Source organism: Micromonospora sp. NPDC050784, from assembly GCF_044456765.1.
Taxonomy (GTDB): domain Bacteria; phylum Actinomycetota; class Actinomycetes; order Mycobacteriales; family Micromonosporaceae; genus Micromonospora; species Micromonospora foliorum.
This window is the reverse complement of record NZ_JBITGG010000011.1, coordinates 56,961-112,574: the sequence shown is the minus strand read 5'-3', so window position 1 is coordinate 112,574 and position 55,614 is coordinate 56,961. Positions and strand designations below refer to the sequence as shown.

General features: G+C 70.0%; 57 protein-coding genes (2 of these 57 running past the window's edge). 29 read left to right on the top strand and 28 right to left on the bottom strand.

The window, feature by feature from the left end; all coding sequences use genetic code 11:
* On the bottom strand, positions 1-208 hold the 5' portion of the coding sequence (locus ACIBD9_RS17145; RefSeq protein WP_238679125.1) for a hypothetical protein. 185 nt of this gene lie to the left of the window's left edge; 208 of the gene's 393 nt are visible here — the first part of the coding sequence; it begins with the start codon at positions 206-208; its stop codon lies beyond the left edge, outside the window.
* 140 nt (positions 209-348) lie between these two features.
* Here ACIBD9_RS17145 and ACIBD9_RS17140 point away from each other — a divergent pair, with 140 nt between their 5' ends.
* Genes ACIBD9_RS17140 through ACIBD9_RS17130 form a run of 3 tightly spaced genes read left to right on the top strand, consistent with a single transcriptional unit; the run spans position 349 to position 3,466 of the window.
* Positions 349-2,907, top strand: coding sequence for an ATP-dependent Clp protease ATP-binding subunit (locus tag ACIBD9_RS17140; protein ID WP_396718620.1), 2,559 nt, complete (start codon positions 349-351; stop codon positions 2,905-2,907).
* A complete protein-coding gene (locus tag ACIBD9_RS17135; protein ID WP_387169888.1) occupies positions 2,904-3,116 on the top strand; it encodes a hypothetical protein in 213 nt (70 codons plus the stop codon). The genes ACIBD9_RS17140 and ACIBD9_RS17135 overlap by 4 nt, the downstream gene beginning before the upstream one ends.
* Positions 3,116-3,466 carry a DUF3140 domain-containing protein gene (locus tag ACIBD9_RS17130; protein ID WP_091408434.1) on the top strand — a complete coding sequence of 117 codons (351 nt, stop codon included), beginning with the start codon at positions 3,116-3,118 and terminating at the stop codon, positions 3,464-3,466. Before ACIBD9_RS17135 ends, ACIBD9_RS17130 begins: the two co-directional genes overlap by 1 nt.
* Before the next feature lie 53 nt (positions 3,467-3,519).
* Here the strand turns inward: ACIBD9_RS17130 and ACIBD9_RS17125 are convergent, their stop codons facing one another.
* From ACIBD9_RS17125 to ACIBD9_RS17115, 3 genes are all read right to left on the bottom strand, one after another.
* A complete protein-coding gene (locus ACIBD9_RS17125; protein ID WP_053655798.1) occupies positions 3,520-3,765 on the bottom strand; it encodes a hypothetical protein in 246 nt (81 codons plus the stop codon).
* Between the two features lie 60 nt (positions 3,766-3,825).
* On the bottom strand, positions 3,826-4,806 hold the full coding sequence (locus ACIBD9_RS17120; RefSeq protein WP_396718617.1) for a LysR family transcriptional regulator: 981 nt from the start codon (positions 4,804-4,806) through the stop codon (positions 3,826-3,828).
* An 83-nt stretch (positions 4,807-4,889) separates the two neighbouring features.
* Positions 4,890-5,501, bottom strand: coding sequence for a hemerythrin domain-containing protein (locus ACIBD9_RS17115; RefSeq protein WP_396718614.1), 612 nt, complete (start codon positions 5,499-5,501; stop codon positions 4,890-4,892).
* Positions 5,502-5,649: 148 nt separating this feature from the next.
* Between ACIBD9_RS17115 and ACIBD9_RS17110 the strand changes: the two genes are divergently transcribed.
* A complete protein-coding gene (locus ACIBD9_RS17110; protein WP_396718612.1) occupies positions 5,650-6,978 on the top strand; it encodes a M20/M25/M40 family metallo-hydrolase in 1,329 nt (442 codons plus the stop codon).
* A 58-nt stretch (positions 6,979-7,036) separates the two neighbouring features.
* Positions 7,037-7,699: a hypothetical protein gene (locus tag ACIBD9_RS17105; protein WP_387169881.1), complete on the top strand. Its 663-nt coding sequence runs from the start codon at positions 7,037-7,039 to the stop codon at positions 7,697-7,699.
* Between the two features lie 51 nt (positions 7,700-7,750).
* On the opposite strand, the gene ACIBD9_RS17100 is transcribed toward ACIBD9_RS17105, so the two are convergent.
* From ACIBD9_RS17100 to ACIBD9_RS17090, 3 genes are all read right to left on the bottom strand, one after another.
* Positions 7,751-7,942 carry a DUF5703 family protein gene (locus ACIBD9_RS17100; protein WP_013734349.1) on the bottom strand — a complete coding sequence of 64 codons (192 nt, stop codon included), beginning with the start codon at positions 7,940-7,942 and terminating at the stop codon, positions 7,751-7,753.
* A gap of 333 nt (positions 7,943-8,275) precedes the next feature.
* A complete protein-coding gene (locus ACIBD9_RS17095; protein WP_396718610.1) occupies positions 8,276-9,178 on the bottom strand; it encodes an SseB family protein in 903 nt (300 codons plus the stop codon).
* Complete coding sequence (locus ACIBD9_RS17090; protein WP_396718608.1) at positions 9,175-9,594, bottom strand: YbaB/EbfC family nucleoid-associated protein; 420 nt, start codon at positions 9,592-9,594, stop codon at positions 9,175-9,177. Before ACIBD9_RS17090 ends, ACIBD9_RS17095 begins: the two co-directional genes overlap by 4 nt.
* Before the next feature lie 92 nt (positions 9,595-9,686).
* Here ACIBD9_RS17090 and ACIBD9_RS17085 point away from each other — a divergent pair, with 92 nt between their 5' ends.
* From ACIBD9_RS17085 to ACIBD9_RS17075, 3 genes are read left to right on the top strand one after another with little or no spacing between them, the layout of a single operon-like run.
* On the top strand, positions 9,687-10,019 hold the full coding sequence (locus tag ACIBD9_RS17085) for a hypothetical protein (protein WP_396718606.1): 333 nt from the start codon (positions 9,687-9,689) through the stop codon (positions 10,017-10,019).
* Entirely contained in the window at positions 10,016-11,077 is a 1,062-nt protein-coding gene (locus ACIBD9_RS17080) for a WXG100 family type VII secretion target (protein WP_396718603.1), read from the top strand. The genes ACIBD9_RS17085 and ACIBD9_RS17080 overlap by 4 nt, the downstream gene beginning before the upstream one ends.
* A gap of 11 nt (positions 11,078-11,088) precedes the next feature.
* Positions 11,089-11,997, top strand: a complete 909-nt coding sequence (locus tag ACIBD9_RS17075) for a hypothetical protein (protein ID WP_396718602.1) — start codon at positions 11,089-11,091, stop codon at positions 11,995-11,997.
* Between the two features lie 82 nt (positions 11,998-12,079).
* On the opposite strand, the gene ACIBD9_RS17070 is transcribed toward ACIBD9_RS17075, so the two are convergent.
* A complete protein-coding gene (locus ACIBD9_RS17070; protein WP_130400857.1) occupies positions 12,080-13,051 on the bottom strand; it encodes an aldo/keto reductase in 972 nt (323 codons plus the stop codon).
* 186 nt (positions 13,052-13,237) lie between these two features.
* Between ACIBD9_RS17070 and ACIBD9_RS17065 the strand changes: the two genes are divergently transcribed.
* The 6 genes from ACIBD9_RS17065 (at position 13,238) to mshC (ending at position 18,799) form a co-directional block, all read left to right on the top strand.
* Positions 13,238-14,290, top strand: coding sequence for an LLM class F420-dependent oxidoreductase (locus ACIBD9_RS17065; RefSeq protein ID WP_030332780.1), 1,053 nt, complete (start codon positions 13,238-13,240; stop codon positions 14,288-14,290).
* Positions 14,287-15,123 carry an undecaprenyl-diphosphate phosphatase gene (locus ACIBD9_RS17060; RefSeq protein WP_091408473.1) on the top strand — a complete coding sequence of 279 codons (837 nt, stop codon included), beginning with the start codon at positions 14,287-14,289 and terminating at the stop codon, positions 15,121-15,123. The genes ACIBD9_RS17065 and ACIBD9_RS17060 overlap by 4 nt, the downstream gene beginning before the upstream one ends.
* A gap of 109 nt (positions 15,124-15,232) precedes the next feature.
* Positions 15,233-15,937 carry an MSMEG_4193 family putative phosphomutase gene (locus ACIBD9_RS17055; protein WP_396718599.1) on the top strand — a complete coding sequence of 235 codons (705 nt, stop codon included), beginning with the start codon at positions 15,233-15,235 and terminating at the stop codon, positions 15,935-15,937.
* Positions 15,938-16,094: 157 nt separating this feature from the next.
* Positions 16,095-16,679 (top strand): DUF3090 domain-containing protein, encoded by a 585-nt coding sequence (locus ACIBD9_RS17050; protein ID WP_196922875.1) that lies wholly within the window; start codon positions 16,095-16,097, stop codon positions 16,677-16,679.
* Positions 16,676-17,494, top strand: coding sequence for an SCO1664 family protein (locus tag ACIBD9_RS17045; RefSeq protein WP_396718597.1), 819 nt, complete (start codon positions 16,676-16,678; stop codon positions 17,492-17,494). Before ACIBD9_RS17050 ends, ACIBD9_RS17045 begins: the two co-directional genes overlap by 4 nt.
* Positions 17,495-17,560: 66 nt before the next feature.
* Positions 17,561-18,799, top strand: coding sequence for a cysteine--1-D-myo-inosityl 2-amino-2-deoxy-alpha-D-glucopyranoside ligase (gene mshC / locus ACIBD9_RS17040; RefSeq protein WP_396718595.1), 1,239 nt, complete (start codon positions 17,561-17,563; stop codon positions 18,797-18,799).
* A 371-nt stretch (positions 18,800-19,170) separates the two neighbouring features.
* Here mshC and ACIBD9_RS17035 read toward each other — a convergent pair whose 3' ends face one another.
* Together ACIBD9_RS17035 and ACIBD9_RS17030 are read right to left on the bottom strand one after the other, a co-directional pair.
* Positions 19,171-19,962, bottom strand: coding sequence for a GntR family transcriptional regulator (locus ACIBD9_RS17035; protein WP_091408867.1), 792 nt, complete (start codon positions 19,960-19,962; stop codon positions 19,171-19,173).
* 191 nt (positions 19,963-20,153) lie between these two features.
* On the bottom strand, positions 20,154-21,023 hold the full coding sequence (locus tag ACIBD9_RS17030) for a PAC2 family protein (protein ID WP_030332815.1): 870 nt from the start codon (positions 21,021-21,023) through the stop codon (positions 20,154-20,156).
* 276 nt (positions 21,024-21,299) lie between these two features.
* Between ACIBD9_RS17030 and metH the strand changes: the two genes are divergently transcribed.
* Complete coding sequence (gene metH / locus ACIBD9_RS17025) at positions 21,300-24,800, top strand: methionine synthase (protein WP_396718592.1); 3,501 nt, start codon at positions 21,300-21,302, stop codon at positions 24,798-24,800.
* Between the two features lie 68 nt (positions 24,801-24,868).
* Here metH and ACIBD9_RS17020 read toward each other — a convergent pair whose 3' ends face one another.
* The 12 genes from ACIBD9_RS17020 to ACIBD9_RS16965 all read right to left on the bottom strand — a co-directional run bounded on the left by ACIBD9_RS17020 (position 24,869) and on the right by ACIBD9_RS16965 (position 32,981).
* Complete coding sequence (locus tag ACIBD9_RS17020; RefSeq protein WP_396718590.1) at positions 24,869-26,098, bottom strand: tyrosine-type recombinase/integrase; 1,230 nt, start codon at positions 26,096-26,098, stop codon at positions 24,869-24,871.
* A 1-nt stretch (position 26,099) separates the two neighbouring features.
* Positions 26,100-26,291 carry a helix-turn-helix domain-containing protein gene (locus tag ACIBD9_RS17015; protein WP_396718588.1) on the bottom strand — a complete coding sequence of 64 codons (192 nt, stop codon included), beginning with the start codon at positions 26,289-26,291 and terminating at the stop codon, positions 26,100-26,102.
* 22 nt (positions 26,292-26,313) lie between these two features.
* Entirely contained in the window at positions 26,314-28,125 is a 1,812-nt protein-coding gene (locus ACIBD9_RS17010) for a replication initiator (protein WP_396718586.1), read from the bottom strand.
* The gene (locus ACIBD9_RS17005; protein WP_396718584.1) at positions 28,125-28,394 is read right to left on the bottom strand and encodes a hypothetical protein; all 270 of its coding nucleotides are present in this window, start codon (positions 28,392-28,394) and stop codon (positions 28,125-28,127) included. The genes ACIBD9_RS17010 and ACIBD9_RS17005 overlap by 1 nt, the downstream gene beginning before the upstream one ends.
* Entirely contained in the window at positions 28,391-29,101 is a 711-nt protein-coding gene (locus ACIBD9_RS17000) for a hypothetical protein (protein WP_396718582.1), read from the bottom strand. Before ACIBD9_RS17000 ends, ACIBD9_RS17005 begins: the two co-directional genes overlap by 4 nt.
* Positions 29,101-29,481, bottom strand: coding sequence for an RRQRL motif-containing zinc-binding protein (locus tag ACIBD9_RS16995; protein ID WP_396718872.1), 381 nt, complete (start codon positions 29,479-29,481; stop codon positions 29,101-29,103). The genes ACIBD9_RS17000 and ACIBD9_RS16995 overlap by 1 nt, the downstream gene beginning before the upstream one ends.
* A 23-nt stretch (positions 29,482-29,504) precedes the next feature.
* Entirely contained in the window at positions 29,505-29,801 is a 297-nt protein-coding gene (locus ACIBD9_RS16990) for a hypothetical protein (protein WP_396718580.1), read from the bottom strand.
* Positions 29,798-30,241, bottom strand: a complete 444-nt coding sequence (locus ACIBD9_RS16985; RefSeq protein WP_396718578.1) for a DUF6197 family protein — start codon at positions 30,239-30,241, stop codon at positions 29,798-29,800. The genes ACIBD9_RS16990 and ACIBD9_RS16985 overlap by 4 nt, the downstream gene beginning before the upstream one ends.
* 85 nt (positions 30,242-30,326) lie before the next feature.
* Positions 30,327-30,536, bottom strand: coding sequence for a hypothetical protein (locus ACIBD9_RS16980; protein ID WP_334503700.1), 210 nt, complete (start codon positions 30,534-30,536; stop codon positions 30,327-30,329).
* Positions 30,533-31,408, bottom strand: coding sequence for an FtsK/SpoIIIE domain-containing protein (locus ACIBD9_RS16975; protein WP_396718576.1), 876 nt, complete (start codon positions 31,406-31,408; stop codon positions 30,533-30,535). The genes ACIBD9_RS16980 and ACIBD9_RS16975 overlap by 4 nt, the downstream gene beginning before the upstream one ends.
* Positions 31,409-31,490: 82 nt before the next feature.
* Positions 31,491-32,429, bottom strand: coding sequence for a hypothetical protein (locus ACIBD9_RS16970; protein WP_396718870.1), 939 nt, complete (start codon positions 32,427-32,429; stop codon positions 31,491-31,493).
* Between the two features lie 231 nt (positions 32,430-32,660).
* A complete protein-coding gene (locus ACIBD9_RS16965) occupies positions 32,661-32,981 on the bottom strand; it encodes a hypothetical protein (RefSeq protein WP_112681382.1) in 321 nt (106 codons plus the stop codon).
* Between the two features lie 285 nt (positions 32,982-33,266).
* Here ACIBD9_RS16965 and ACIBD9_RS16960 point away from each other — a divergent pair, with 285 nt between their 5' ends.
* The 4 genes from ACIBD9_RS16960 (at position 33,267) to ACIBD9_RS16945 (ending at position 36,458) form a co-directional block, all read left to right on the top strand.
* On the top strand, positions 33,267-34,364 hold the full coding sequence (locus ACIBD9_RS16960; RefSeq protein ID WP_396718574.1) for a hypothetical protein: 1,098 nt from the start codon (positions 33,267-33,269) through the stop codon (positions 34,362-34,364).
* Positions 34,365-34,382: 18 nt separating this feature from the next.
* Positions 34,383-35,093, top strand: a complete 711-nt coding sequence (locus ACIBD9_RS16955) for a creatininase family protein (RefSeq protein WP_350857895.1) — start codon at positions 34,383-34,385, stop codon at positions 35,091-35,093.
* 922 nt (positions 35,094-36,015) lie between these two features.
* Positions 36,016-36,213, top strand: a complete 198-nt coding sequence (locus tag ACIBD9_RS16950; RefSeq protein ID WP_357570504.1) for a hypothetical protein — start codon at positions 36,016-36,018, stop codon at positions 36,211-36,213.
* A complete protein-coding gene (locus ACIBD9_RS16945) occupies positions 36,207-36,458 on the top strand; it encodes a hypothetical protein (RefSeq protein ID WP_357256171.1) in 252 nt (83 codons plus the stop codon). Before ACIBD9_RS16950 ends, ACIBD9_RS16945 begins: the two co-directional genes overlap by 7 nt.
* Positions 36,459-37,571: 1,113 nt before the next feature.
* Here ACIBD9_RS16945 and ACIBD9_RS16940 read toward each other — a convergent pair.
* Positions 37,572-38,762: a pentapeptide repeat-containing protein gene (locus ACIBD9_RS16940; RefSeq protein ID WP_396718572.1), complete on the bottom strand. Its 1,191-nt coding sequence runs from the start codon at positions 38,760-38,762 to the stop codon at positions 37,572-37,574.
* Between the two features lie 1,691 nt (positions 38,763-40,453).
* Between ACIBD9_RS16940 and ACIBD9_RS16935 the strand changes: the two genes are divergently transcribed.
* The 3 genes from ACIBD9_RS16935 to ACIBD9_RS16925 all read left to right on the top strand — a co-directional run bounded on the left by ACIBD9_RS16935 (position 40,454) and on the right by ACIBD9_RS16925 (position 44,912).
* The gene (locus ACIBD9_RS16935; RefSeq protein ID WP_396718570.1) at positions 40,454-43,342 is read left to right on the top strand and encodes a hypothetical protein; all 2,889 of its coding nucleotides are present in this window, start codon (positions 40,454-40,456) and stop codon (positions 43,340-43,342) included.
* A gap of 231 nt (positions 43,343-43,573) precedes the next feature.
* Positions 43,574-44,356, top strand: coding sequence for an MBL fold metallo-hydrolase (locus ACIBD9_RS16930; protein WP_396718568.1), 783 nt, complete (start codon positions 43,574-43,576; stop codon positions 44,354-44,356).
* Positions 44,357-44,699: 343 nt separating this feature from the next.
* Positions 44,700-44,912, top strand: coding sequence for a hypothetical protein (locus ACIBD9_RS16925; RefSeq protein ID WP_396718566.1), 213 nt, complete (start codon positions 44,700-44,702; stop codon positions 44,910-44,912).
* Here ACIBD9_RS16925 and ACIBD9_RS16920 read toward each other — a convergent pair.
* Positions 44,909-45,070, bottom strand: a complete 162-nt coding sequence (locus ACIBD9_RS16920; protein ID WP_396718564.1) for a hypothetical protein — start codon at positions 45,068-45,070, stop codon at positions 44,909-44,911. The two genes, ACIBD9_RS16925 and ACIBD9_RS16920, sit on opposite strands and share 4 nt — an antisense overlap.
* A gap of 217 nt (positions 45,071-45,287) precedes the next feature.
* Between ACIBD9_RS16920 and ACIBD9_RS16915 the strand changes: the two genes are divergently transcribed.
* Together ACIBD9_RS16915 and ACIBD9_RS16910 are read left to right on the top strand one after the other, a co-directional pair.
* A complete protein-coding gene (locus tag ACIBD9_RS16915) occupies positions 45,288-46,034 on the top strand; it encodes a DUF6193 family natural product biosynthesis protein (RefSeq protein WP_396718562.1) in 747 nt (248 codons plus the stop codon).
* Between the two features lie 91 nt (positions 46,035-46,125).
* Positions 46,126-46,566 (top strand): VOC family protein, encoded by a 441-nt coding sequence (locus tag ACIBD9_RS16910; RefSeq protein ID WP_396718560.1) that lies wholly within the window; start codon positions 46,126-46,128, stop codon positions 46,564-46,566.
* 121 nt (positions 46,567-46,687) lie between these two features.
* Here the strand turns inward: ACIBD9_RS16910 and ACIBD9_RS16905 are convergent, their stop codons facing one another.
* Positions 46,688-47,407, bottom strand: coding sequence for an SDR family oxidoreductase (locus ACIBD9_RS16905; protein WP_396718558.1), 720 nt, complete (start codon positions 47,405-47,407; stop codon positions 46,688-46,690).
* Positions 47,408-47,576: 169 nt separating this feature from the next.
* On the opposite strand from ACIBD9_RS16905, the gene ACIBD9_RS16900 reads away from it, so the two are divergent.
* Positions 47,577-48,497, top strand: a complete 921-nt coding sequence (locus ACIBD9_RS16900) for a LysR family transcriptional regulator (RefSeq protein ID WP_396718556.1) — start codon at positions 47,577-47,579, stop codon at positions 48,495-48,497.
* Here the strand turns inward: ACIBD9_RS16900 and ACIBD9_RS16895 are convergent.
* Positions 48,465-49,382: an NAD-dependent epimerase/dehydratase family protein gene (locus ACIBD9_RS16895; protein ID WP_396718554.1), complete on the bottom strand. Its 918-nt coding sequence runs from the start codon at positions 49,380-49,382 to the stop codon at positions 48,465-48,467. The two genes, ACIBD9_RS16900 and ACIBD9_RS16895, sit on opposite strands and share 33 nt — an antisense overlap.
* Positions 49,383-49,466: 84 nt before the next feature.
* On the opposite strand from ACIBD9_RS16895, the gene ACIBD9_RS16890 reads away from it, so the two are divergent.
* The 3 genes from ACIBD9_RS16890 (at position 49,467) to ACIBD9_RS16880 (ending at position 51,574) form a co-directional block, all read left to right on the top strand.
* On the top strand, positions 49,467-49,895 hold the full coding sequence (locus tag ACIBD9_RS16890; protein WP_396718552.1) for a VOC family protein: 429 nt from the start codon (positions 49,467-49,469) through the stop codon (positions 49,893-49,895).
* Positions 49,896-50,014: 119 nt separating this feature from the next.
* Positions 50,015-50,599, top strand: coding sequence for a hypothetical protein (locus tag ACIBD9_RS16885; protein WP_396718550.1), 585 nt, complete (start codon positions 50,015-50,017; stop codon positions 50,597-50,599).
* 30 nt (positions 50,600-50,629) lie between these two features.
* A complete protein-coding gene (locus ACIBD9_RS16880; protein WP_396718547.1) occupies positions 50,630-51,574 on the top strand; it encodes an acyltransferase domain-containing protein in 945 nt (314 codons plus the stop codon).
* Here ACIBD9_RS16880 and ACIBD9_RS16875 read toward each other — a convergent pair.
* Complete coding sequence (locus ACIBD9_RS16875) at positions 51,571-51,957, bottom strand: nuclear transport factor 2 family protein (protein ID WP_396718545.1); 387 nt, start codon at positions 51,955-51,957, stop codon at positions 51,571-51,573. The genes ACIBD9_RS16880 and ACIBD9_RS16875 overlap by 4 nt on opposite strands.
* Before the next feature lie 80 nt (positions 51,958-52,037).
* Between ACIBD9_RS16875 and ACIBD9_RS16870 the strand changes: the two genes are divergently transcribed.
* Positions 52,038-52,805, top strand: coding sequence for a helix-turn-helix domain-containing protein (locus ACIBD9_RS16870; RefSeq protein WP_396718542.1), 768 nt, complete (start codon positions 52,038-52,040; stop codon positions 52,803-52,805).
* A gap of 47 nt (positions 52,806-52,852) precedes the next feature.
* Here ACIBD9_RS16870 and ACIBD9_RS16865 read toward each other — a convergent pair whose 3' ends face one another.
* On the bottom strand, positions 52,853-55,614 hold the 3' portion of the coding sequence (locus tag ACIBD9_RS16865; RefSeq protein WP_396718540.1) for a PQQ-dependent sugar dehydrogenase. 70 nt of this gene lie beyond the right edge of the window; the window shows 2,762 of its 2,832 coding nt (coding positions 71-2,832); its start codon lies off the right edge, out of view; the stop codon is at positions 52,853-52,855.

The window sequence follows — 55,614 nt, the reverse complement described above, 5'->3', positions numbered from 1 at the left end:
CGGTACCCGGCACGTCCCGCGCGGCCCCCTCGACCACCAGGACCACCTCCACCGGGGCGGTCAGCCGGGCCGGCAACCCGACGCTCGCCACCGGGGCGAGCGAGTCGCGCAACCGGGCCGCGGCCCCGGCCCGGTCACGCCACCACCCGTTCGGGCGGGAGCCCACCACGTTGGCGCCATCCACGATCAGCAGCGGGGTCTCATCCATCCCGTCAGCCTGCCACCATCGGCCGGCCCTGGCCCGACGCCACTCCCGGAACGCCGGTCCTCCGCCACCTGCGGCGTTTGTCGCGGCGCGCGCCGGGTAGCCCCTGCCGACCGTGCCGAGCCCTACTGCGGAGGACAGACATGATGGGACCCGGTGACATCGGCTCCGACCCGTGGGACGAATTCCTGGCCAGGTACTTCGGCCGGGGCGAGGGAGGGCGCCGACCGCCGCACCGGGTCGACATCACCCGACTGATGACGGCCGACGCCCGGGAGATGCTTGCCGACGCGGCCCGGCGGGCCGCGCAACGGCAGAGCAGCGACCTGGACACCGACCACCTGCTCTGGGCGGCGCTGCAACGCGAACCGCTACGCGATCTGGTACGCCGAGCCGGGGCCGACCCGGACACCCTGCTCAACGCCCTCGGCGGAAAGGGCGACGGCGCGCCGCGCGGGGAGGTGCCGCCGAACCTGTCGTTGACCCCGGCCGCCAAGCGGGCGCTGCTCGACGCCCACCAGCTGTCCCGGGCGATGGGCGCCAACTACATCGGCCCCGAGCACATCCTGATGGCGCTGCCGCTCAACCCGGAGTCGCCGGCCGGGCGGATGCTGGCCGCCGGCCGGATCCAACCCGAGTCGTTGCAGGCCGCCAACGCCGAGCGCGGGCCGATGACCGGGCCGAAGCCGGACCGTGGCACCCCCACCCTGGACCAGTACGGGCAGGACCTCACCGACCTGGCTCGCAACGACCAGATCGACCCGGTGGTCGGCCGGGCCGACGAGATCGAACAGGCCATCGAGATCCTGTCCCGGCGTACCAAGAACAACCCGGTGCTGATCGGCGAGGCCGGCGTCGGCAAGACCGCCATCGTCGAGGGGCTGGCCGAACGGATCTGCGACGGTGACGTGCCGCAGACCCTGCTCGGCAAGCGGGTCGTCCAGCTCGACCTGGCCGGCCTGGTCGCCGGCACCCGTTACCGGGGTGACTTCGAGGAACGGCTGAAGAAGGTGATCGACGAGATCCGGGCGCACCGGGACGAGCTGATCATCTTCATGGACGAGATCCACACCCTGGTCGGGGCCGGTGGCGCCGGCAGCGAGGGCGGGATGGACGCGTCCAACATGCTCAAACCCGCCCTCGCCCGAGGCGAGCTGCGGGTGATCGGCGCGACGACGCTTGACGAGTACCGCAAGAGCATCGAGAAGGACGCCGCCCTGGCCCGGCGCTTCCAGCCGGTGCTGGTGCCCGAGCCCAGCGTCGACGACACCATCGCCATCCTGCGCGGGCTGCGCGACCGGTACGAGGCCCACCACCAGGTGCGCTTCACCGACGAGGCGCTGGTGGCCGCCGCCGAGCTGTCCGACCGGTACGTCACCGACCGGTTCCTGCCGGACAAGGCGATCGACCTCATCGACCAGGCCGGCGCCCGGGTGCGGTTGCGCACCCGCACCCCCGCGTCCGACGTGCGGGAGCTGGAGCAGGAACTCGACGACGTACGCCGGGACAAGGAACAGGCCGTCACCGACGAGCAGTACGAGCGGGCCTCCGCGCTGCGCGACCGGATCGCCGAGTTGGAGGAGGACATCCGTCGCGCGAACGGCGAGGACGGCTCGTCCGGCTCCCAGGTGCCCGAGGTGGGCCCGCAGGAGATCGCCGAGGTCGTCTCCCGGGCCACCGGCATCCCGGTCAGCCAGCTCACCGAGGAGGAACGCGACCGGCTGCTGCGCCTGGAGGGTCACCTGCACCAGAAGGTGGTCGGTCAGGACGACGCGGTCACCGCGGTCGCCGAGGCCGTCCGTCGCTCCCGGGCCGGGTTGGCCGACCCGGAGCGGCCGATGGGCAGCTTCCTGTTCCTCGGCCCGACCGGTGTCGGCAAGACCGAGTTGGCGCGGGCCCTGGCCGAGGCGTTGTTCGGCGAGGCGGACCGGATGGTCCGGGTGGACATGAGCGAGTTCCAGGAGCGGCACACGGTCAGCCGGCTGGTGGGCGCGCCGCCCGGATACGTCGGCTACGAGGAGGCCGGTCAGCTCACCGAGGCGGTGCGTCGCCGCCCGTACGCGGTGGTGCTGCTCGACGAGATCGAGAAGGCCCACCCGGACGTGTTCAACATCCTGCTCCAGGTGCTCGACGACGGGCGGCTCACCGACAGCCAGGGTCGTACGGTGAACTTCAAGAACACCGTGTTGATCATGACGAGCAACCTCGGCTCGGAGCTGATCACCGGCGCCCAGCGCTCGGTCGGCTTCGGCACCGGGGACGTGGGCAGCGAGCAGGAGAGCAACGAGCTGCGGGAGCGGCTCATGCGCCGCCTGCAGGAGAACTTCCGCCCGGAGTTCCTCAACCGCATCGACGAGGTCATCATCTTCCGCCGGCTCGAGGCCGAGCAGTTGCGCGACATCACCGCGCTGCTGCTGGAGGAGACCCGCCGCCGCATGCACGCCCAGGACCTCCAGGTGGAGTTCACCACCGCCGGCATCGACTGGCTCGCCGAGCATGGCTACCAGCCGGAGTTCGGCGCCCGCCCGCTGCGCCGGGTGATCCAGCGGGAGGTGGACAACCACCTGTCCCGGATGCTGCTGGAGTCGGCGATCTCGCCGGGGCAGAAGGTCACGGTGGACGTCCGAGACGGCGCGCTCACCTTCGACGTGACCGCGGGGGAGCGGGGGTACACCGCCGCCACGACCACACACCCGCGATGAGCGGGCCGGCGCGAGGGGACGACCACGAGGACCCGCACCAGCGCGCGGAGCCCGCGAAGACCCGGGACGAGGACGACCATCCCGACCCGATCCTGGCGCCGCCCACCGCGAACCCCCGCCGCACGCGGGTGCCCGCGGAGGGCCTGCATCCGAAGACCGACCAGGACGACCCGGAGACGTCCGGGCCGCCGCCCGGAGAGGAGACCTGATGGTACGCGAAGCGCGGCTCGACCCCGAGGTGGAAGTGCTCTGGGAGGACTTCCACGCCGAGGTCAACGTCCCGTCGGAGCAACTGCGGACCTGGCTGCTGACCCGGGGTTCCGGGGAGGAGTCGTTCAGCCCGAACCCGAACCTCGACCTGCCCCAGCCGGGCCGGGAGATCCTCAAGGTGCTCAACAAGCGCAAGGTGGACCTCACCCCGGAGGACATCGAGGTGATGCGGGAGGCGGTCGAGCGGATCCGCGAGCTGATGGACGCCAAGCCGTCACGCGGCAACGCCGACGACAGCTGGCGGCACTCCCTGCTGGACCTGGGTCACGACCCGCTCGTCGAACGCTGAGCGACCGCACGACGGTGCCGTCCCGGGCAGGGACGGCACCGTTGCGCGTCCCGCTACTGGCCCTTGTCGGACTCCAGGCTCGCGATGGTCAGGCCGGCCGCGTCGGCGGCGGCGTCCCGGTCTCCGCGGGTCTGGTCCTCCCGGGTGAGCAGGTTGGCGTACTCGGTCACGTCGGCCGGGTCGGGCACCGCCGGCAGGCGGCGCAGGAACGCCTCCACCTCGCGGGTGGCGGCGGTGTGCGCGGCAGCCGCCTGGCGCAGCAGTTCGCGGTCGTCGGCGGGCGGGTAGAGGTCGGTCATGTCCGCCAGATACCCGGCCCACGGCGGTTCGCACCGCCAGCGGCCGGGAATACCGGCCGGTCAGCCCGGTCGCACCCCGGTGGGTTGCCGGACGCCGAACCCCGGGTTGCGGGGCAACCAGGCCAGGTACGCCGGGTGCGGCGCCAACGAGTCGACGTACGCCGCCTTGGCCGTCTCCAGCACCAGCTCCGCGCCCTGCGCGGCGGGGGAGTCCGGGTGCCAGCCGAGCAGGAGCCGCCAGCGCAGCGGAGTCCCGGCGAGTTGACGGGTGACCAGGCCGCTCACCGGGCGGAACGTCGCCTGGCACAGGGCCACCGCCACGCCGGCCTCCACCAGGTCGACGCAGCCGCGGATGTCGGTCTCGTACACCTTGCGGGGGGTGAAGCCGGCGCGGGCGCAGGAGGCGGCGAAGCAGTCGGCGAAGCAGCCGTCGCCCGGCGCGGCGACCCACTGCTCGTGGCGCAGGTCCGCCAGGCGTACCTCGTCCTCCGCCGCGAGGGGGTGGGTCTCCGGCAGCAGCACCAGCACCGGGTCGACGGCGACCTCCTGCCAGCTCAACCCGAACCCGGCCGACGGGCTGGCGTCGCCGCACACGCCGGCCAGCGCGAAGTCCAGTCGACCGCCGGCCACCAACTGCGCCAACTCGTCCACCGACCAGGACGCGTACGTGGTGATCTGGGCGGGTGGCTGCTCGGCCGCCAACCGGTGCACCAGCCGGCCCAGGATCGGGCTGTTCACCCCACCGAAGCGGTAGCACGGTGGGGTGTCGCCCGCCCCGGCCAGCCGGGCGGCCTCGTCCTGCAGGCCCTTCATGGCCGGTAGCAGCACCCGGGCGCGGGCCAGCACCAGCTCACCGAGCGCGGTGGGCCGGGCCCCGCGCCGGTCCCGGTCGAACAGCGGGCCGCCCAGCGTCCGTTCGATGCGTTGGAGCTGGGCGGTGAGCGCAGGCTGGGCCAGGCCGAGCGCCGACGCCGCCTTCGTCACACTTCCCGTCTCCGCGATCGCGCAGACCACCCGCAGGTGACGCAGCTCCAGGTTCATAGGGTGACGGTAGGACTACGCGTCTGCTGGCGGAATAGCCCGAGCGGATCGGTGATAATGAATGCATTGCCGGCTGGCGCCGGTCACCGGTCGCGCGGTGGCTCCGGCAGGTCCGCCAGGTACGTCGGTCGGCGCGTCACCGCGTCGAGAACCTTGTCCACCACCCCGACCGCCGGCTCCACGATCCGGTTCCACGGAGGGGTGGCCGGCGTGCCCGGGTGCGGTCGGGTCGGCGCCGCCTCCTCGGCGATCTCCAGCCGGTTGCCGAGCCGGATCAGCTCCTCCTGGGTCGCGACCGCGCGCAGCTCGGTGACCAGCTCGCCCACCCCGTCGACATGCCGGCGGACCCGCTCGGCGACCTCGGTCAGCGCCTCGTCCGTGAGCCCCTTCAGGGCGCTCAGCAGGGCCGCGTCGGCGTTGATCTCCGCGTCCACCCGCTCGGTGGCCGTCGGCAGCGCCGCGCGGACCGCCGGCAGCAGGTACTGCTCCTCGGCGGACAGGTGCCGCGACAGCGCGGCGGTGAGCACCGCCAATCCCTCCTGCGGCGTGGTGTCCGGGCCGGAGAGCTGCTCCAGCAGCGCCAGCAGTTGCCGGTGCTCCCGGTCGACGATGTCGGCGATGCTGCGACCGGCGGGTCGGTAACCCTCCTCGGATGCGGGCGCGGGCGGCAGCGGCGGCAGGGGAACAGCGGACATGGTGCCCTCCTCGACTGGCGGGCGGAAGCTCCGGCAGGGACGTACGGTCGTGGGCGGCGGTACCCGAACGCGGCCACGGCGAAACCGACCCGTCGATGCGTGCACCCGCGCCGGCCTGTCGACCGGCTCGGGCTGGTATGAAGAGGCGATGACGAGCGATGCCGCCTCCGCCCGACCCGACCCCACCGCAGAGGTCGTGGACCTCTGCCGCGACCTGCTGCGCATCGACACCACCAACACGGGCGACAACGACACCAGCGTCGGTGAACGCCGCGCGGCCGAGTACGTGGCGGAGAAGCTCGCCGAGGTGGGCGTGGAGTCCGTCCTGCACGAGTCCGCGCCGGGCCGGGCGAACGTGGTGGCCCGCATCCCGGGCACCGACCCGAGCCGGGGCGCGCTGCTGGTGCACGGCCACCTGGACGTGGTGCCCGCCGACGCCGACGAGTGGTCGGTGCACCCGTTCTCCGGCGAGCTGCGCGACGGCTACCTCTGGGGCCGGGGCGCCATCGACATGAAGGACTTCGACGCCATGGTGCTCGCCGTGGTGCGGCACTGGCAGCGCACCGGCGTACGACCCCCGCGCGACATCGTGCTCGCGTACACCGCCGACGAGGAGGCGGGCAGCGACTACGGCGCGCGTTTCCTGGTCGACAACCACCGTGGCCTCTTCGCCGGCTGCACCGAGGCGATCGGTGAGGTCGGCGGCTTCTCCTACTCGGTCAACGACAACCAGCGGCTCTACCTCATCGAGACCGCCGAGAAGGGCATCGACTGGCTGCGGCTGCACGCCAAGGGTCGCCCCGGGCACGGCTCGATGATGCACGACGACAACGCCGTCACGGCGCTCGCCGAGGCGGTCGCCCGGATCGGCCGGCACCGCTTCCCGGTGGTGGTCACCGATACCGTGCGGGCCTTCCTCACCGAGGTCTCCGACCTGCTCGGCATCGAGTTGGACCCGGACGACCCGGAGACGGCCATCGCCAAGCTCGGCCCGATCGCCAACATCATCGGCGCGACCATCCGCAACACCGCCAACCCGACCCGGTTGAGCGCCGGCTACAAGGACAACGTCATCCCCGGCCGGGCCACCGCCACCATCGACTGCCGCAGCCTGCCCGGCCAGTCCGAGCTGCTGGAGCGGCAACTGCGCGAGCTGGTCGGCCCGGACATCGCGATCGAGTACGTCCAGCGGCAGCCGGCACTGGAGACCACCTTCGACGGTGACCTGGTCGAGGCCATGTCGGCGGCCCTGCGCGCGGAGGACCCGGGGGCGCGGCCCGTCCCCTACATGCTCTCCGGGGGCACCGACGCCAAGGCGTTCTCGCAACTCGGCATCCGCTGCTTCGGGTTCGCCCCGCTCCGGCTGCCCGCCGACCTGAACTTCTCGGCGTTGTTCCACGGCATCGACGAGCGCGTTCCGGTGGACGGACTACAGTTCGGCGTGCGGGTTCTCGACCGGTTCCTCCGCACCTGCTAGCCGTGTCCGGCCGTGGCCGCCGGCGCGCAACCTCCCCATCGTGAAGGGACTGCCCCACATGACCGACCAGCATGGTGAGCTGGACGCCGCTCTCGAGCGGGTGATCGAAGCGGCCCGCCACCACCTGGCCGCCGTACGCGCCGCGCAGGGCCGCGTCGACGACGACGACGTCTGGCAGGCGTACGTGGCGTTGAACAACGCCTCCTTCGCGTACGACGAGCAGCTGCTCGACGCCTTCGGCGAGGTGACGCCGTGGGATGTCGACTCGATCGACCCGGACGAGGCCGACGAGCGTTTCGGCGGCGGCGAGGGCGCCGAGGCCAGCGACCCGCACCCCAGGGTGATCTCGGTGCGTCAGCGTCGTGACTACCGGGTGCCGAGCGTCGCCGCGCTGCTGCGGGTGGCCGAGGCGGCGCGCCGCGAGGGAACCCCGGAGGACGACGAGCCGGCCCCGGTGGAGGGCGTCGGCGAGGCGGTGCTGGAGCTGCTGCAGAGCGGTGACGGCTCGCTCGGCGCGTTGGACGTCCCCGAGTTGGAACCGCTCGACGGCGTGGTCATGGTCAGCGAGGTCGGCACCCCGGTCGACCTGGAGTCGTTCGACGACGACGACGCCGTCGGCCCGTTCCAGCCGGCGGTCGACGACCGGCTGGTCGGTCGCCTCGACGAGCACCCGTTCCTGGAGCTCGACGACGACCACGACCACGCCGGGCACCAGCACTAGGCCGGGTGCCGCCCGGGGTCGACTCCGGCCCCGGGCGGCACCGCCCGGTCGTCAGTACGACAGACCCGGCTGCGGCTGGTTGACCCGCCGACGACGCAGCACCACCTGGCGCGTGCCGTCCCGGTACAGCCGCACCCGGGCCAACTCCCATCCGGAGAACTCCGCCTGGATCGCCAACTGCGCCGCGGCGGTCAACCGGTCGACGTTCGGCGGCAGCCGCAGTGGCGCGTACTCGTAGTCCATGCCACCCATGCTGCCCAGCCCAGCGGCCGTTCGCCACCCCCTCCGGGGTGACCAACGACGCTGCCATGGGCGGTTCGTGCCGCCCCGTGCCCCCGTGCCGCCCGTGCCCCGTCGCGCCGATCTTGCAGTTTCTGTCGCCGAGATGAGTGGAACGCTCCTTTTGTCGCGACAGCAACTGCAAGATCACTGAGAAGGGCCGGACCTCGGCTGGTCGATCATGGAGTTGTGGTGTCCGGCTTGGCCTTGTTGAGGCGACTTTGTTGACCACCACAACTCCATGATCGGCGGTGCGGTGCGGTGCGGTGCTCGCCGTCCGGCTGGGCAGGAACCAGGCTAGGCTGGAACTGGGCCGGCGGGGACGTTCGCCGTCAGCAGGGCGGCTAGGGCCGGCGCGGCCAGGGCGACCGCCCGAGGCGTGCCCGGGTCGACCGCCAGCCCCCAGGACGGGTCCGGCCAGTCCTCGAACAGCTCGGCGCAGGGCAGTGCGAGGAACGGCACCCCGTCTCCGGTGAACGCGGTGAGCGCCCCGGGCGAGGTGAAGACCGGCAGCAGCGGCGCGCCGCTCGCGTCGCCGACCACCGTCCACGGGAAGTCGGTGTCCGGCGTCGGTTCCCCGGAGAGGGGGACGCACACCGTGGCGCCGGCCAGCGCTCCGAGGTAGCCGGGCAGGTCACGCCGCTCGACGGCCGCCGCGAGCACCGCCACCACTGCCGGCTCCGCGTCCCCGGCCGGCGCTACTCCGACCGCTGCTGCCTCGACCGGTGCCGGTCCGGCGGTGGCCGGCTCGGCAGCTCCCACCGCCGATCCGGGTCGCGGGGCCGGCACCCCCGGTCCGGGGCGCGCGGCCACCACGGCCGGTCCGGGTGGTCCGGCTGGCACCGCCGGTCCGGGGCGCGCAGCTGGCGGCAGCGCCCGGCAGGAGAGCGTGCCGGGCTCGTCGGTCAACACCTCGGCGGCGGTACGGGTCACGAACACACTGAGCCGCTCCACCTGCTCCGGAGTGCGCGCCGCCTCGTACCACCAGCCCTCGTCGCCGGTCGGGCGGTGCCAGCCGAGCGCTGCCAGGCGTGCCTCGTCGTGGCCGGGGCAGACCACCCGCACCACCTGGCGGCGCACCAGCAGCCGGATCCCGGGCGGACCGGCGGAAAGCTCCAGGTCGGTGTCCCGGTCGCAGCGGGCCACGGTGTCCCGCAGCCGAGCGGCGATCTCCGGCCAGGTCGGCGACGGCGACGTCACGCGGGTGCGCCCGGCAGGCGGTCGTCCAGCCTCCCGAGCCGGGCCACGGTCTCCTCCAGCCGGCCCAGCGCCGAGAAGTCCCCCGGTGTGCCGAACAGGTCGCCGAGCCCCGCGCCGAGCGCGACGTCCAACCCCTCGGTGTGCTCGTCGACGTGCCCGGAGGCGACCTCGCGAGCCCGCCGGTACGCGTCGAGCACCAGCTCGGCCACCCCCTCCGTGCCGAGGCGCAGGGCGGCGGGGGCGAGGGTGAGGCCGGTCAGCGCGCCGGTGGCGTCGACAGTCGCCGAGGCCAGCCCGCTCTCGTCCGTTGCGGTGCCGGACAGCTCGGCCAGGTCGTCGCGGAGGCCCGCGAACCGGCGCTCGATGTCGGCGATCCGCCCGGCGAGCGCGTCGAACGCGGACGTCGGGTCCGTCATGAGATTCCTTCCCGTGGATCCTGCGACCGGGTGGTGCCCGGTGGCCGGGAGATCGTATCGTCGGTGCGCTCGACTCATGGGGGAGGAACGGCATGCCACCGGATATCGAAGTCGACGTGCAGGCGGTCCGTCGACTGGAGACAGCCGCCAAGCAGGTCGCCAGCTCGCTCGCCGCGCTGGAGGGGCAGATCGTCTCGGCCGGCGACGTGCCGTCGGACGCCTTCGGCCACCTGCCGTTCGCCAGCGACATGCTCCGCGACAAGTACGCCGAGCAGGTCACCGGCGGCAAGGAGCTGTTCGCCGCCGCGAACGCCGCGTTCGGCCGGGTCGCCACGGCGCTGGCCGACACGGTCGAGGCGTACGAGCTCAACGAGCGGGACCTCGACGCCGGGTTCAAGGCCATCCAGTCGGGGCTGCCCGGATGAGCGGCCCGGCCGGCAGCGCCGTCCAACTGTGGAACGGCCTGGACAGCGCGCTCTCCGGGGTGCAGGACGCCGTCGACAGTGTCTGCCGGACCCTGGCCTGGCCGCTGATCCAGCTCGTCGACCTGGTCGACGGCGAGCCCGCGGTGCTGCGGGCGAAGGCCGCCGAGTGGGACGCGCTGGCCGCGCAGGTGCGCGACCTGGCGCAGGGGCACCGCGGCACCCGGGAGTCCGCGCAGGCCGGGTGGCGCTCACCGTCCGGTGTGGCGTACGGCCAGCGGTTGGCCGAGGTGGAGCAGCAACTCCTCGACGTCGCCGAGCAGTTCGCCGCGACCGCGGAGTACCTGCGCGGTGTCGCCGACGGCCTGCAGACCGTGCACGACGTGCTGGTGGACCTCTGCGTGGAGTTCGTGAACTTCCTCCTGGTGACGCTGGTGACCGCGCTGCTGATGGCCCCGGTCACCATGGGCGCGTCCTGGGCCGCCGGCGTGGGCGTGGCCGTCACCAGGGGCCTGATCGTGGTCACCCGGATGCTGAAGGTCATCCGGCCGCTCGCCGTGCACCTGCAGAAGGTCATCCGCCTGCTCCAGCGGGTTCTGCTGTACTTGCGCAAGCTGCACACGCACCTGGACAAGCTGGTCGACATGCAGAAGGCGCTGCGCACCGGCAAGAAGTACGCCGACAAGCGCCGCGCCGCCGGCAAGCTCGACAAGTGGCACCACAAGTTCCTCGACCCCACCAAGGGCACCTACAAGCTGGGCAAGTCCGGTTCCCCGTTCGACATGGGCGCGCTCGACCGGGCCGCCGCGCTGCGGGCGCACGGGGTCGCCGACGGCGCCCGGGTCATCGCCCGGGACTGGGCGACCCACCTGCCGTGGAACGTGCCGAACTCGGTCGTCCACGGTGTCACCTGGGGGACTGTCGCGTTGACCAGCGGGCTCTCCGTTCCCGGCAGCGAACAGGTCGGCGACCAGATCGACCAGGCGGTGCAGGGCGGCGCGGACTGGATCGACCAGAATGTCTTCGGGCAGCCGCCGGCAGGCCAGCCGGCGGGCCGCTAGGGAGGCGACGGGTGATGTCAGGGGAGCGGGGTCGGCTGGGTCGGTTCACCGACGCGGTGCTCGGCGGCGCGCGCGCCGCCCGGGACAAGGCCCGCGAGCTGCGCGACGAGTTCCGCACCAGCGACGAGCCGGAGCGTGCCCTGGTGTCGCCGCTGCTGGCCGGGCAGGACCTCCGCTACGTGGGGCTCGGGCCGGTGCGCCTGTCGCAGACCCACCAGGCCGGTCGGCAGCTCGCCGACGAGGTCGGCGCCGAGTTGGCCGACGCCCTCGACCCGAAGGTGCTGTTCGGGCTGCTCAACATCGTCAACCCGGTGGTCTGGGTCGACGCCGTGCTGACGCCTGTGCGGCTCGCCGCGGGTGTGCTGCTGCTGCCCGGCAAGGCCGGCGCCATCGCCGCCGGTGTCCCGGAGTTGGCCGCCCCGGAGCCGGGCCTGCCCCACCAACCCGCCCAGCGGGAGCCGATCCCGCTCACCGAGGAGCAGGAGGCGTTCCGTGCGCTGTTCCGGCTGAGCCAGTACCGTCCGCTGGCCGACCAGCTCGCCGAGATCGCCTACCGCCGCCGGTACGTCTTCAGCGGCGACCTCGCCACCCTCGCCGGCAGCCTGCTGCTCTTCCTGGAGCGTTACAGCGGCACCCCGCTGGCGGTGACCGACACCCACCTGCACCTGCTGCGGATGGGCCCCCGCCCGGACGCCGACCGACCCGACCGGCGTCAACCGCGGGTGCTGTGGAGTGTGCGCCGCGACCGGGTGGCCCGGGTCGACTCCGAGCGGGGGGCGAGCGGGCTCGTGCAGCTCGCCTCCACCATCGTCTTCGACGACGGCTCGTGGATCCGGCTCACCCAGCCCGCGCTCCGCGACGACCAGTCGCGCTTCCTGACCGCGATCCAGGACCTCCCCGGACAGCGCCCTCAGCCGTGACCCGGCGCGCTGCTCAGCCGTGACCCGGCGCGCTGCTCAGCCGTGACCCGGCGCGCTGCTCAGCCGTGACCCGGCGCGCTGCTCAGCCGTCGCGTTCGGGGTAGCCGACCGGCACCGCGGAGACGTCGTCCAGCGCGGTGGTGATCTCCTCGGGCAGGGTGATCCGTTCCACCTGGAGCGCGCCGAGAAGCTGCCCGACCGTGCGGGCACCGAGGATCGGCGCGGTAACGCCGGGCCGGTCCCGGATCCACGCCAACGCCACCTCCAGCGGCGACACCCCCAGCCCACCGGCCGCGGTCGCCACCGCCTCCACGATGCTGGAGCAGCGCGGCTCCAGGTACGTGGCGACGAATCGTTCGAAGTGCGGCGACGCGGCCCGGGAGTCCGCCGGACGGCCGTGCCGGTACTTGCCGGTGAGCACGCCCCGGCCCAGCGGCGACCAAGGCAGCACGCCGAGGCCGAGCGCGTCGCACGCGGGCAGCACCTCCCGCTCCACGCCACGCTCCAGCAGCGAATATTCCACCTGGGACGCGACCACCGGTGCCCGCCCGGGCCACGCGGTCTGCCAGGCGGCGGCCCGCGCGGTCTGCCAGCCGGAGAAGTTCGACACACCCACGTAGCGGACCTTGCCGCTGGCCACCGCGTGGTCCAGGGCGGCCAGGGTCTCCTCCAGCGGGGTGTCCGGGTCGTACCCGTGCACCTGGAACAGGTCGACGTGGTCGGTGCCGAGCCGGCGCAGCGACGCGTCCAACGTGCGCAGCAGGTGCCCACGGGAGCCGTCCCGGCGTCGGCCACTGCCGGGGCGCAACCCGGCCTTGGTGGCGATCAGCAGCTCGTCGCGGGGGACGAGGGAGCCCAGCAGCGAGCCGATCACCGACTCGGCGTCGCCGTCGCCGTACACGTCGGCGGTGTCGATCAGGTTGCCGCCCGCGTCCAGGTAACTCTTCAGCTGAGCGGCCGCATCATCGGCGTCGGTGTCCCGGCCCCAGGTCATGGTGCCGAGCGCGAGCCGGGAAACCGCCAGCCCGCTTCGGCCGAGCGGTCGCTGTTGCATGGGTGAACCTTATTTCGAACCTGCCGCCACCGATATCCTCGCTCCCGTATCTCTGCCGGTTCTGCCGGTTCCGCCGCCCCGGGCTGCCCCGATGGAGGGGGGATCAAAGGTGTCGAGCCGGTGATCGAGTCCGTTATCGGCATTGCGTAACCTGGGGCGACCTGTGCCACGGATGGGGGAGGACCAGTGCGACTCGGGCTCAGTCTCGGATACCAGACGGCGTGGAGCACACCGGCCGACCACCTGGCGCTGGCCCAGGAGGCGGACCGGCTGGGCTACTCGGTGGTGTGGGCGGCGGAGGCCTACGGCTCCGACTCGCCCAGCATGCTCGCCTGGATGGCCGGGCAGACCGAACGGATCGACGTCGGCGCCGCGGTGATGCAGATCCCCGCCCGTACGCCGGCGGCCACCGCCATGACCGCCGCCACGATCGACGCCCTCTCCGGCGGCCGGTTCCGGCTCGGGCTGGGCGTCTCCGGCCCGCAGGTGTCCGAGGGGTGGCACGGCGTGCGCTTCGCCAAGCCGCTCGCCCGGACCCGCGAGTTCGTCGACATCGTCAAGCTGGCCATCGCCCGCAAGGAGGTGGCGTACGACGGTGAGCACTACACGCTGCCGCTGCCGGACGGCCCGGGCAAGGCCCTGCGACTGGGCTTCCACCCACCCCGCGAGCACATACCGATCTACCTGGCCGCGGTCGGCCCGAAGAACCTGGAGCTGGCCGGCGAGATCGCCGACGGCTGGCTGGCCGTGTTCTACGCCCCGGAGTTCGCCGAGGAGCAGCTCGCCTCGGTCCGCGCCGGGCGGGCCAAGGTCGGCAAGGAGCTGGCCGGGTTCGACGTGGTGCCGTCGGTGCCCGTGGTGATCGGCGACGACGTGGCCTCCTGCGCCGAACTCGTCCGCTGGTACGCCGCGCTCTACGTGGGCGGCATGGGCAGCCGGCAGCAGAACTTCTACAACCAGCTCGCCACCCGGATGGGCTACGGCGACGCCGCCCGCGAGGTGCAGGACCTGTACCTGGCCAAGCGGCAGCGCGACGCCGCCGCCGCCGTACCCATGGAGTTCATCGACCGGACCTCGCTGCTCGGCCCGAAGGAGCGCATCGCCGAGCGGATGCGGGAGTACGCCGCGGCCGGCGTCACCACGCTGTCGGTGACCCTCTTCGTGGCCGACCGGGACAGCGGTGTGCAGACCCTGCGTACCGTCGCCGAGGCTCTCGACCTCTCGGGAGTCGGCGAGTGACCTGGGTCGAGGCCATCGTCCTGGGCATCGTCCAGGGACTGACCGAGTTCCTTCCGGTCAGCTCGTCGGGGCATCTGCGGATCACCTCGGCGATCTTCTTCGACCGGGACGCCGGTGCGTCGTTCACCGCGGTCACCCAGCTCGGCACCGAAGCGGCCGTGCTGATCTACTTCGCCAAGGACATCTGGCGGATCACCCGGACCTGGCTGGTGGGCATCCGGGACAAGTCGGTCCGTTCCAGCCTCGACTACCGGATGGGCTGGTACGTGATCGTCGGCTCGATCCCCATCGGGCTGTTCGGGTTCGTGTTCAAGGACCAGATCAAGACCGCCGGGCGCAACCTGTGGGTGGTGGCGACCACGCTGATCGTGTTCGCGTTCGTGTTGGCGTTCGCCGAGTACTGGGGGCGGCAGACCCGCACCCTGGAGAACTTCCGGATGAAGGACGGCATCGTGATGGGCTTCGCCCAGGCGATGGCGCTGGTCCCCGGGGTGTCCCGCTCCGGCGGCACGCTCACCGCCGGCCTGCTGCTCAACCTGACCCGGGAGGCGGCGGCACGGTACTCGTTCCTGCTGGCCATCCCGGCGGTGGTGATGTCCGGCGTGTTCAGCCTCGGGGACGTCTTCGAACCGTCCGCCCCGGGCACCTCCGTGCCCACCGTGGCCCAGACGATCGTGGCCACCGTCATCGCGTTCGCCATCGGCTACGCGGCCATCGCCTGGCTGCTGCGCTACGTCGCCCACCACACCCTGTACGTCTTCGTGCTGTACCGGGTCGCGCTGGGCACCCTGGTCCTGGCCCTGCTGCTGACCGGCACCATCGACGCCACCTGACCGACAGTCGACGGCCCCCGGCCCCGCCCGCGAGCGGAGCCGGGGGCCGCAGTCGTCCTACCGCCGCCCGCGACGGCCCGGGGCGGAGCCCAGGTCATAGGGTGGTCCCGTGGCGACCCTTCTGCTTCTGCGACACGGCCGAACCACGGCGAACGCCGATGGCGGCCTGGCCGGTCGGCAACCGGTCGAGTTGGACGACACCGGGCGCGCCCAGGCCACCGCGGTCGGCGAGCGGCTGCGGGCGGTGCCCCTGGCGGCCGTGGTGACCAGCCCGCTCATCCGCTGCCGGCAGACCCTGGAGTTGGCGCTTCCGCAGGCCACCCCGGTGGTCGAGGACGGGCTGATCGAGTGCGACTACGGCAGCTGGGAGGGGCAGCCGCTGAAGAAGCTCGCCAAGGAGCCGCTCTGGCCGGTGGTCCAGCAGCACCCCAGTGCGGCGGTCTTCCCGGGTGGGGAGGCGATGGCGGCGATGGCGGCGCGTGCCGTGGCGGCGGTGCGAGCCTGGGACGCCCGGGTGAGCGCCGAACACGGGCCCGAGGCGGTCTGGCTGGCGTGCAGCCACGGCGACGTGATCAAGGCCATCGTGGCGGACGCGCTCGGCGTACACCTGGATGCTTTTCAGCGGATCGTGGCCGACCCGGCGTCGGTGACGGCGATCCGGTTCACGCCGCTGCGTCCGTTTCTGGTGCGGCTCAACGACACCGGCGGGGACCTGGCGGCGCTGGTGCCGCCGCCGGCCAAGCGGCGTCGGCGCGCGAATCGCGTGGCCGACTCGGACGCGGCCGTCGGCGGCGGGGCGGGTGCGTCGCGGTGAGGCGGGTCACGACACCACCCCCGACCGGGGTGTCAGCGCAGGCCGGAAGGGCCGCCACGCCCGGGTGTAACCCCTGTTACACCGGGCGCGCCGTCGCTGCGGCGATTCGCGTCGGTGGGGTGCGCGATGCCAGGGCGGGCCGGATAGGGTCGTGGGTATGACCCACCAGGTGCACGCCTTCGAACCGCCGGAGCGGTTCGTCGCCGGGACTGTCGGGCCGCCGGGGGAGCGCACGTTCTTCCTGCAGGCCCGCGGCGGCGGCAGGCTGGTCAGCGTCGCGCTGGAGAAGGTCCAGGTGTCCCTGCTCGCCGAAAAGCTGGAGGAGTTGCTCACCGAGGCGCAGCGTCGCTTCGGGGTGGACCTTCCCGAGCTGGCGCCGGTGATCGGCGACAACGAGCCGCTGGACACTCCGGTCGACGAGGAGTTCCGGGTCGGGACGCTGGGGCTGGCCTTCGACGTGGACACCGCGACCGTGGTGATCGAGGCGATCGCGGCGGGCGAGGTGGAGCCCGAGGTCGAGCTCGGCGACGAGGATGACGAAGACGACGACGAGGACGAGGACGACGAGCCGGACGAGGACCTGGATCGGCTCCGGGTCCGGCTCACCCCGCAGGCGACCCGCCAGTTCATCGAGCGGGCCCGGCGAGTGGTCAACGCGGGCCGGCCACCGTGCCCGCTCTGCGGCCAACCGTTGGACCCCGCCGGGCACCTCTGCCCGCGGCACAACGGCTATCACCGGTGACCTCGTCCGGCCTCCAGCCTCGCCAGGACGGCGACGCCGCGCTGCGGCTGCTGCGTGACGGCGCCCTCGACCTGGAGGGTCGGCTGGTCGACGCGTCGAACACGACGCTGCGCGGCATCCTGACCCTGGACGGGATGACCGCCCGCTGCGTCTACAAGCCGGTCCGTGGCGAGCGCCCACTCTGGGACTTCCCCGACGGCACCCTGGCCGGTCGGGAGGTCTCGGCGTACCTGGTCTCCCGGGCCACCGGGTGGGGCCTGGTGCCGCCCACCGTGCTGCGCGACGGCCCGTTCGGCCCCGGCTCCTGCCAGCTGTGGATCGACGAGCCGGAGGACGCCGAACCGCTCGTCGGGTTCCTGCCCGCAGGGGAGTTGCCGCCGCGTTGGATCCCGATCGCCGCGGCCCGCGACGACGACGGCGCCGCGTACGCCCTCGCCCACGCCGACGACCCACGGCTGGCCCGGCTCGCGGTGCTCGACGCGGTGCTCAACAACGCCGACCGCAAGGGCGGTCACGTGCTCGTCGGGGCCGACGACCGGATCTACGGCGTGGACCACGGGGTGAGTTTCCACGTGGAGGACAAGCTGCGGACGGTGCTCTGGGGTTGGGCCGGTAAGCAGTTGCCCCCGGACGCCGTGGAGATGCTCGACGCGCTGGCCGGGCAGGTCGCCGGGGAGCTCGGCGCGGAGCTGGCCGACCACCTGACGATCAGCGAGGTGGCCGAGGTGGCCGCCCGGGTCGACCGGCTGCGCGAGACCGGCCGCTTCCCCCAGCCTCCGGAGGACTGGCCGGCGATGCCCTGGCCGCCCATGTGAGCCGCTGTCATCTTGATCACCCGTGGGGTGCTCCGGCGTCGTCGCCGGGCTGGCTAGGCTGATCCCATGGAGTCTTGGGCGGGACACGAGGTGCCACGGCTGCCGGGCAGGGGCGAGCCACTGGCGTTGTACGACTCGGCGCGGCAGGGTGTCCACCCGAGTGAGCCGGCCGACGCGGGAAGCATGTACGTCTGCGGCATCACCCCGTACGACGCCACCCACCTCGGCCACGCCGCCACCATGATCACGTTCGACCTGGTGCAGCGGATGTGGCGCGACGCCGGCCGCCCGGTGCGCTACGTACAGAACGTCACCGACATCGACGACCCGCTGCTGGAGCGGGCCGCCCGCGACGGCGAGGACTGGGTGGTCCTGGCGATGCGCGAGACGGCGCTGTTCCGGGAGGACATGGAGGCGCTGCGGATCATCCCGCCGGCGCACTACGTGGGCGCGGTCGAGTCGATCCCGGACATCGCCGACAAGGTCGAGGTGTTGCTCAAGGACGGCGCCGCGTACCGGCTCGACGACGGCACCGGCGACGTCTACTTCGACATCTCGGCCACGCCCCGCTTCGGCTACGAGTCGAACCTGACCCGCGAGCAGATGCTGGAGATCTTCCCCGAGCGCGGCGGCGACCCCGACCGGGCCGGCAAGCGGGACCCCCTGGACCCGCTGCTCTGGCGCGGCGCCCGCGAGGGCGAGCCGTCCTGGCCGGGCGGCGAGCTGGGCCCGGGCCGCCCCGGCTGGCACATCGAGTGCGCGGTGATCGCGCTCAACCTGCTCGGCGACCGGATCGACGTGCAGGGCGGCGGCAACGACCTGCTGTTCCCGCACCACGAGGCGTCCGCCGCGCACGCCGAGCGGCTCACCGGTCAGGCGCCGTTCGCCGAGCACTACGTCCACGCCGGCATGATCGGCCTGGACGGCGAGAAGATGTCCAAGTCCCGCGGCAACCTGGTCTTCGTGTCCCGGCTGCGCGCCGACAAGGTCGACCCGATGGCGATCCGGCTGGCGCTGATCTCCGGGCACTACCGCAGCGACCGCACCTGGACCGACGACCTGCTCACCGCCGCACACGAGCGCCTGGACCGTTGGCGGCGGGCCGCCGCCGCGCCCGCCGGGCCGTCCGGGGCCGAGTTGCTGGCCGAGGTACGCGCACGCCTGGCCGACGACCTGGACACCCCCGGAGCCCTGGCCGCAGCCGACCGCTGGGCCGACGCGACCCTCGCCGGCGCCACGGACGACCCCGAAGCCCCCGCCCTCTTCACGAATACGGTAGACGCCCTCCTGGGCATCCGCCTCTAATCCCTCGCTGCCTCGCTGCCTCGCTGCCTCGCCGCCTCGCTGCCTCGCTGCCTCGCCGCCTCGCTGCCTCGCTGCCTCGCTGCCTCGCCGCCTCGCCCCGCGCTGAAGTGGGTCGATCATGGAGTTGTGGTGGCCGGTATGCGGTGCTGCGCCCCTTATGCGACCCACCGCAACTCCATGATCGACGGAGCGCTCGGGGCAGGGCATAACGCTGCGGGCCGTGCCCCCACTACTTCACCGTCGATCTTGCACTTTCGGTCGTTACGAAAGTCGTCAATCGGGGCAAAGCGGCGACAGAAAGTGCAAGATCGCCGGGCCGGGCCGGGGCGGGGCGGGGCCGGGCGGGGTGGCGCGGGGCGGGGCGGGTCAGGTCAGCCTAGGACCAGGCCAGGGTCGGGTTCCGGGTCCGGGGTTGGGCCGGGGATCTTGTACTCCTCGGTCAGGGTGGTCATGGGGCCGGGCCAGGTTGCCTGGGACACCTCGATCGGCTTGCGGTGCGCGTCGTACGCGACGTGCAGCAGGTGCAGCACCGGGGTGTCCGGCCGGATCTGGAGGGTCTCGGCCTCCTCCCGGCTCGGCTGGCGGGCGCTGATCGTGTCGGTGGCCGACACGTACCGCCGTCCGGTGGCTTCCTCGGCCTCCTGGTAGAGCGGCCGGCCGAACGCCTCGGTGCGTTCCAGCGAGGTGCCGGCGGTGTCGCGGGGCAGGAACCAGGAGGCGCCCACCTCGACGGGGGAGTCGTCGGTGCGGACGAGGTGTCGGCGGCAGAGCAGGTTGGTGCCGTCGGACACGCCGAAGGCGTCGGCCACCTCGGCGGGAGCGGGGGCGTGCCCCACGGAGACGAGCTGTTGACGGTATCGGGCGGCCAGGTCGGTGTGGTAGCCGCGGAAGCCTCCGTACCGGCCTCGGGAGAGGCGGTTGAGTCGGCGGCGGGTGCCCCGGACGTACGTACCGGAGCCGGGTTTGGTGATCAGGATGCCCTCGACCCGCAGCTGGTCGACGGCGCGCTGCACGGTCTGCTTGGCGACGCCGAACATCTCGGCGATGGCCGGGATGGACGGCAGCCGCTCGCCCGGCCCCCAGTCGCCGCGGCGGACCTGGGCCTTGAGCTGCGCGGCGATCTGTCGGTGTGGGAACTCCGCGGCCCCGGGGTTGATCTGCACACCCGCCTCCTTGATCACATCTAGGTTCCTAGGATGCCCTAGCGGGTGTGACGGCGCCACCCCAGACACGCGAAAACGGGCCCCCAGACCACAAAAGGTCCGAAGGCCCGCAACGAAGAGTGGCCCGCAACGAAGAGTGGCCCGCGAGGAAGAGCGGGCCGCAACCAAGAGCGGCCCGCAGCGAGACAGTGTTACCAGGAGCCGGCGGTGGGGCCGGCGGAACCGCCCCGGCGGCGCAGGTACTTCTCGAACTCCTGGGCGATCTCGTCACCGGTCAACGGGGTGATCCCCTCGTCGCCGACCCGTTCCTCCAGCTCGCGGACGTACTCGCCCAGCTCGGCGTCCTGCTCGGCGGCGCTGCGCACCCGCTGCTCCCACTCCGCGGACTCCTCGGCCAGGTCGGCCATCGGCACCGGCAGGTCGACGACCTCCTCGACCCGGTGCAGCAGGGCGAGGGTGGCCTTCGGGCAGGGCGGGTTGTTGGCGTAGTGCGGCACGTGCACCCAGAACGAGACGGCGTCCACCTCCGCGCGGGTGCAGGCGTCGTGCAGCACGCCGACGATGCCGGTCGGCCCGTCGTACCGGGTGGGGGTGAGCTGGTAGCGCTCGGCGGCCTGCGCGTCGGAGGCGCTGCCGCTGATCGGCAGCGGTCGGGTGTACGGCACGTCGGCCAGCAACGCGCCGAGCAGCACCACCCGTTCCACCTCCAGGCTGTGGCAGATCTCCAGCACCTGCTCGCAGAACGTCCGCCACCGCATGCTCGGCTCGATGCCGCGGATCAGCACCACGTCGCGGTCGGTGCCCTCCGGGCTGGCCACCATGAACCGGGTCGTCGGCCACTCCACCCGCCGGGTCTCCCCGTCGGCCATGGTGATCGTGGGCCGGCTGACCTGGAAGTCGTAGAAGTCCTCCGGATCCAGCTCGGCGATCTGCCGGGCGTTCCAGACCTGCTCCAAGTGCTCGACCGCGGCGGTGGACGCGTCGGCGGCGTCATTCCAGCCCTCGAAAGCGGCGATCGCCACCGGGGACCGCAGCACCGGCAGTCCGTCGAACTCGGTCACGCCGTCACCTCACCCTGCTCGTCGCGGCTGGCGCCGGGACCGCGCCCGGTCGTCATACCGTGTGGCACGGCGGCGTCCCTGTTGTCCTTCACGTCCGTCAGCCTACGTGCAGGGCGAGGGTGCGGCCCGGTGGCCGCGCCGGTCGGCCGCTCCGGCAGCAGGTCATACCCAAACGAACCGGACAGCGTGATCCCCGTGACACAATAGGGGATCGCTCGAGGAAAGTCGTGGAGTCCGGCCGGGTCGCACTAACCTGAACGGGTGCGGACTTCATTGATGGATGTGCTAGCTGATCGCATTCTCATCGCCGACGGCGCGATGGGCACGATGCTGCAGGCTGCGGACCTCACGCTCGACGACTTCGACGGGCTGGAGGGGTGCAACGAGATCCTCAACGTCACGCGCCCGGACGTGGTGCGCGGGGTGCACGACGCCTACCTGGCCGTGGGTGCCGACTGCGTGGAGACCAACACCTTCGGCGCCAACCTCGCCAACCTCGCCGAGTACGACATCCCGCACCGCATCCGCGAGTTGTCCGAGGCGGGCGCCCGGATCGCGCGGGAGGCCGCCGACGCGGCCAGCACCCCGCAGCGGCCCCGGTTCGTGCTCGGCTCGATCGGGCCGGGCACCAAGCTGCCGACCCTCGGGCACGCCGACTACTCGACCCTGCGCGACGCCTACCAGGAGAACGCCGCGGGCCTGATCGTCGGTGGCGCGGACGCCCTGATCATCGAGACCTGCCAGGACCTGCTCCAGGTCAAGGCGGCCGTGGTCGGGTCGAAGCGGGCGATGGCCGAGCTGGGCCAGCCGGTGCCGATCATCTGTCACGTGGCCGTGGAGACCACCGGCACGATGCTGGTCGGCAGCGAGATCGGCGCGGCCCTCGCCGCGATCGAGCCGCTCGGTGTGGACCTGATCGGGCTCAACTGCTCGACCGGCCCGGCCGAGATGAGCGAGCACCTGCGCTACCTGTCGCAGCACTCCCGCATCCCGCTGTCGGTGATGCCGAACGCCGGCCTGCCGGTGCTGACCGCCGACGGGGCGTACTTCCCGCTGACTCCCGTGGAGCTGGCCGAGGCCCTGGAGCGGTTCATCACCGAGTACGGCGTGGGGCTGGTCGGCGGCTGCTGCGGCACCACCCCGGAGCACATCCGGGTGCTGGCCGAGCGGCTGCACGGCGTCACCGCCCCGGCCCGCGAGCCCCGGCACGAGGCGGGTGTCTCCTCGGTGTACCACCCGGTTCCGTTCGCCCAGGACGCGTCGGTGCTGATGGTGGGGGAGCGGACCAACGCCAACGGCTCGAAGGCGTTCCGGGAGGCGATGCTCGCCGGCGACTGGCGGGCCTGTGTGGAGATCGCCCGCAGTCAGGCACGCGACGGCTCGCACCTGCTCGACCTGTGCGTGGACTACGTCGGGCGCGACGGCACGCAGGACATGCGGGAGCTGGCCGGCCGGTTCGCCACCGCGTCCACCCTGCCGATCATGTTGGACTCCACCGAGCCGAACGTGGTGGAGGCCGGGTTGGAGATGCTCGGCGGCCGCTGCGTGGTCAACTCGGTGAACTTCGAGGACGGCGACGGCCCCGACTCCCGGTACGCGCGGGTGATGCCGATCGTGCGTGAGCACGGCGCCGCGGTGGTGGCGCTGCTCATCGACGAGGAGGGCCAGGCCCGTACCCAGGAGTGGAAGGTCCGGGTCGCGGCGCGGCTGATCGACGACCTGACCACCCGGTGGGGCATGGACCGCTCCGACATCCTGATCGACGCGCTGACCTTCCCGATCGCCACCGGGCAGGAGGAGACCCGCCGCGACGGCATCGAGACGATCGAGGCGATCCGGGAGATCTCCCGCCGCTACCCGGGCGTCAACTTCACCCTGGGCATCTCGAACATCTCCTTCGGGCTCAACCCGGCGGCCCGGCAGGTGCTCAACTCGGTGTTCCTGCACGAGTGCGTGCAGGCCGGCCTGACGTCGGCGATCGTGCACGCCAGCAAGATCCTGCCGATGTCGAAGATCCCCGACGAGCAGCGCGAGGTCGCCCTGGACCTGGTGTACGACCGGCGCCGCGAGGGGTACGACCCGGTGCAGCGTTTCCTGGAGCTGTTCGAGGGCGTCGACGTGACCAGCGCCCGGGCCAGCCGCGCCCAGGAGTTGGCGGCGCTGCCGCTGGACGAGCGACTCAAGCGGCGGATCATCGACGGTGAGCGCAACGGCCTGGAGGCCGACCTCGACGAGGCGATGGCCGGCGGTCGGTCCCCGTTGTCGATCATCAACGACATCCTGCTGGACGGCATGAAGGTGGTCGGTGAGCTGTTCGGCTCCGGCCAGATGCAGTTGCCGTTCGTGCTCCAGTCCGCCGAGGTGATGAAGACCGCGGTGGCCTACCTGGAACCGCACATGGAGACCGCGGAGGACGGCGGCAAGGGCCGCATCGTGCTCGCCACCGTGCGCGGCGACGTGCACGACATCGGCAAAAACCTGGTCGACATCATCCTGTCCAACAACGGCTACGAGGTGGTGAACATCGGCATCAAGCAGCCGATCAGCGCCATCCTGGACGCCGCCGAGCAGCACCGCGCCGACGCGATCGGCATGTCCGGGCTGCTGGTGAAGAGCACGGTCATCATGAAGGAGAACCTGGCCGAGATGGCCACCCGCGGGGTCGCGGAGCGTTGGCCCGTCCTGCTGGGTGGCGCGGCGCTGACCCGCGCGTACGTCGAGGACGACCTGCGGTCGACGTTCCCCGGGCAGGTGCACTACGCGCGGGACGCGTTCGAGGGCCTGTCCCTGATGGACCGGGTGATGACCGCCAAGCGTGGCGGCGCCCCGGTGATCGACCCGGAGCGGGAGGCGGCGCTCGCGGCCCGGCGGGCGCGCCGGGAACGGCAGCGCTCGATGGTCACCACGTCGCTGCCCGAGCTGCACGACTCCTCGGTCCGCTCCGACGTGTCAGCCGACGTGGCGGTGCCCACCCCGCCGTTCTTCGGCACCCGCGTCGTCAAGGGCGTGCCGATGGCCGACTACGCGGCGCTGCTCGACGAGCGGGCCACCTTCTCCGGGCAGTGGGGGCTGCGCGGCGCCCGGGGCGGCAGCGGACCCTCCTACGAGGAACTGGTCGAGACCGAGGGCCGGCCGCGCCTGCGGTACTGGCTGGACCGGCTGATCGCCGACCAGGTACTTGAGGCAGCCGTGGTGTACGGCTACTTCCCCGCGTACTCCGAAGGCAACGACCTGGTGGTGCTCGACGAGAACGGGCACGCGGAGCGCGCCCGGTTCTCCTTCCCCCGGCAGCGGCAGGAGCGGCGGCTCTGCCTGGCGGACTTCTTCAAGCCCCAGGGCGACCAGCTCGATGTGGTCGCGTTGCAACTGGTCACCGTCGGCCAGCCGGTCAGCGAGTACGCGGCGAAGCTGTTCGCCCGCAACGAGTACCGCGACTACCTGGAGGTGCACGGCCTCTCCGTGCAGCTCACCGAGGCGCTCGCCGAATACTGGCACCAGCGCATCCGCGCCGAGATGACCCTGCCCGACGGCCGTCCGCTGGGGCACGACGACCCGGCGGACCTGGCCGGCATCCTGCACAACGACTACCGGGGCTGCCGGTACGCGTTCGGCTACCCGGCCTGCCCCGACCTGGAAGACCGGGCGAAGATCATGGATCTGCTCGGCGCGGACCGGATCGGGGTCGAGCTGTCCGAGGAGTTCCAGCTCATGCCCGAGCAGGCCACCGACGCGATCGTGGTCCACCACCCGGAGGCCAACTACTTCAACGCCAAGTAACGGGCGCAGGGTCGCTGACCTGCAATTATGGTCGTCCCGAGGGCCACTGAACCATGATCATGCCGTCTCTAGGCCGTCGAGGGCTTCCGGACGTCCTCGGCGGCCTGGTCCTCACCGAAGGCCGCATCAATGGCCCGGCGCGTGCGGTCCTCACTGGTCGGCAGGAGATGCGTGTAGGTCCGCAGAGTGAAGCCCGGGTCGGCGTGGCCCAGATAGGTCGACAGGGCCTTGATGCTCTCCCCTGCGTCCAGGAGGACCGAGGCGTAGGTGTGCCGCAGGACGTGCATGCCGTTGCGCCGGTCGTCGGGGATGGTCGTGGCCCGGATCGCAGGTTTCCAGACACCGGGGTTGAATTTCGAGCGGCTGAGCGGCAGACCGTCAGCGGTGGTCAGGTAGAGCGTGACGGTCGTGGGGTCGCCGGTCAGGGTTCCCCAAGGCAAGGTGACCTCTACGGGCGCGTACTGCTTGGCGTGGTCGCCCAGGCGGCGAGCTACCGAGGCCGGGAGAGGAACCTCTCGCGTCTTGCCGCCCTTGGGCGGGGCGAAGATGAGGACGCCGCGCACGAGCTTGATCTGACGGACGACTCGCAGGGTTGGCCGGGTCGCGTCCAGGTCATCAGGACTTACGCCGAAAATCTCTCCCTGCCGCAGTCCACAGCCCGCGCCCAGGTCGACGGCGACTCGGTAGCGGTCCGGCAGCTTCGCGCGGAACGCGGCGAGCCGGTCGACCGACCACGGCTGGACCTTGGTAGAGACATGGCGGGGACGTTGAATGCTCTTGGCTGAGAACGGATTGCTGACGATCTTCTTGTCGTCCACAGCGGCGTTCAGAATCATCGACACGTCGCTGAACAGGACCCGGCGGTAGCCGGCGGACAGTCCCTTCTCCTGCATCCCACGCGCCCACGCTCGGATCGTCGCCGGCTGGATCGACGCGATCGGCTTGTTACCGATGGTCGGGTACACGTGCAGCCGGAGCTCGTACTCGATCCGGTCGCGGGTGAGGATATCGGTGGTCGCAGCGGCGAGCCATTCGTCGGCGTACTGCTTGAAGGTGGTGCGGCCGGCGTCGGGGTCGACGTAGGTGCCCTTGAGGATGTCGGCCTGGACGTTGGCAAGGAACGCTTGTGCCTCGCGCTTCTTCTTGTCGGGGAACGACTGCGATTTCTCTTTGCCGTCCGGAGCGAGGTACCGGACGCGGTAGCGCATCCCCTGCCCGCACTCCGGCTTTGGTTCTTGCCGAGACTTCCCGTCCGGGCCGGCAACCGTCTTGTACCAGCGGTCAGCGATGTGAGCCATCTCAGGCCGCCGTGGACTGGTCGGCGAACCACGCACGCACCACATCAGGGTCATAGCGCAGATGCCGACCAACGCGGCCGGCGGGCGGACCTATCCGGCGCTTGCGCCAGGCGTAGAGGGTCTGGACCGGGACGCCGAGGTAGTCGGATACGTCTTCGACGGTCCAGAGCTTGAGCGGTTCTTCGGTGGGCATGTCGTCTCCCGTGGGCGAGGGGTCAGGCCACAGCCGGCGCGGTGCCGGCCGGGGTGGTGCTGAGTTCGTGGGCGAGTTCTTCGCGGCCGGCGGTTCGTCGCTCTCGTGCCATGGCGGCGGCGGTGTTGGCGAGGAGTGCGTCTCCGGTGGTGTGCCAGCCGACTCCGGCGAAGGTGAGGGTGCCGACGATGAGCGTCGTGTCGTCGTCGAGGTGGTCGACGGCGCGGAGGGTGCCGGGCTGGTCGTCGGCCTGGTCTTGGTGCTCGTGGCGCCGGAAGGTGACGCGGGTGTCGCGCAGGAGTTGGAAGGTCACGGAGTAGCGGCGGGCTTTGGTGAGGAAATGACCGCCGAAGCCGAGCATGTGCGCCCAGCGGCGCAGCCGGGCGTAGGGATTGGTGGCCTGTGGTCTGCTGGCCGGTTGGGTGTCAAGGGCGGCTTGACGGCGGGCGATGCAGACGGGGCAGGCGGCATAACGGGTGTGGGTGCCGCAGTCAGGGCATTCCCAGCGGTCGACGAAGCCGGGGGTGGGCCGGTGGTCCCGGGGCCGCTGAGACAGCGGGACGGGTGTTCCGGTGGGTCGGCCGGTGTGCCAGCAGGCGTCGATGAGGCGGGCGGTGTGGTCGCCGTCGGGGTCGGCGTAGTCGCCGATGGAGTCGGCGTCGAGCCTGACGGAGCGGTGCCCGGTTACCTCGGTGCTTTTGGTGGCGTACTTGGCAAGGTAGCCGGCGACCATGCTGTCGGTGACGTCCCCGTCGCCGGTGAGGCTGATGGGTCGAACGTCGAGGCCCTTGCCCGGGTCACCCCAAGCGATCGACCAACCTGCGGGCTGGTCGGGGTGGGTGGGGGTGGTGAAGGCGACTTGCTCGACGGCGGCGCGGATCGCGTCGTCGAGGTCGGCGACGGTGAATCCGGCGGGTGGTGGGATGACGGCGGTGGGGTCGTCGGGGTGGACGCCGTCGAGGCGGACCAGGGCGTGGAAGTGCACTGCCCCGCGTGCCTGGAACTCGGCCACCTTCCCGTGTGACAGCCGCACCGGTGGAACATTGCGGATGTTGCCGGAGGCGGTGACGACGTGGACGCGGGGAATGCCCCGGCGGCGGGCGAGTTTCGCGAGGTGGCGTTCCGCGGCTTGCTTGGTGCGGTGCCACAGCTCCCCGGAGAACAGGTTCCACACGACCTGGTGGGTGTGGTCGTAGCAGTCCAGGCACAACGGCTGCCCGAGCACCTGATCACCGGACTCGTGACGTGCCCAGCAGACGGCCGGTCGGCCGTGGAGGCAGAGGCCGGCGGCGGGGTCGGTGGTGCGGCGGGCGTGGCACGGGTCGGGTCGGCAGTCGCAGCGTTTGCGGTTGCCGCAGGTGTGCCGCTTGACCGCCCGGGTGTGCACAATCCCGAACGACGGGGCGGTGAACGTGGCGAACACCGCCGGATGCTGAGCGACCGTCTCGGGGACGCCTTTGCCGCCGATGAGACCGGCGCGCAGGAGTTGGAACGCGTCGCGTTGGTAGGTGTGGGCGCAGGCGGGGCAGACGGTGGCGCGGCGGTTGCCGCAGGCGGTGTAGATAGCGGCGTCGGGCATGGCGTCGGTGTGCCGCTGGTCCAGGACCCTGCCCGTTGACGAGTCGACGGTGAGGAGCTGCCCGGCGAGGCGGATGGGTCGGGTGCAGCCGGCGGCGGCGCGGACGTGTTCCAGCCATCCGAAGTAGTCGGGTTGGGTGGCGCGGGTGAAGGCGGAACCAGTGGCGGTGTAGTCGTAGACGGGGATGGTGTCGACGTTCGAGCCCACACCCCGGGCCAAGGCGGTTCGGGGTGTGAGGTCCAGCGTCGAGGCCATCAGCCGCCAACCTCAGTGGTGAGGTGGCGGGTGGTGATGGTGCGTTCGGTGACGATGACCCGGCAGGCGCCGCATTGGCGCTTGGCCGGTTCGTGCCGACGGCACGCAATGGTGGTGGTCACGTCGCCGCAGCGGATGGTGACCGGTGCCCGGCAGGGGCCGCCGGGGATGACGTCGATGAGGGTGCGTCGGGTGTCGAACGGGTGGGCGTCGGGGTAGGCGGGGCAGGTGTGGGTGACCTGCTCGATGTCGACGAGGTAGATGGTCATCGGGCACCCTGGGGGATGGTGGCGAGCAGCTTTCCGGCGATGACCGTGCTGATGTCGAGGCGGTCGGCCAGCTCGGCGGGGGTGATGGGTTGGCCGGTGGCCTGTTCGTGCTGCACGGCCGCGAAGCGGGCAGTGGGCAGCAGATGGGCGGGAACGTCGACCGGCTCCGAGGCCGGCGCGGTGACAGGCTCCGGCGCAGGGGCCGGGGTGATGGCGGCCGGCGGTGCCGGTTCTGTGGTGACCTGCTCGGCCACCTGGACGCGGATCGGTTGCGCCGGCTCAGCGGCCGGTGGCAGGGGTTGCGCGGTTGGGGCGGGGGCGAGGACGAGTTTGACCAGGGCCATGAACGCCAGCGCGGGAACGGCGGACAGCAGCCAGCCGGACGGGCCGGGTTTGGCGACCGCGAGTTGGGCGGCGAGGGAGAGGCCGGCGGCGGCGATGAGTAGGACCATCGGGTAGCCGATGGGAGCGCCGGTGCGGCGGCGTCGGCGGATGGTGAGTAGGGCGGCGATGGGGACGAGTTCGGAGATGACGGCGTTGGCCCAGCCGAACCATCCCGGGGTGTTGTCGGGGCTGTTGGCCATGGTCCAGTCGTGGACGTGGGTGAAGGACGCGGCCCCGGCGGAGCCGCCGACGACGATGAGGATGAGGACCAGGACCAGGCCCTCAAGGCGGGTGCCGGCGCTGGCCGGCGTGGTGGTGGTCATTAGTGGCCTCCGTGGCAGTCGAGGCAGCAGCCGTAGCGGCGGGGGATGTAGTAGGGCTTCACCTGCCCGCAGTGCCGGCAGGTGCGGCGGGCGAGCAGGGCTTTGCCGATGGCCTCCCGCTGGGCGGGCGTAGCGGTGCGCTTCGTCTTGGCGAGGTCGGTGCGGTAGAGGTAGGCGACCCGCCGGTTAGCCCGGTGTCGCCAATAGATCTGCGCTACCGGGTCATGCCCTCCGGGACGGAGGCCGGCGGCGCGGAGTTGCCGCAGGGTGGCCAGCCCACGAGGGGCGCAGTGGTAGGGGAAAGTGGGGAACCCGTAGCGGGTGCCGAGCGGGTCGTAGAACTCGACCCGGATGCCGGTGCGCTCGGCCAGGTTGTCCAGGTCCACGCTGCGCAGGTCAGTCATCACTGGCCTCCCCAGCGCTGTTGGGCGGCTTGGCGGGAGATGCCGAGGCGGGAGCCGATCTCGGCCCAGGAGTAGCCGAAGGCCCGCAGGCCGATCACGGCTTCTCCAATGGCGTCGTCGATGACGGCGGAGAGGGCGATGAGGTCGCGGAGTGCTTCGACGTCGCCGGTGGCGACGCGGCGGCCGTGGGCGCGGATGATGCGCCGAGCGAACGAGGCGAAGGCGTCGTTCTCGACGATGTCCCGACGCTTCTGTCGCGGGACGGATGGCGTCAAGGACGCCTTGACGGTGCTCATGCGTTCTCACCTCCGGTGGTGCGGAGGGAGTCCCACTCGTTGGCAGCCGCCTGAAGGGCGGTGATGACCTGCTCGGCGGTGCGGGCGGGGTCGTCGTTCCACGAGTAGGGGGAGGTGTGCTCGTCGAGGAGGTAGCCGTCCTCGTCGACGAAGAACACGGGCGCGGTGGTGTCGAGGTAGTCGACGAACACGCCCAGGGCGGCGAGGTAGTCGGCGAGGGCGTCGGGGTCGAGCTGGGAGAAGTGCTCCACCTTCTGTCCGGCGCAGGCGATGCCGATGGCCCCGGCGGCGCAGGCCGGCGGGGTGAGCGTGTCGGGGCTCTTGGCGTAGTAGGTGCCCTGATGCCAGCCGTGCCGGCGCAGGTAGAGGGCAGCCATCCGCAGCAGATCAGCAGGAGTGTTGACCGGTGCTGTGGTGGGTGGGTTTTGGGTAGCCTTCATGGCAACCACGTCCTTTCGGGGGCTGTCGGTTGGTGGTCGGCAGGACCGGCGAGCTTGCGAGGCAGATCCGGTCCTGTCGGCCGTGCTATCGGGCGCGTAGCCGCAGGTAGCGGCGGTGCCGGTTGTCGTCACCCGGCATCTGGGTGGGCGCGGACAGGTAGACGAGTCGCCCAGTGCGGGCGACGGCCTGGACCATGACGGCGATGTCCTCGGGACTGCCGGTGATCCACAGTTCGGTGAACTGGGCGGCCCGCTGGTTGTTCGCGCGGGCGTAGGCGCGTTCGCGGGTGGTCATGCCGCCATCTCCCACGCGGTCGGGTTGACCGCCGTAGCGCTGGTGCTGGTGTCGGTGGGGCGGCGGGTCCAGGCGGCGTAGTCGGCGATGTTGTAGATGTCGGTATCGGTGAGGTAGGCCGCCTTGATGCGGCGCGGGACGCCGCCTTCGGCCAGGAGGTAGGCCGCGCCCTGGTTGGTGGGCGAGATGTCGGAGGCGGTGTAGCCCTGCTCGGCCCAGCCCTGACCGAGGATGATGTTCGAGCTGTTCAGCGAGGTGCACCGGAACGCAGCCCGGTAACCGAACAGGTCCCGCAGCGAAGCGGGGATGATGTCCCACGACGGCCGCTGAGTCGCAGCCACGACCGGCATACCGCAAGCCCGGCCGAGGGAGACGAGCCCTCGCAGCAGCGTGGAGAACTCCTCCTGTTGCTGCTTGGTGCCGAGCACCGTGGAGAACATGGCGAGTTCGTCGATGACGGTGAGAATGACCGACATGCCGTCATCCGGGCCGAGCTTGCGGCGCCGGTTGGCTAGCAGCCAGGTGTAGCGGTTGGTGGCCACGACCAGGAGGCGACGCAGAACCGAGATGCCCTGGTCGATGTCGGGGCCGATGAACGCATCAGCCAGGTCGCGCCAGGGGCCGAGTTCGACGAGTTTGGCGTCGAAGAGAACGAGGCGGGTGTTGTCGCACAGGACGCCGTGGCCGCAGATGTTGTTGACCAGGCCGGACTTACCGCCGCCGGGCTCACCAGCGGCGAGCAGGTTGTGATAGACGACGTCGAGGTAGACGGGTTGGCCGAACTCGTCGATCCCAATGAAGATCGGGTCGAACATCGACAGGCCAGGACCCACCGGAACCGCCTCAGCGGTGGGGGGAATCGTGGTGGTCATGGGGTGCCCTCCTGGGCGTTGTGGGCGCGAGAAGCCACACGAACGAGCCGCAATGGCTCCTCGCGTCCTGGTTGGGCCCGGGTTAGATCCAGTCGGAAACGTCGTCCGCTTCGGGCGACGCGGAGGAAGCCGCCGGCTTGCTGCCGTTGGCCGTCGTGGCGGCCGGCTTCTTGCCGGCGGGCTTACCCTGGGCCGGGAGGGTGACCGTCGGCATGTCGATGTCCGGCAGGTCCAGGGCAGTAGGGACCGTCAGCGGCGATGCCGAGACGGGGGCGGCCGGGTCGATCACGTCGACCAGCGGGGAACCGACGTGGGCGGTCAGCACCTCACGGCGTTTGATGTCGAACCGCAGATAAGCGGCGTTGTTCTCCGAAGCGCGCTCGATGAGCACGGTGGAGGCGTGGCAGGTCACCGCGATCTTGTCGAGGCGGCCCTCCAGATCCTTGGCCGACAGGCCGGGACGGAGGTAGACCCAGACCCGTTCACCAACAGGGGTGGGGCGCGCCCAGAGGATCAGCGGCAGCGAACCGGACTGGTTGGCGATGATGAACTGCGCGAAGCACACGCGCAGCCGATGGCGCACCACGAGGCACCATCCCCAGGCTTTGACCTGGCGGCGGACCGGGCGGATGGCGGCGGGGACGCCCACGACCAGGGCGACCACCAGCAGGGTCACCAGGGTTGGGGTGTGGTTGGCGAGCTGAACCCACGCGGTGAGCAGCAGGACACCGAGGATGGTTTCCGGGGTCCACCACCACAGCAGCCGAATCACCGGCCAGATCCGAACCAGCACCCAGACGAGCCCGCCGGTCGGAACGCCGATCAGCGCGCCGACGAAAACGGCGAGGATCGGGTGAATGGAGGAAGCGGCCACCACGGCCGCCAGGAGGCCGACGATGACCGCCGTCAGGATGAACGCCATCTTGGCGTTGCGCGCGGAGGAACGGTGGACCTTGGCCTCGATGACCGTCACCGTTCCGGTTGACCTGCCGGCGAACCGGCGGGGGCTAGACTTGGACATGACGAGTCCTCCCAAGCACATTGGGTTGGATGAGTTGGAGGGCACGGGGTCGGCAGATGTAGGAGTCGGACCGACCCCGCGCCAGCTCTTGCGGGAGTTGCCACCACCACTGGTGGTGACGGGCCGGGAATGTAGGAGTCGGAACCACTCCCGGACCAGGAATCTCAGCGGACCATCAGGCCGCGTCGTGCTTCAGACACCAGGGCTCACACAGTGCGGTGAGCGAGGGACCTACTTAGCCGCCGAGTTACCAGCCTTCGGCTTCAGCGTGATCGCACGGAACGCGACGCCGTTGCGCCCGTTGGTCGCCCACGGAATAGCCTCCAACTGCTCGACAGCGACGAGCTGTCCCACCGTCACGCCCGGCTTCTCACCCGCCGTGGTGATGGTGATGATCTCGCCGCCAGTCTCGTCGAGTACGAAGACCTGGGTCGACCACATGAGCCGGCCAGTGTTCTTCTCCGACCGCTGGTTGCCGTTCTGGTCGTTCTTCGGCTCCGGGTCCTTCGTCACCTGGACCTGCTTGCTCTGGGTGTCCACGTACAGCTTCACGAAGATCTCCTTCGTCTAGAGGATCCAATGGATCCTTTGCTTGTCTGGACCGATCGGCCCGTGACTCAAGGAGACGATGCGCCGGCTTCAGATGCCAGATGAGGCAAGTTAACAAGGCAACAGCAGGTGGTATTAACTTCTTCAAGTTGTCGCATCGACCAGGCATAATGGCTTCCAAGTAAGTGTTACCAATCTTCGGGGAGAGCCATGACAGCTAGGCGAGTCGAGGAAGCAGCGACGCTGTTGCAACGAGTACGGCTCGACTTGGGCTGGAAGCAGTCAAAGGTGGTCGCGGCGCTGCTGGCGGCAGCCCGGAGGGAGGGCGTAACGATCGCTGGCCAGGCCAGCCTCAAGACCATGCTGTCTCGCTGGGAAAACGGCACCGGGAAGCCCGACGTGGTCTACCGACAGCTCTTCTGCACTGTCTACGAGCGAGACGAGGACGAGCTGGGCTTCACCGAGGCGGGCCGGGGGAACCCGAGAGTGGCACCGTCCGTCGATCGGGAGACGATTGACTGCTTCCGGTCAGTCTTCGACCAGCACGTCAGAGCCGACAATTTGATGGGTCCGCATCATCTCGTCGATGTTGTCCGCGCGCAGGCAGCGCTTATCGACGACATCCTTCCCGGAGCTAAGAACGACGTGAGGAACGACTTGCTCTTGTGGGCATGCCGCTACAACGAATTCGCCGGGTGGCTCTACCAGGACGCGGACGACCCCAAGAGCGCGATGCATTACTCTGATCGTGCCATGGATTACGCCATGGCCATTGGTGAGCCGACCGAGACGGCGTACCTGCTCATGCGAAAATCGAACATCGCGAACGACCTTGGCGGGTTCGACCGTGCCATCGGCCTTGGCTCCGCAGCTCTACGCGAAGCCCGGCATGTCTCGCCGAGGGTTCGCGCTTTGGTACTTGCGCAGCAAGCACGGGCGTACTCGTTGCGCGGACTCGCGGACGACGCCCGTCGGGCAATCGACGCTGCGACGCACGAGCTTGAGCGGCCAGGAGCCGACGCCGACGATCTGGCGTCCTACTGCACCCCGGCATACATCGAGATGCAGGCAGCCAGTTGCTGGGCCGACCTTGACGCTCCGGACAGGGCGATTCCGGTATTCCGGCGAGCCCTGGCAACCATGCCTACCGGGATGCGCCGTGATCAAGGCTTGTGCGAGACGCGGCTTGCGCTGGCTCACGCGGCGGCAGGCGACAAGGCCACAGCCTGTCGAGTGGGACACCACGCGGTCCGTACCGTTCGGACGGCCACCTCAGCCCGCGCACTGTCGGAGCTGCGTCGGCTACGCGAGCGCCTGGCGCCATGGCGGCGCGATGAGGAAGTATCTGAACTGAGCCTTGCCATCAAGCAGTTGACGACAGCGTGAAGGAGCCAACCTCTGGTGATGGAGCTGGTTACGGCTGCCACGGCAGCCGACGAGAAGGAGCGAAACGCCAAGGTCGCGCTGCTGCCAGTCGGCAGCTTTGAACAACACGGCGACTTCCTGCCGCTAGTCACAGACACCGTCGTCGCTGCGGCGATAGCTCGCGATATCGCGACGGTCCACACGGTCATGCTTCTCCCGCCCATCACCATCTCCTGCTCCCACGAACACTCAAGCTGGCGGGGAACAGTGAGCATCAGCTCCCGTACCCTCTCCGCGATCGTCACCGATGTCGCGGACTCCCTGACGCGATCCGGCGTCGAGCACCTGGTCCTCATCAACGGACACGGCGGCAACTACGTCCTGTCGAACGTCGTTCAGGAGTACACCGCAGCTAACGGACCCAGGATGAGCCTCTACCCGCAAGGGCATGACTGGACCAAGGCCCGCACCGACGCTGGCATGGAAACCGGCAGTCACGAGGACATGCACGCAGGCGAGCTGGAGACTTCGCTACTCCTGCACGTGGCCCCCGAGCTGATCCGAGCGGGCAATGAAACCGCGGACTGGACGGCCGACCACCGGCCGCACCTGCTGACACTCGGCATGGCTGCCTACACCACCAGTGGCGTCATCGGCCGACCCTCACTTGGCACCGCCGAGAAGGGCAAAGCCGCTCTCGACAGCCTCACCCGATCGTTCGGCGAGCATCAGGGAAGCCTCGGCCTCTGACCGGGCCGGCCGGACTGCCGGCGTGTCCTCCGCCGGGTGAGGTGCGACAGATCTCGGCCAGCTGATGCGCGACAGCCTAGAAGCCTGCTGACGAGATGACGGGCAGCCAACGCACGGATCTGCCGATGTGCGTGTGTTCACGGTGAGAGCCGCCTCGTCCTGCGTTGTGGTTCGTCCGGGCACCGAAACGTCGTCGTGCCGTCCCAAGGAGAGCGCCATCAATGGCTCCGTGACCAGTTTCCCTGCGCAGGCGCGCCGCGTCCGCGACAGCACGCTCTCGCCGCAGCGCAGGCTTTACGCATTGCGGGAGTGCGCTCTGCACTGTGCCCCGTACGGATTCCGCGCCACCTGGCACCACTTGGTCGTCGCCGCCCGTATCCCACGCAGTCTCACCGACGATCTCGACGCGCTCGTGCGTGCCGCTGACGAACTGCAGCGGACACGCGACGTGGTCCTGCAGCGTGCGCAGGAGTACGCCGCTCTGCGGCGTCGAGAGAAGGCGACTGGCAGGCGACTTCCACGGACGCCGCCGCCTTGAAACTCGTGGGGCTGGTCCCGGATCGCCTACTGTCCCGACCCTGAACACCACCCGACGGGACCCTCGCCACGGTCGTCCAAGCGGTCCTCGAGCGCCACGATGCCGGAATCAGCGTCGACAGGCACTGCCTGGCATGCGGCATCGAAAGGCGCCGCCCGGGCCTCGCATGCCCGACCTGTGGCGTCTATCCGGACGGCCCCGCCGCACGCTGGCGTGCCTCCGCAGCCGAGGAACGCTGGCAGCGGGTTTGGCGCCGTGAGCTAGACGACGGGCCGACGGCGCTCGTCCCATGAGTTCGAGGTGCACGGATTTGCCGAATTACGAGCGTCCGCCTCCACTGAGCTCAGGTCCTCGCCTCGCTACGGCAGGTGGGAGGATGCCCCGATGGAGACAGGACGAACGTCGACGAGGCTTGGCGCGACCACCCGGTTCGCCTACCCCACGTCGTCGCAGACGATGGTGGCCGACCCCCGCCAGGACCTGTCGCAGCCCGTGGCTTCCGTGCCGCACACCCCCTACGACCTCAACAGCGACAAGCGGGTCACCAAGACCACCGACCCGGCCGGGAACGAGCGATGCTGACGGAACGAACAGGAGTGATGGCAGTGGGCTTTGCCGGGCTACCAGCGCGCAAGAAGATGAGCATCACCGAGAACAGTTACTGGTGCCTGGTATCTGTGTCACCCTGGGCTATTGCCTGGGCCGGGTACGAGCTGATTTCAGGTGAACGCAGAGATGCGCTGCCGTGGGTAGCTCTGATCCTATCCATCGCGGCACTGATCATCGGTGTAACAGGTCTGATCGTTCAAAGATCTCGACGACATTGAGCTCTCCGGTCACGGCGGGCTGCCTTCGCGGCCGCCGTGACCGGGGTCGGCCGAAACTCGGCAACGTCCCTGGCGGAGGCGGCCGGCGAACCCAGGGCCGGCGGCGGGGCAAACTCAATCGCACCGCCATACCCGGACACGCCACAGACCGGCAAGGTCGGGTGCCAGGCTCGGCGGTCGAGCGGCCGAGATCCGCCCGCTGGTAGTTCGTCAGGTGCGGCACGAGGGCGAGGCCCACGGAGACCGCCGCCAGCGCGGCCCGCCGTGCCGGCCCAGCCTACTGATCCGCTGCCCTTCATTGTCTGTGGCGGTCCTCCGTATTCGATCTTCACGGCGGGCTATGGCCAGCTCATTGGTGACGCCAATACAGCGGAGGAAGCCGTAACACTTCTTGTCGCGAGCCTGCCCGACTTGGCGCCCCCCGAATCAACGCACTGATCTGCCGCGATCAGCGCGCTGAGGTGTCGCAGATCAGTTCGCGGACGCGTGTCGCGCATCAGCCGACGGAGGACAGCCGGACTGCCGGCGAAGTGGTTCAAACTTTCTGTACGTCTTCAAGGCGGCCCGCAACGGGCCGCACGCGCCGCCGCCTGGGCGCGCGTCCGTCGCTCCGCTGGCGCTCCGACTCCGGCCACGCAACACGCCCGGCGGCTGGCGCGGAAGCGAGAAGCCCAAGGGGCCGCCGCAGAACGACAGGGGCGTTGACCGATTGGGTGTGGGCCGGCAGCCGGCGGGCCGCGCGGCCACGAGCCCGCGCGGCGTAGGAGCACACGCCAGCCACGTCGGCGAGCTGGCGGCAGTCGCGGGGGCGCTGTTACTGCGCCTCCGGCGGGGGCGCTCGGGCTCCGAGATGGCCGCAACCCCGTCGGCGCGTTGCGGTTCGCGGGTGGTTGCGCAGCGCCATCCCGCCAGCCACCGACCCGGGCAAGCCGAGCAGACCACCGCCCGACCCGCCAGCGTCCGACCGTGCGTCAAGGCCGTCTTGACGTGGCGGGCCGGGCGGCGGCCCGCTCCCTGGGAGGCGGGTCGACGGCATACGGGATGGCGAGCTTTCGCAGTGGCCATGTGCAGAGGGTGCGTGCGAATCGATGAACTGAAGCAGAAGATGTGATATTAGGAGTCAGCTTCCTGGGGGGCGGTTACGGCAGGGGGGACAATGTCTACAAGTTCTCCAGATACCCTAGTGCCCAACTCCCATCCCTTTGGAAGACCATTGAGATATGGGGCATTGATCGTTACGGCACGCTCGAAGGCGAAAGAGCTGCCTCTGTGGCCCGTGAAGAATACTCCTCTCTTGAACACTGCTCCAGCAAATCGCGCGTGATTGTGAAATGTGATATCAGTAAAGACTGCCGTGTCTCGAAATACTGCATATGAGAATAGCAAGCTAGCGCCGAAGTTTGTCTTTCCAAAATTCGTCTCGCCCTCAAATGTTGCTCCATCGGCGATGAAGGCGAGAAGGCACTCCAGACCTCGAAAATTTGCCTGACCAATAAAGCGCGCGGAGCTTACATTCACCTGCACGGCAGAACAGTGTGATAGATCGAAATTGACAAGTATTGCGTGGGATAGGTCAAGGGAGACTTCCCACGGGGCGACAGCCGCGGCCCCCTGCAGGGTGAAGATTGGGCGACGCAGGCGACGTTTGATAATACCCTGAGCGGTTAGCCGAACCTCCCTCTCTTCTCGCCTCTTTCGCTCTTCCTCCACCCGAAGTCGCCCGGCTTCTGCATCCTCGGGACTATCGGTCAAATTATGCAAATGATGCGCTTCGCTCGGGGCGTCATAAGGCATTCTAAGGTAGGCGCAGATGAGGTCCGTAATCGTTTGTCGATGCGTTGGGTTGTCCTGACCGATACGCTCTAGCGCGTAAAGACTGGCTAGTCGAACGGGAGCCTTTTCGGAGCCAAGTTGATCCGCCGCCTTTACATAGAGCTCTGTAAGCCGTCGTTCATCCGCATCATGCTTCGCATCCGTTGCACTACGCGCTTTCAGTTCTTGGTCCGCATGGTCAACTCGCTCTTGAACATATTGGCGGCGAATGGCTACAAAGAGCGCAACAATGCCTCCGGTTCCGGCGAATACCCCGAGAAGATTGCGAACCGTGTCAACCCGGAGTTGCGCTTTCCGGATCATTAGTTCGGCGGACTGCGACGTTGTGTCGGCCGGGATCTGAGCAGCCTTCCACATCCAATATGCGACCACCCCAGAAATCGTGATTAAAATCGCGGCTATCACCATTAGCGATGCCGCACTCATTGGGCGATGGGGTCTGTGCGTGGCTGCCTTGGCGTCGTCCCTCACCCTTCAAGAGTGACGTGGCGGTCAAGAGAGCCGTGAGACCGCAGCCACCAGCTGCGCGCTTGCACTCGTCTGCGGCTGTGAACGGCGACTCTGGGCAAGATCCGGAACATACGCGGAATGATCAACCGCAAGGATGGAGAGGCGCTGCCTACCTGTACTGGTGGAAGGCGTGTCCGTCCGGCAAGCACAACTGCCTTCCTAAACCGTGTGCGTTGAACACCGAGGACGGCCGGTTGCGACGGACCCGCTCGGGGCACACAGGGGGCACAAGACGCCGTCAAACGTCGGCAATCAGCGAGCAGCGGCGGCAAGCCACGACGGGGCGCGACCAGCGTGCCGACCAGGTCGCCGCAGGTCACGAACGAGCCCGTCTAAGTTTCGCTTCAACTCAACCAGGTGCGGTGGTTGGGTTGCCCACCTACAGGGCAGCGACCAGTTGGGCTACGCCCCCAGCGCATTGGACAAGTGTGCCAAGAAGGATGAGGGCACCGCCTCCAACGAAGGATCCGGCCTCACCCGTGGCCATAGCGGCGAGGACCCGACGGAGAGTGTAGGGCTCGTGACCGTACATCGTGTCCGGTGTGATGCCGCGCTTGGCCAGTTCAGCGTCCCGCCAGGCGCTCACTACCTTTGAGTCTTCGCCTGACGTCTGACGCTTGACGCTTTCGTACGTCGTCCACTCGATGAGCCTGATGTCCTCTCGCAGCCGCCGGCTCGTCGCTACGGCGATGCTGATGATCCAAACAAGGCCGCATATCTCGATAGCAAGGCCAACGAGGGCCAGGACGGCAGAGGCGATTGTCACCCGACTATCGTCGCAGGCGCTCGCCATCAAGTAGCACCCTCGGTGCACCTCGGCCTCTAGGGCACGTCAGGGGTGCAGCGCCGGCAGGGACAAGATCATGCCGTTCGCAGGCCGTCGGAGAGGAACCCGCAGTGCCCACTGCCGACCATCAATGCCAGGCGTCACAGCAGCTCAAGAGCCGAGTCGTCCGCTTTGGTCGAATACGCCCCCGCCGTTGATCAATACAACGCCAAGTGACGTCAGCTCGGTTTGACCGAGGTGATCACCCTTCTGGGTGAGCCGAAGGTGGAAGAGCCGGGGCGGTGCCCGACCTGGATCGGGACCCGGTTGTCGAGCGAAGCGGCCAGGCGCACAACCACCTCTCGCTCCTCCGCGTAGGCCAGTCGGACGCTGTCCGGCCCGTCAAGGGGAACTTTCGCTGGCTCGACAAGCACCGCCGTGTCCGTCTCGAACACCTGGGCGTAGGGGACACTCGGCGTATCGCTCGGGTGTCCCCATGAACCGGTACGTCAGGTCCCGACCGGACACCGGACACCGGACCGCACTGGACGCTTTTGCTTCCGTCCAGCGGTCAGGGTGGTCCGACGGACCAGCTGGTCAACGGTGACGGCACCGGCGAGAACATCGAGGGCCTGAACACCGTCTCCGGTACCAGTCGCAGGCGTACGACAGAGACGTCTCACCACGCTGCGCAAGGCGAGGACGAAGCCAGCCGGCGCCGCACCCGTCAACATCCCGACCAGGATGGACCGAATGATGGGAGCCGTCCGCAACTACCATGTGACCCGTAACCCGGAGGTGAACGGTGGCGCTGCTTCACTCGGACCGCAGCCAGCGCGGCGTGGATCTGCCTTCTGGGGTTACCGAGGCGCAGGGGCTGCCATGCGTGATCTACAAGGACGCGGCTGGCACACAGCTCGCCAATCTGGCGTCGTACGACCCGACCACCCCGGAAACTCCTGGAGCCGCCATCCCCAGCGCCATGATGGAGGTCAACGAGTATTCGCTGCGGCCAGCGTTCTGGGACTTGGACGACCTGCCCCGGTTGTGGATCAGTGTTGCGGAGGGGCCACTGACCCCGATACTGCCTGATTGGCAGCCGCAGCTCGACGTGCACGCCTCCCGCCTTGCCGCCGTCGAGGGGCAGGCGACGTCGCAGGGCGCCCGTCTCACGTCTGCCGAGTCGGCGATCACCGAGCACGGATCGCGGCTGACGACCGCCGAGGGTCAGCTCAGCAGCCAGGGCACCCGCTTGACAGCGGCTGAGTCGACGATTACCGAGCACGGCGGACGGCTTGCCACCGCCGAGACGTCGCTGACCAACCACGGATCTCGGCTTACCAGCACGGAGACGGCGGCGACCGCGGCCAACTCACGGCTGACGGTGATTGAGGCGGATAAGGGCATCGCTGTCTACCGGAGCGGCAACAACATCACGGTCCGGTCGCGCTTCGACGCGACCCGCGACGTGCTTATGCCTGTCACCCTGGTCTACGCGCTCAATGCGGCGGTCGGCTTCTGGCATGGCGGGTTGCAGGCGGTCAACCTCGTCGCGACCGGCGCCGCCGACGCCGCCGTCTTTCCCGTCCTCCAGGGCGGTGTGGGTACGGCGATCCATGACATGTCGGATGACAACTGTCCGATCAACATTCGGTCAGCCTCGGACGCGCCTTCGGCCGCGCTTGGGTTCAGCTTTATCGGTGGGAATCACGGTTACAACTACGCCGCGAGGGTGGCCGGCGCAGCCCACGGGAAGACCAGCGCGGACCTCGGGTCGCAGTGGACCGACAGCAGCGGTACCCGCGTCTACACCCTGATCCGGATTGTCTCCGCGACCGAAGCGTGGTGGGCGTACCCGTATAACCCGGTGACTGGCGCCCCGGTCGCCACCGGTCCCGCCGGAACAACCCTGACGCACGTCAGCGGCGCGACGAACACCGCAACGGTCAACCTGGCGAGTCTCCTGACGCCGGGCTGGCAGATCACGCCGGGCACCCAGGTCGAGTCGGTGACCGTCCAACTCGATGACAAGGCGTTACCCGAGGGGAAGACGCTCGGCCACACGCTGACGATCACCGAGACGTACGTCATCCCGACGTACAAGGGTCTGGTCGATACGGTGAGGGCTAACGTTGGCACGGCGTTCCAGTCGCTCTGGGCATCGATGGCGAAGTTGTGCCGGATCACCAACACGTACCGATGGCAGGCAAGCGGGACACTGATGGTGTCCCAGCGCGTCGCTGCGCTCTCGTCGTTCCGCCTGTCCATGGGCGTGACGCAACAGTTCCCGCTGACCGCTCCGGCGGGCGGTACCCGCAAGCAGGCCATGCCGAACGTGGGCGTGGCGGGCACGTTGGACTGGTCGACCTGGGCGAACATCAACACGTTGCCGGCCGGGAACACCGCCATCACTCCGGCGGCGATGGTTGACCCAACATACCCGGCGCAGGGCGCAACGCAGTGGGCGTACGACGCGTCCGACAACCCGGTGTGGGGTATCGCGATCGGGTACCTGCCGATCGGCGACGGGCACCCCAGTGTGCGGGCAGCTCGGACCACGTACGTGCCGTGGTTTCTTTCGGGCAGCTTCAAGAAGAACTACCCGCAGGCGTGCTGGGCGTGGCTGGTCAACGTGGGCGACGAGGTCGCGGCGACGGCGTACCGCCAGTACCTGGCCCCACCGCAGGCGGCCACGAAGCTCCGGGTCAGCGACGGCACCCACGATTTCGTGATCATCGAGCAGGTCGGGTCGACGGGCTACACCAGGATGTTGGCCCCGGACCTGATCAACCGCAAGCTCGTGCCCGCCGGACCGGTCACCCTGACCATCCCGGACCGGGTGGGCGCGGACGGAATCCCGTTCAGCTCGGCCGGGTACGGCGCGTGGCGGGCCGAGCCGGACATCACGATTGACGTGAGCGCCCTGCCACCGTCCGACGCGACCCTCGCGGCGATCGCCGCGCAGTCCACCGACGTGCAGACGTTCACCAGTAACGGAATCTTTGTCCTTCCGTCGGGTGCCAAGACCATCCGCGTCATCGGCTGGGGTGGAGGCCCTGGCGGTGGTTCGGGGCGGCGTGGTGCTTCAGGTACCGCGTGCGGCGGCGGTGGTGGCGGGGCCGGAGCCGGCTTCGTAGACGTCGTTCTTCCCGCGAGCATTTTCAGCGCCACCCACGCCGTCACCATCGGCGCGGGCGGTGTCGGCGGTGCGGCGGTGCTGACCGACGACACCAACGGCAACCCGGGCGGCAACGGCTTCGGGACGATCATCGCCAACATCCTCACGATCTTCGGTGGACTCGGCGGGGCTGGCGGCGCTGTCGGAGGCGGCCTCGGCGGGGCGTCGTTGACTGGTTCCAGCGCTCCGGGTGCGACCGGCGGCAACGGGACATCCCCTGGTGGTTCGGCCGGCAACCCCATCAACGCGGGATTCGCCGGGGCCGGAGGCGGCGGGATCAGCGCCGCGAACGTCGCGTCGAACGGCGGCGCATTTGGGTACAACCCGACGACCGCTGGAGTCGCCAACGGTGCCGCCGGGACCGTGGCGGGCACCAAGAACGGCGGCAACGGCGGCAACGCCCCGCTCGAATCTGGGTTGATGGGCGGCGCGGCCGGCGGCGGGGCGGCCAGCTTGGATTCCGCCGCTGGCGGCGGCGGCAACGGTGGCCGGTACGGAGCTGCCGGGGCGGGTGGCGGGGCGAGCCGCAATGGGTTCCCGTCGGGCAAGGGCGGCGAGGGCTCGCCCGGCTTCCTGATGATGATCACCTCTCGATGAGGAGCGGCGATGCCGATCCCCGCGGGGGGTAGTGGGCCGTCCACGAACCTTGTGTCCGTCGCGCCCGGTTCGGCGGACATCAGTCTTGGCGATACCTACGCCGGTGTCGTCCTGCTCGTGGACGGCGGATTCCTGTCCTGCCTGGAGGTCCACGCCATCGGTGAGCCCGTCCGAGACCTGCCACCGGCCCATGCCATTCGGCCTCGCCCGGCCAGGTGAGACGCTGTGCGGATGCGACAGGTCACCGTGCTCGGCAGTTCCGGTGCCTTTCCCGCGCCAGGCCGTGCCTGTAGCGGCTTCGCGGTGGACTGGGACGGCTACCGATTGGTGCTCGACCTGGGCTACGCCACGCTGCCCCGGTTGCTTGGGCACTGGCCCGATGGCGCGGTGGACGCTGTCGTCATCACCCACGAGCACCCGGATCACTGCGTCGACCTGCACGGTCTGTTCAGGATGCGGTTCTACGGTCGGCCCGGGGGACCACGGCTGCCGTTGTACTGCCCGCCTGGTGTGCTCGACCGGCTCAGCGGCCTGGAGCCCGATGTCGACCTGCACACGGTATTCGACCTGCACCCACTACCCGGCAGCTACCGGGTCGGGCCGTTCGACCTGACCGGGCTGTCTCTCCCGCACTTCGTGCCCAACGCCGGCGTCCGGATTGAGGCCGACGGGATCGCCCTCGCCTACTCCGGGGACACGGGGCCGACTCCCGCGTTGGCCGAGCTGGGACGTGGCGCCGACCTGTTCATCGTCGAGGCGACAGACCGCGACGGCGAGACAAACCGTCCCACCCGAAACCTGTTGACCTCCACCGAGGCTGGTCGGTGGGCTCGTCGGGCGGGCGCCCGCCGGCTGATGCTCACCCATTTCTGGCCCGGCAACGACCGGGAGGCGGCAGTGGCCACCGCGCAGGTCGAGTTCGACGGTTCCGTGCTGGCGGCTGAGGAGGGGCTCACCCTGATGCTCGGGACTCCAGACAGTGGATGCGCTTGTCGCCGCGGAGCCAGAGCTTGACAGGGCAGCAGGTGGGCGCGCCGCACATGCCGCCTGGGGGTCACGGGGTCGCCGGGCCACACGGGCAGCGGCAAGATGGTGGCGTGGAGACTGAGCCGGTCACAGCAGGCCGGGCGGTGTTCGTGGACGAGCTGGAGGGCTTGCCCGGCAGCTCTGGCGGCTGTCGCCTTGCCCTGACGTTGGTATCTCCGGTTTTTCTTCGAGCCGGCGACGTCTGGTGGGTTGAGGATGAGGTGCTGTACGTCCAGCGCGGAGACGCCCCGGCGGTGGCGTATCGGGGTGGCCTCGAATGGCGTCGGCACTGGTAGCGCGCGGGGGGCCTGGTTCCCGCTACGGTGTCGCTGTGTCTCGATTCAGCATGATGGCCCGCGTCGACATCCCCAGCGAGGTGGCCGACGCCGAAGCTTGGATCGCGCGATATCGCGAGTCGTTGACCTCAGTCGCGGAGAGCGGCTGCGGCTGCTGCGTACGTGCATGGCAGATCGAGGGACCGCAAGAGCTGGTCGACACGATCCCGCTGGTGCTCACCGCCTCGACGGAGTGGGACCGGGACTAGTCACCGCAGGACCGCAGCTCGGCCAGGGGCGTCAGGGTTGCGGCGTACTGGTCGGCGTCGAACGTCAACGTGCCGAGATCTCCCAGGTCGGGCACCTGGCGACCGATGTCGGTCCACTGCACTCGGCCGCGTCGTCGCAGCAGCCGGGCAGACAGCACGCCGCACCCCCCGGTTCCGCGATTGGGCACACGGCAGCGGCGCGGCGGCTCGGGGCATGAGCAGCTCGTGGGTGCGTTCTGCCAGGACCAGCACGTTGAGCGTCTCGTCCACGTCGGCAAGGATGCCAGTGGTCGTCCGTATCGTCCGCCGGTATTCGCGTCAATCGGCCCGGACGCACGGACGGCTGCCGGCACAGGTTTGCGGCAGAATGCCCGCATGCCCAGCGATCCCACGGTGGAAGACCTTTACCCCGAGGTGGCGGCCGCAGGCAGTCTTGCCGCCGTCCTCGATGCCGTCGCTGCTCGGCACGGCCTGTCGCTCGGAGCGGTTCGAGCCCTGGACGGGTCCTCGCCCCTCACCTCGGCAGGTGTCCCTAGTGAATCTTCAGTTCGCGACGACCTCACGGTGAGTGCGGGCATCGGGGAACGCCACCTCAGATTCGAAGGCTGGGGGCAGGGGATCCAGTTGATCGTTGGCAACACCGACGACCTGGTCGGGGTCGTCCGGACGGCGCACGACTGGCGTGCCGGCACGCCGTTGCACGACATCAGGCGCTCGCTGCCATTCGTCGTGCTGACTCGCCGCGGCGACGTCGTGGAGGAAGGCCCGGCGGCAGTGGTGGCGGCCGAATGGCAGTGGCTCAGACAGCGCACCGAAGAGGCTGATTGGCCACACCACACGGCGCTGGTTGAGGCGGCCTACAACGAGCCGAGGCTACGGCAGCTGTACCCGTACACCAGTCACTCCGTCTTGAACTTCTCCACCACCACCGGATATCCGTTCTCGCCCAGCCCGGTCAGTCTCAGCGGGCATGGTTCGCGCTCAAACTTCCGGGTCTGGGGACGTCGCGAGGTGGTCGGCGAGACCGCGACCGCCGCGGAGGCAGTGGCGCTCGCGGTCGCCCACCTCCCGACCGACCTCGGCCCGGCTGTCGCCGGACGATACGAGGGGCAGCGCCACTAGGCATCGGCTCTGCATGTCGAGAACCGTCGAACGGCTCCGTCCTCGGGGAGGATGCGGTCACCGTGACCGCACCAGAGCAGGGAGATCCAGCATGGCGATCCAGCGGATGGACAACGTCCTCATCGTTGTCGAGGACCTCGACGCGGTCATCGCGTTCTTCGTCGAACTCGGCATGGAGCTGGAGGGGAGAGGTCCGGTCGAGGGGCGGTGGGTGGAGCGTGTCATCGGGATCGACGACGTCCGGCAGGAGGTCGCGATGCTGCGGACCCCGGACGGCCACGGCAAGGTCGAGCTGGCGATGTTCCACCGACCGACGGCGATCAGCGCGGAGCCGAAGAACGCGCCAGCGAACATGCTGGGCATCCGGCGCATCATGTTCGCCGTCGACGACATCGAGGACGTGATCACCCGGCTGCGCGGCCACGGCGCCGAACTCGTCGGGGAGGTGGAGCGGTACGAGGACATCTTCCGGCTCTGCTACGTCCGCGGCCCCGAGGGCATCATCGTCGGCCTGGCCGAACAACTCCGCTGACGGCCGCCGCCGGTCGGCCCACCCGCAACGTCAGGGATGTAGGGGCCTCGCGGGCGGCGGAGACCACTACATCCCTGAAACAGCGCGGAATTTGAGCAGCAGCAGCGGGCAGGCGGCGGGCTCAGGAGATCAGGGTGCCGCCGTCCACGGTCACCACCGTGCCGGTGGCGTAGGTCGCCCGCAGGAGGTAGACGAACGCCTCGGCCACCTCCTCGGGCTCGCCCACCCGACCGAGCGGAAGCGACTCGCTGAGCTGCGCGTACATCTGCTCTCGAGTTTCCTCCGGCAGGGAGTCCCAGAGCGGGGAACGGATCACGCCGGCGGAGACGGCGTTGACCCGGATCGGGGCGAGTTCGACGGCGAGCGCGCGGACCAGGGCGTCGATCGCCCCGGTGATGCTGGCGGCGACCGACCAGCCGGCGCTGGGCCGGTGGTTGGCGGTGCCGGTGGTGAGGGTGATCGACCCGCCTGGGCGCAGGTACGGCAGCGCCGCGTTGACTGCCGACAGGGAGCCGAAGTAGCGCAGGTCGAAGGCGGCCCGGGCGGCGGTGAGGTCGAGGGCGTCGACGGACATCAGCGCGAGGGGCTCGCCGGCGGTGAAGACGAGGTGGTCGAACGACCCGACATCGTGGAACAGCCGGGAGACAGCGCCCGGGTCGGTGAGGTTGGCCACGTACCCCTGGGTTGTGGTCGGCAGGGTCGTCAGGGCGCGGTCCACGCTGCGCTGGTTGCTGGAGGCGACCACGACCTGGGCGCCCTCGCGGGCGGCGCGGGCGGCGGTGGCGAGGCCGATCCCCGAGGTTCCGCCGAGTACGACGACGCGCTTGTCGATGAGGGTCATGATCGTGTCCTTCCGGATCGTGTGGGTGGGAACGGTTACCACCGTGCTCCCCCGGGAACGCCCGCGTCCAAGACCTCTTTCACCTCCTGTGATGCCCGTTGGGCATCACTCCATTCATACCCGGCGGGTATCATGGAGATGCCCGGAGCGGCAACCGGACGGGGGCAGGGTGGACGTCGATCTGCGCAAGCTCCGCTACTTCGTGGCGGTCGCGGAGGAGTTGCACTTCGGCCGGGCCGCCGTCCGGCTGCACATCGCCCAGCCGGTCCTGTCGCGCCAGATCCGGGCCTTCGAGCACGAACTGGGCGCCGAGCTCTTCGTCCGGGACCGGCGCTCCACGGTGCTGACCGAGGCCGGCCGGCAGCTGCTGACCGACGCCCGTCCGCTGCTCGCCTCGGCGGAGGCCCTGCGGCGGCGGGTGCAACGGGCCGCGCACGGCAGGCCGACGTTCACCATCGCGTTCATGCCCGGCGTTCTCGTCACCGCCGAGGCCCGCGCCATCGGCCAACGGCACCCCGACCTGGCCGTCAACGTCGTCCGTACGTCCTGGGACGACCAGGCCGACATCGTCCGCGAGGGGCGCGCGGACGTCAGCTACGTACGGCTCCCGGTCGACCAGCGCGGTCTGCGCCTGCGGCCACTGTTCACCGAACCCCGCGTCGTCGTCCTACCCACGGATCACCGCCTGGCCGGCAAGGAGTCGGTCGACCTCGCCGAGTTGGTCGAGGAACGGCTCTTGCAGGACCCGGACGCGGTGCCGGAGTGGCGGGACCTACCGAACCGCCCGACGGAGCCCGCCCTCCGCCCCCGGCCCGAGCTGAACTCCGTGGAGGAGAAGCTGGAGCATGTCGCCGCGTACGCCGGGATGGTGATCCTGCCGTTGTCGACGGCGACGTTCTACACGAGACCCGACGTCAGCCACGTCCCCGTCGCCGACCTCGGCCACAACCAGGTGTGCCTGGCCTGGGCCGAGGACAACCGGTCACCTCTGGTGCACGAGTTCGTCGAGATCGCCGCCCGGCAGGCCCCACAACCCGACGATCGACGCCACGGGGAGTCAGGCGGCGCCGCTCGGGAAGGTCTCGCGTAGGGCCGGGTCCAGCGGTCGACCGCTCGTCGGCTCGATGAACAGGTCGGTGAGTAGGAGGTCGGCGAGGTAGCTGGGGTTCACGCCCGACTCCTTGCGGCCGAGGGACTGCGCCGCGCCGCCGAGTCGCAGCGCGGCCCGCGCCGCGCCGGCCGGCAGGCGACCGACCCGGCGGGGCCGGCCGACCGCGTCGGCGATGCGCGCGATCATGTCGTGCCAGGTGAGGTTCTCGTCGGCGACCGGCAGGTCCGCGCCGCTGGCCTGCTCCAGGGCGTCGACCGCGACCTCGGCCACGCTGCGGGCGGAGGCTGCGGCGCTTCCGCCGCTCGGGGCGACCAGCGGGGTACGCGAGCGGGCCCACCGGTCCAGCGGCCCGGCCCAGTTGGGCAGCCGGTCGCCGGCCCGACCGAAGACGAAGGGCAGTTCGAGTACGGCGACCGGCAGGCCCTCGCCGGCGGCCGCCCGCCCCTCCCGGGCCTGTTCCAGGCGGCACCGGATGTACGTGTGCCGCTCGGCGAGGCGCCACTGGGGGTGGAGCCGGTCGAAGTAGGTGTAGTAGGAGCCCATCACGACGCCCCGGGTGAGACCTTCGAGGCGGGCGGCGGTGAACAGGCGTACCACCGGGTCGACGTTGTCGCGACGGAACTCGGGGTAGATCGGCTTGGGCAGCGGCCGTTGCTCGTCGGTGCGGGTGGCGTACACGACGCCGTCGTGACCGGCGAGCAACGGCCGCAGTTCCTCGACCGAGGCGGACCCGACATCGAGCAGGTGGTCGACGCCGGCTTGGGCGGTACGCGCCACCGTGGTCGCGGCGTGGCCACGCTCCCGGAGCACGTCCACCACGTGAGCGCCGATCAGGCCACTGCCACCCACCACAAGAATTCGCACGGTGCATCGTCCACTCTGGAACCGGCTCCTTGTCAAGCGGCTGCGCCGCGGTTGGACCAGAATGGCACCCGGAGGTGATCGAGGGTGGTCGACCAGGAGAGCGTGCCCAAGCTGTGTTCGGTGGTGCTCGACTGCACCGACGCGCGGGCGCTTGCGGAGTTCTACCGACAGTTACTCGGCTACGTCTACCGTCCCGGTGACGAACCGCCAGCGGCCGGCACAGCCGACGAACGCGGCGGTGACTGGCTTGTGCTGCGGCCGCCCGGTGGCGGACCCCAGATCGCGTTTCAGCAGGTGGAGCATCTGCCGGAGGCGACGTGGCCGACGAACACCGTGCCCCAGCAGCTGCACCTGGACCTGACCGTGGAGTCCGTCGACGAGTTGCTCGTCCAGCACGAGCGGGTGCTGCGCCTCGGCGGCCGGCTGCGGTACGACCGCATCGACGACCCCGACGAGCCCCTCCGTGTGTACGCCGACCTGGCCGGGCATCCCTTCTGCGTCTTCGTGGGCTGAGCGGGTTGCCGTCACCTCGCCCCAGCGCAGGTTAACAACCAGCGAGGATGTCGTCCGCACCCCGAGCTTCGCACTAGGTTCGAGGTACGGGACACCATTGCTGGGAAACGGGGTTGAGGATGCCGGAACCGCGCGCCTTCTGGCTGGACGAGCAGTTCGACCGCGAACACGGCGCCGACGGGCGCGGCCGGTACGAGGCCGAGGTGCTTCGTCGGATCGACGAGTTCGCCGACACCTGGGGTGACTTCGCGCCCGTCGCGTTCGCGGTGACCGCCTGGCGGCTGGCCACCGAGCTGTCGCCGGGCTTCGTCCGCTGGCACCGGCGGATCATCTCGGCGACCTGCGCGCGCAGCCCGTGGGACGGCAGCCTGGTCTGCGCGGTGACCGTGGCCTCCCGCTGGCCGGCCGAGCTGACCTGGACCAAGCAGTGGCAGCGTGACCGTGGCTGGCAGGACTGGCCCCAGATGTTCGGCCAGTTCACCACACCCACCGACCAGGACCAGACCCGCCGGCCGCATCTGCGCGCGCTGCTTCAGGTGGAGGCGCCGGTCCCGCTCGGCGACCTGCCGCCGACGCCCGGCGGTCCGGACGACGACGTCGCCGCGGCGGCGCGCCGGGCCGTGGCGGTGCTGGCCCGGGAGCTCAACGACCTCCTCGCGCCGATGATCGGGCAGCTCGACGCCGGGGTGCCGGCGGACTCCTGAGAAAGCCGGCCGGGCGGTAGGGTCGTCCGCGTGGATCTGGTCGACATCGCCGCCCGGCTCGGGGTGCCCGTCGAGGAGGTCGACCGCGTACACCGGCTCGCCGGTGACGGGCCCTCAGCTCCGCTACCAGCCAAGGCCGACGCGCCCGCGCTCCTCGACCGCCTCGCCGTGCGGCCGGACGACGCCGCCGAGGTCATGGCGGGCTGGCCCGACCCCGGCTCTCCGCTGTGGACTCCGGAGCTGCGTTGGCTGCTCGACCGCTCGATCGCCCTGGTCCGCGCCGACCTCGCGGGCTACGACTGGATGGCGCCCGGCCCGGAGCTGCCGCGAGACCGAGGGCCCGCCTGGCGGCACCTCTACGTGTACGCGTACCTGGCCCTGGTTGACGTGGCGCGGGGGTACCACCGCGACCACGGCGTCCCCGATGCCGTCACCTGGGCGACCCTCGCCGACCTGGGCCGCAACCTCGCGATCGACCGACGGATGCGCGGCGAGGGTTGGCCGATCATGCAGAGCTGGCTGACGCTGCACTCCCGCGGCAGCGTCTACGAGCTGGGCCGGCTCCAGCACCAGCGTGGCGACGGCGCCATCGGCCTGCACGTCCCGGATTCGGGGCCGTTGACCCCGGAGGCGGTCGAGGCGTCGCTCGACGAGGCCCGCGCGTTCTTTCCACGACACTTTCCCGACGAGCGCTACACCGCGTTCTCCTGCGCCTCGTGGCTACTCGACCCGCAGCTGCGGGAGTACCTTCCCGAGGACTCCAACATCGTGCGGTTCCAGCGCCGGTTCGAGTTGGAGCCCTACGACGAGTCGGCGGGGCCGGACGCCGACATCGAGGTGCTGCGGTTCGGGTTCCGCACCCTGACCACGCCCCTCGACGAGCTGCCGCGCCGCACCGTGCTCCAGCGGGCGCTCATCGACCACCTGCGGGCCGGCGGCCACTGGCACTGGCGCCACGGCCGCTTCCCGATCTAGGCACCCGCGTCCCACCACGCGCCGTTGGCAGCCGCCTGGCCTGCCGGTTCGATGACCTCCCACACCTCAGTGATGAGTCCGCCGGCGAGCCGCAGGACGTCGACGACCACGATCTCCGGCCCCGCATCGGGGAGTCGGCGTCGCGAGTGCACCACGACGTGGTCGCCGTCGGCCAGCAGGTGCAGGATGTCGACCCGCATGCCGGCGGTCGGGCCCAGCGCGGCGCGGACCGCGGCGAGCCACTGCGCCTTGGTCGAGGTCGTCGAATCCGACCGGTGATGGGTGAAGTCCTCGCTCAGGAACGAGGCGAGCGTGTCGACGTCGCCGGTGTCGACCAGCCCCGCCAACGCACGTCCGACGATGCTCTTGTTCTCGGTGGTCATGGCCGCAAGTGTTTCCCCGGCCCGGATGGATGTCGATGACATCGCACTTCATGGCGTCCCGAGCGACGCTGAGTAGGCTCATGATCGTGTATGCGGTCGGGGAACTCCTGCGGCAGTGGCGCAAGCGCCGGGGGCTCAGCCAACTCGACCTGGCGATCGCCGCGGATGTCTCGGCTCGGCACGTCAGCCTGGTCGAGACCGGCAAGTCCACGCCGAGCGCCGACATGATCCTCCGGCTCGCCGACCAGCTTCACGTGCCGCTGCGTGATCGCAACCAGCTGTTGCTCGCCGCCGGCTTCGCGCCCCGGTACGCGCAGCGCCCGCTCGGCGACGCCGCCCTGTCGGCTGCCCTCGACGCGGTCCGCAGGGTGCTCCAGGCGCACGAGCCATATCCGGCGCTGGTCTTCGACCGCCGGTGGAACATCGTGCTGACCAACCGCGCGGTCGACCCGTTCTTCGCGTACGCGGCGCCCGAGCTGTTGCGGCCGCCGGTGAACCTGGTTCGGCTGGGCCTGCACCCGCGCGGGCTCGCCCCCCTGGTGGTCAACCTGGCGGACGTGCGGGCGGTGTTCCGCAGTCGAATCTCGCGCCAGCTCGCCGCCGCTCCCGACGCGGAACTCGCGGCACTCTACGAAGAACTGCTGAACCCGCTGCCCGGGGAGCCGCCGGACCAACGGGTCGACGCCGACGTGGTGATCCCGATGATCCTGCGGATCGGTGGACGCGAGCTGCGGCTGTTCTCGACGATCACGACGTTCGGCACCCCGATGGACATCACCATCGAGGAGATCGCGGTGGAGTCCTACTACCCGGCGGACCAGCAGAGCGCCGCCTACTTCACGCAGTAGGGCCCGGCCTGGTCACGGTGACCAGGCCGGGCCCTACCACTCGCTCGTCAGCCGGTGGTCAGGACGAACCTCTCCCAGGACCCGACCGACGTCCGGTTGGCGATCAGTGCCCCGGCCCCGGCGTTCTCGGCGGCCACGATCTGGTTGTTGGCCAGAGCCCGCAGACCGACCGTCCCGTCGGAGTTGGTGATGATCTGGAACGTCTCCCACGGTCCGATCGTCGTGCGGTTCGCGATCAACGGATTCGCGCCCGCGTTGTCGGCGCAGACGTACAGCCCGTTGGCGCGGGACCGGAGAGCGATGTTGCCGTTGCCGGCGTCCACCCGGTCGAACTGCTCGGTAGTCGAGACGCTGGCCTTGTTGGCGATCAGCGGGTTGGTGCCGACCGCCGACACGTACTGGTTGTTGACCTGCGCCCGCAGCGTGATTCCTCCGCTGGGGGTGGTGGTGCCGGTGGTGAAGGTGAACGCGTCGACGTCGAACAGGTTGCCCGAGCCGCCCTTGAAGACCAGGTACAGGGTGGTCGTCGCGGACGGCGGGTTGCTGATGGCGGTGGAGACGTCGACGAAGGTCTCCCAGTTACCGGTCACCGGCACCGTGGCGGTGCCCAGCAGGGTGCCGGTGGCGGAGCCGGCACGAACCTCGATGGTGCCGCCGGCGCCGGCCGAGGAGACCCGCGCGGTGAACCGGTTCGCGTTGGACAGGTTGTACGGCTGGTACGAGATCCAGTCGTTGTTCTCGATGAACCCGGCCGTGCGGCCACCCTCGGCGTTGGTGTGGTCGGTGACCTGGACACCGGACTGGGCACTGAAGTGCTCACCCTGGCGGTGCTTCGGTTGCAGCGTCTTGATGCTGTGCGTCGTGAGCCCGCCGTTGTCGGTGTACGCGGCGTCGAAGACCCCGTAGATGTTGGCCGCCGCGTCGTGCTCGCCGTCCGTCGGGACGGTGATCGTGCCGCTGCACCCGGTCTTCGAGGTGATCTGGTGGGCGTGGCTGTCGTGGCCCAGCGCGTACGTCAGGGTCACCTTGGAGCAGTCGATCGTGCCGTCCTGCGGGTCGCTCACCGAGATCTGGTAGGGCACCGTGTCACCGAAGTTGAACAGCTGCCCGTCGGTGGGCGAGGTGAGCGACACCGTCGGGGCGGTGTTGCCCACGGTGACGATCAGGCTCGCCGTGCCGGACAGGCCGGTCGGGTCGGTGACCTTCAGGGTGGGGCTGTACGTGCCGTTCGTGGTGTACGTCTTGGTGGGGTTGGCCGCCGTCGACGTGGTGCCGTCACCGAAGGTCCACAGGTAGCTGAGCGCGCCGCCCTCGGGGTCGGAGCTGCCGGCCGACGAGAAGTTGACAGTCAACGGGTTGGCCCCCGACGTGGGGTTCGCCGAGGCGACCGCGATCGGGCTGCGGTTGCCACCACCGATGTACTCGATCCGGAAGAGCGCCTGGTTGTTCGAGCCGGTGCCGTAGTCCAGCACGTACAGGGCGCCGTCCGGGCCGAAGGCCATGTCCATGACCTGGGTGCCGGTCCACGGGAAGTTGGAGATCTCCCCACGTGAGCCGTCGGAGTTGACCGCGATGGCCTTGATCCAGCGCCGGCCGTACTCGCCGGCGAAGAACTGGCCGTTCAGCGAGGCCGGGAACTTGATGCTGGAGTTGAGCGAGGCGTCGTACCGGTAGACGGGCCCGCCCATCGGCGACTCGGAGCCGCTGCCGAACTCCGACGGTGAACCGGAGTCGCCGGCGTACTTGATCCAGGCCGGCTTCGCCGCGGGCAGCGTGGTGAGCCCGGTGTTGCGGAACGAGTTGTTGGTCGGCCCGCCCGTGCAGTTGTACTTGGACTGCGACGGCCCGGACGGGAAGGTGTATTCATTGTATGTTTCCGTGCTGGTGTTGCTGCCGGTGCAGTACGGCCAGCCGTAGTTGCCGGGCGCCGCGATGCGGTTGAACTCGACCTGACCTTGGGGGCCCCGGCTGGAGTTCGTGCTGCCGGCGTCGGGGCCGTAGTCGCCGAGGTAGACGACGCCGGTCGCCTTGTCGACGCTCATCCGGAACGGGTTGCGCAGACCCATGGCGTAGATCTCCGGGCGGGTGCCCGACGTGCCGGGGGCGAACAGGTTGCCCGACGGGATCGTGTACGTGCCGTCCGCCTGCGGCTTGATCCGCAGCACCTTGCCGCGCAGGTCGTTGGTGTTGCCCGCCGAACGCTGGGCGTCGAACTGCGGGTTGCGGTTGGTCTGCTCGTCAAGTGGCGCGTAGCCGGACGACTCGAACGGGTTGGTGTCGTCGCCGGTGGTCAGGTACAGGTTGCCGGCGGCGTCGAAGTCCAGGTCACCGCCGACGTGGCAGCACTGCCCACGGTCGTTGGCGACCTGGAGCACGATCTTCTCGCTGCCCAGGTTGAGCGTGTCGTCGCTGTTCAGGGTGAACCGGGACAGCCGCAGGTGCCCCTTCCACCGGTCCCAGTCGGACTGCGAGCCGGTGGTCGGGGCGTCCCCGGACGGGGTGCTCAGCGTGGGGGAGTAGTACAGGTAGATCCACCGGTTGCTGGCGAAGTTGGGGTCGACGGCGACGCCCTGCAACCCCTCCTCGTCGTGGGTGTAGACCGACAGGGTGCCGGATACCTTGGTGTTGCCGGCCACGTCGGTCACCCGGAGGACACCGTTGCGGGCGGTGTGCAGCACCGAGCGGTTGGGCAGGACGGCCAGGGACATGGCCTCACCCAGCTCGCCCGAGCCGGTGGCGAGCTTGACCTGCTGATAGTCGGAGGCGGGAATCACCGCAGCCTGCGCGGTGGAAGGTGCAGCCACAGCGA

What these genes read in the sequence shown, in the direction of transcription:
- ACIBD9_RS17115 (WP_396718614.1), bottom strand. Translation starts at nt 5,501, where the DNA reads ATGTCCGCTGTTCCCCTGCCGCCGCTGCCGCCCGCGCCCGCATCCGAG.
- ACIBD9_RS16910 (WP_396718560.1), top strand. Translation starts at nt 46,126, where the DNA reads ATGGCGATCCAGCGGATGGACAACGTCCTCATCGTTGTCGAGGACCTC.
- ACIBD9_RS17140 (WP_396718620.1), top strand. Translation starts at nt 349, where the DNA reads ATGATGGGACCCGGTGACATCGGCTCCGACCCGTGGGACGAATTCCTG.
- ACIBD9_RS16905 (WP_396718558.1), bottom strand. Translation starts at nt 47,407, where the DNA reads ATGACCCTCATCGACAAGCGCGTCGTCGTACTCGGCGGAACCTCGGGG.
- ACIBD9_RS16980 (WP_334503700.1), bottom strand. Translation starts at nt 30,536, where the DNA reads ATGACCACCCGCGAACGCGCCTACGCCCGCGCGAACAACCAGCGGGCC.
- ACIBD9_RS16955 (WP_350857895.1), top strand. Translation starts at nt 34,383, where the DNA reads ATGGAGCTGGTTACGGCTGCCACGGCAGCCGACGAGAAGGAGCGAAAC.
- ACIBD9_RS17080 (WP_396718603.1), top strand. Translation starts at nt 10,016, where the DNA reads ATGAGCGGCCCGGCCGGCAGCGCCGTCCAACTGTGGAACGGCCTGGAC.
- ACIBD9_RS16945 (WP_357256171.1), top strand. Translation starts at nt 36,207, where the DNA reads ATGCTGACGGAACGAACAGGAGTGATGGCAGTGGGCTTTGCCGGGCTA.
- ACIBD9_RS17015 (WP_396718588.1), bottom strand. Translation starts at nt 26,291, where the DNA reads ATGCCCACCGAAGAACCGCTCAAGCTCTGGACCGTCGAAGACGTATCC.
- metH (WP_396718592.1), top strand. Translation starts at nt 21,300, where the DNA reads ATGGATGTGCTAGCTGATCGCATTCTCATCGCCGACGGCGCGATGGGC.
- ACIBD9_RS17020 (WP_396718590.1), bottom strand. Translation starts at nt 26,098, where the DNA reads ATGGCTCACATCGCTGACCGCTGGTACAAGACGGTTGCCGGCCCGGAC.
- ACIBD9_RS17070 (WP_130400857.1), bottom strand. Translation starts at nt 13,051, where the DNA reads ATGCAACAGCGACCGCTCGGCCGAAGCGGGCTGGCGGTTTCCCGGCTC.
- ACIBD9_RS16915 (WP_396718562.1), top strand. Translation starts at nt 45,288, where the DNA reads ATGCCCAGCGATCCCACGGTGGAAGACCTTTACCCCGAGGTGGCGGCC.
- ACIBD9_RS17085 (WP_396718606.1), top strand. Translation starts at nt 9,687, where the DNA reads ATGCCACCGGATATCGAAGTCGACGTGCAGGCGGTCCGTCGACTGGAG.
- mshC (WP_396718595.1), top strand. Translation starts at nt 17,561, where the DNA reads ATGGAGTCTTGGGCGGGACACGAGGTGCCACGGCTGCCGGGCAGGGGC.
- ACIBD9_RS16950 (WP_357570504.1), top strand. Translation starts at nt 36,016, where the DNA reads ATGGAGACAGGACGAACGTCGACGAGGCTTGGCGCGACCACCCGGTTC.
- ACIBD9_RS16875 (WP_396718545.1), bottom strand. Translation starts at nt 51,957, where the DNA reads ATGACCACCGAGAACAAGAGCATCGTCGGACGTGCGTTGGCGGGGCTG.
- ACIBD9_RS17130 (WP_091408434.1), top strand. Translation starts at nt 3,116, where the DNA reads ATGGTACGCGAAGCGCGGCTCGACCCCGAGGTGGAAGTGCTCTGGGAG.
- ACIBD9_RS17120 (WP_396718617.1), bottom strand. Translation starts at nt 4,806, where the DNA reads ATGAACCTGGAGCTGCGTCACCTGCGGGTGGTCTGCGCGATCGCGGAG.
- ACIBD9_RS16885 (WP_396718550.1), top strand. Translation starts at nt 50,015, where the DNA reads ATGCCGGAACCGCGCGCCTTCTGGCTGGACGAGCAGTTCGACCGCGAA.
- ACIBD9_RS16970 (WP_396718870.1), bottom strand. Translation starts at nt 32,429, where the DNA reads ATGTCCAAGTCTAGCCCCCGCCGGTTCGCCGGCAGGTCAACCGGAACG.
- ACIBD9_RS16930 (WP_396718568.1), top strand. Translation starts at nt 43,574, where the DNA reads ATGCGACAGGTCACCGTGCTCGGCAGTTCCGGTGCCTTTCCCGCGCCA.
- ACIBD9_RS17010 (WP_396718586.1), bottom strand. Translation starts at nt 28,125, where the DNA reads ATGGCCTCGACGCTGGACCTCACACCCCGAACCGCCTTGGCCCGGGGT.
- ACIBD9_RS17110 (WP_396718612.1), top strand. Translation starts at nt 5,650, where the DNA reads ATGACGAGCGATGCCGCCTCCGCCCGACCCGACCCCACCGCAGAGGTC.
- ACIBD9_RS16975 (WP_396718576.1), bottom strand. Translation starts at nt 31,408, where the DNA reads ATGACCACCACGATTCCCCCCACCGCTGAGGCGGTTCCGGTGGGTCCT.
- ACIBD9_RS17050 (WP_196922875.1), top strand. Translation starts at nt 16,095, where the DNA reads ATGACCCACCAGGTGCACGCCTTCGAACCGCCGGAGCGGTTCGTCGCC.
- ACIBD9_RS16990 (WP_396718580.1), bottom strand. Translation starts at nt 29,801, where the DNA reads ATGAGCACCGTCAAGGCGTCCTTGACGCCATCCGTCCCGCGACAGAAG.
- ACIBD9_RS17125 (WP_053655798.1), bottom strand. Translation starts at nt 3,765, where the DNA reads ATGACCGACCTCTACCCGCCCGCCGACGACCGCGAACTGCTGCGCCAG.
- ACIBD9_RS17090 (WP_396718608.1), bottom strand. Translation starts at nt 9,594, where the DNA reads ATGACGGACCCGACGTCCGCGTTCGACGCGCTCGCCGGGCGGATCGCC.
- ACIBD9_RS17105 (WP_387169881.1), top strand. Translation starts at nt 7,037, where the DNA reads ATGACCGACCAGCATGGTGAGCTGGACGCCGCTCTCGAGCGGGTGATC.
- ACIBD9_RS16870 (WP_396718542.1), top strand. Translation starts at nt 52,038, where the DNA reads ATGATCGTGTATGCGGTCGGGGAACTCCTGCGGCAGTGGCGCAAGCGC.
- ACIBD9_RS17100 (WP_013734349.1), bottom strand. Translation starts at nt 7,942, where the DNA reads ATGGACTACGAGTACGCGCCACTGCGGCTGCCGCCGAACGTCGACCGG.
- ACIBD9_RS17135 (WP_387169888.1), top strand. Translation starts at nt 2,904, where the DNA reads ATGAGCGGGCCGGCGCGAGGGGACGACCACGAGGACCCGCACCAGCGC.
- ACIBD9_RS16985 (WP_396718578.1), bottom strand. Translation starts at nt 30,241, where the DNA reads ATGAAGGCTACCCAAAACCCACCCACCACAGCACCGGTCAACACTCCT.
- ACIBD9_RS17005 (WP_396718584.1), bottom strand. Translation starts at nt 28,394, where the DNA reads ATGACCATCTACCTCGTCGACATCGAGCAGGTCACCCACACCTGCCCC.
- ACIBD9_RS17000 (WP_396718582.1), bottom strand. Translation starts at nt 29,101, where the DNA reads ATGACCACCACCACGCCGGCCAGCGCCGGCACCCGCCTTGAGGGCCTG.